This window comes from Flavobacterium cellulosilyticum (assembly GCF_004349355.1).
GTDB classification, from domain to species: Bacteria; Bacteroidota; Bacteroidia; order Flavobacteriales; family Flavobacteriaceae; genus Flavobacterium; species Flavobacterium cellulosilyticum.
In genome coordinates this window covers 346,029-403,699 of the sequence record NZ_SMFK01000003.1, presented here as the reverse complement: position 1 = coordinate 403,699, position 57,671 = coordinate 346,029, and the positions used below count along the sequence as shown (strand labels likewise).

Sequence of the window (57,671 nt, the reverse complement as noted above, 5' to 3'; positions counted from 1 at the left end):
ACGGATAATTCATCCACAACTTATGCTACAGTTCAACTAAGAGCTAATATCTTTGATGTTTCAGTCCCACAAACGCCTAGTGATCCTGCTTACGATGCCTATCCAGGAGATATTAGAAATGCAAAGGTAATGTTTGTCGATAGAGACAATAGTAATGCTCCAATTTCTGGATGGATTCCTGTAACAACCTTATTAAATCCTTCTGATACGAAAGTTGGAACGGTTTCATTTAATTATCTAGTAAATCTTTTAAGCGCTGATTATAAGTTTCTTACCGTAGGTATATTAGTTGATAATGGTTATTATATCCGAAATAATGCGGATGATAATGTAGTTGTTACTGTTTATTTACCAGTAGGTGACTTCATTACTGGAGGTGGTTATATAGTACCAGCACAGTCAATTGGAACTTTGGCTTCTACATCGGGTAAAAAAGTGAACTTTGGATTTAATGTGAAGTTTAATAAAACAGGTAAAAACCTGAATGGTAATATGAATATTATCTTCCGCAGAATGGAAAGTGATGGTATTGTACATTCCTATCAAATAAAAGCGAATGCGATGCAATCATTAGGTGTAAATGCATCTAATCCAGAAATTCAGACAGCTGAGTATGTATCTAAAACCAATTTAACAGATATTACGAATCCACTTTCAACAATTTCGATGGGTGGTAATAAATACCTATATGTTAAGATGACGGATAAAGGCGAGCCTGGATTAAATGATATGATATCTTTTGTATTGGTAGAAGGTACTGCAGATCCTACTGTTCCTTCAAATATTATTTTCTCAAGTAATTGGGTTTCTTTTAAAACGGAACAAATGAAACTTACAGGTGGAAATCTAAAAGTGCATAGTGGCTTTAATTTGGGAACTCCTACTGCTCGTATAAATTCAGAAGCGGTTACTGCTAAACAAGTAATTGAGTTACCAGCTGAACCGGTTCCATTTAACGTTTTAGTCTATCCTAACCCGGCCAAATACCAGTTTACTCTCGAAGTGCTTGGGGAAAGCAAAGAAAAAGTAGACGTTATGGTATATGATGCTTTAGGAAGAACTATAAAACACATTGAAAGTGATGCTGGCCAAATGATTCAGTTTGGAGAAGAACTACCAACAGGGGCTTACTTCACTAAAGTGAGTCAAGGTACCAATCAAAAAACAGTACGGTTGGTAAAAGAATAAATCTATTTTAATATAATTTAAAACAAAACCATCCCAATTCGGGATGGTTTTTTGTTTAATGCTATCTGTCTAGTTTTTGTCTATACGGAGTGTGTTTTAGATAAAAATAATATATCTAGATAAGATTTATTTAATAATTCGGCATATTTATAACGATCAAAGCATCATTATGAAGTTGGATTTATTGAACATTAGTGTTATAATAATACAGGTTAACCTTTTAGATAATATAAACTAATTTATTTACCAGAGTGGGTGTACACTTGGTTTTATATACTCGTCATAAATTTCATTCATTGCTACAATTTTATCGGCTGATAATTTTGGTAAATCATAAATCGATAAATTGGATTGCACATGACTTACTTTTGAAGCACCCGGGATAATACAACTAATTTCTGGGTGATTTAATATCCATTGCAAGGCAATAGGAGCCAAATTTGTAGTTTCAGGGAATAAAGATTTCAATGCGGCTACAGCTTGTAATCCCAATTCATAATCAATCCCTGAAAAGGTTTCTCCTTTGTCGAAAGCTTCACCATTTCGATTGAAATTTCTATGATCTTGTGGGTCAAAGGTGGTTTTAGAATCAAACAATCCTGTAAGAAGTCCACTAGCTAAAGGCACTCTTGCAATGATTCCAATGTCCTTTTTTTGTGCTTCTTTGAAAAACAATTCGGCAGGTTTTTGACGGAAAAGATTAAAGATAAGTTGGACAGTGGTAACATTAGAATATTCGATAGCTTTGAAAGCTTCATCTACTTTTTCGACACTAACACCTAAGTTTTGGATTTTTCCTTGCTCCTTCAATCGATCGAATAATTCAAAGATTTCAGGACGGAAGTACACCTCACCTGGAGGACAATGCAATTGGATTAAATCCAAAGTTTCAAGCCCAGTTCTTCTTAAACTATCTTCAACGAATTGTTGTAAAACTTTAGGTTGATAGCCTTCACTAACATGCGGGTTGATATGTCTCCCACATTTTGTGGCAACATAAATGCGTTCTGAACGGGAACGAATTACTCTACCAACAGCAGTTTCACTCAATCCGTTTTCATACACATCAGCAGTGTCAATAAAGTTTACTCCGTTATCAATCGCAGTATTTATTATTTCATCGGCCGATTTATCATTAAACGGCGAACCCCATTTTCCTCCTACTTGCCATGTTCCAAGAGCTATTTCGGAAATATTTAAATTTGTTTTGCCTAGTCTTCTATATTTCATGTTTTTTATCTTTTCTTATTACAAAGTAACTACTTTTTTTTTTAAGATTGGTTGGAGAAAATTCCAATTGGTAGTCTTAAAATGAATTTTTTATTTCGAAAATCATGTTAATAGCATATAAGTTTATGGCTATAATTATGTTAGGATCACTTATTTTATTTGTTATATGATTTTTTTTAACAAATACTATTTCTAAGTTTTTACAGTATTTTTGATATAATATATTGAAAAAAATCCCACATTGGATTAAAATCCCCCAATTGGAATAATATTATCACAATTTGCAATTTTAGTACTTTTATTATATGGTAAATAAGCATAAGTTTGTGATATATGTTTTTATTTTAATAAATAAATTATGATTCTTAAAAATAAATACCTTTTAATTTTACTATTGGTGATTGGAGTTAGTTCGACTGCTCAAAAAAGTGAAGATAAATGTACTTCATATCACTATGAGGGCAGAGTGGAATTGCGAGACAATAATAAAGTGCTGTTGATAGGTTCAGCGTCATCAGTTTCTTTTGATTTTGAAGGGATTTCTTGTGAAATCAGTTTACAAAGTGTAGATTCTTATGAACACCATAATTATGTTGCATTAGAATTGGATGGCAAATATATTAGGAGAATCCGAATTGAAAAAGGGGGTGTTCAAAATTTTCCTATAGCCGTAACGAACAAAAACAAAAAACATCATTTGGCTATTTATAAAGCTACAGAAGCAGCAAACGGAACCGTTTTGTTTGCAGGAACTACTGCAAAAATTAAAAAATCAAGTAGGAAGATGCATAAGAAAATTGAATTTATTGGAAATTCAATTACTTGTGGGATGGGAAATGACTTAGAAATCCCTTGTGGTACTGGCGATTGGTACGACCAACACAATGCTTATTGGGCATACGGACCTATACTTTCCCGAACATTGAAAACTGATTTTTTATTGAGTTCTGTTTCGGGAATCGGGATGTATCGCAACTGGAATGATGAACACATTAATGAAGCTATCATGCCCGATGTATATGAAAACTTGTATTTGAATAAAGACAATTCAAAACCCTATGATTTTGCTTTGCAACCGGATGTAGTGAGTATTTGTTTGGGAACCAATGACCTTTCTGAAGGTGACGGTCACAAAGCAAGACTGCCTTTTAACGAAGATAAATATGTAGCAAACTATATTAACTTCATTAAAACAGTTTACAGGCATTCACCAAAAACACAAATAGTTTTATTAAATAGTCCAATGGTTTCTGGAGATAGAAACCTGACTTTACTACGTTGTTTGAAAAAAGTAATTGCAGCTTTTGAAACTGATAAATTGCATAAAGATATTGCATTATTCGAATTCAAACCGATGAAGCCCAATGGTTGTGGCTCACATCCTGATATTGCCGATCATAAAATTATGGCAGATCAATTAACTCCATTCTTTAAAAAAATACTTGATGAAAAATAAGAGCCTTTTTTACCTTTTTTTGATATTGATTTCAAATTCGATAATCGCAAATGTGACACTTCCGAATGTGATTTCGGACAATATGGTGTTGCAACGCAACTCAGAAATTACGATTTGGGGTTGGGCAAATCCACAAGAAGAAGTGGTTATCAGTCCGAGTTGGAATCAGGAAACGTATAAAATAAAAACCAATAATCAGGCGAAATGGGAAATAAAGATGCCAACTCCAAAAGAAGGTGGACCTTACACTATTTCTATAAAGGGATATAACGAAATTGTATTGAAGAATATTTTGATTGGCGAAGTTTGGATTTGTTCAGGACAATCGAATATGGAAATGTCTGCAAGTTGGGGAATTGAAAATGGAGAAGAAGCAGTAAAAAATGCTACGAATGCCAATATTCGTTTTTTTTCAATACCTAAATTAACAGCTACTACACCACAAAATAATGTATCTGGAAGCTGGACGGAATGTACGCCAGAAACCATGAAAAATTTTAGTGCCACTGGTTATTTCTTTGCCAAACGGTTACAGGAAGAATTAAAAAATGTACCTATTGGCTTGATTTCTTCCAATTGGGGAGGAACTCCGGCAGAAATTTGGATGCCAGAGGATGTCATTATAAATGATACTGTTTTATTAGAAAGTGCTAAGACAAGAAAAGAAGAATCGTATGGACCCAACCAGCCGGGACGTGCTTTTAATGCCATGATTTATCCTTTGATAGGATTCAAAATTGCTGGTGTGATTTGGTATCAAGGCGAATCAAATGTGGGTTCATCAGTTTATGAAAAAACTTTTTCGGCTTTGATAACCTCTTGGAGAAAATTATGGAATTATGAGTTTCCCTTTTATTATGTTCAGATTGCACCTTATCAATATGGGGAAAATCATTTTGGTGGAGCTATAATTAGAAATGCCCAACGCAAAGTGTTGGAGGAAGTTCCTAATACTGGAATGGTGGTAACAAGTGATATTTCGCCAACAAATGATATTCATCCAAAAGACAAGAAATCAGTGGGAGTTCGTTTAGCGAATTTGGCTTTGGCCAAAACCTATAAAACCAATTCAGATTTGGTAAACGGGCCACTTTATAAAGACATTAAAATAGAAAAGAATAAAGTTATTGTTGCTTTTGATTTCGCAGAAGGTTTGCATTTTACAAGCAAAAATTCAAGTCAATTTGAGATTGCAGGAGTAGATACTATTTTTTATGAGGCTGATGCGGGTATAATAAACAATGCGGTGTTATTGAAATCTAAAAAAGTACCACATCCTGTGAAAGTGCGTTTTTCATGGAAGAACACAGCACAATCCGATTTATTTAATAAAGCCAACTTGCCTGCTTCGTCATTTATAACGGAATAGTAAAGTTGAATTATAATATTGCGTGAGGGATAATAGGCGATATCCTCGCAGCGTAGCGGAGAGATAAAGCCGAATAGCCCGACCCGAAGTTTTTACGAAGGGTCACGCCCAAAAAAGAAAACCAAAGAAAACCAAAATAATCTATGGACACTAAAAAAATAATTACAGCGGGGATTTTTACCCTGATTACCATTGGAGCTGTGAATGCACAGAAAAAACCTTATTTAGATAAAACAAAACCTACTGAAGAACGTATTGATTTGTTAATGAAACAAATGACACTGGAAGAAAAAGTGGGACAAATGAATCAATACAACGGATTTTGGGAAGTGACCGGACCGGCTCCAACAGCCGGAAATGCAGAATTGAAATACAAGCACCTGCGTGCTGGGTTAGTTGGATCTATGTTATCCGTTCGTGGAGTGAAGGAAGTAAAAGCGGTTCAAAAAATAGCAGTTGAAGAAACGCGTTTGGGAATCCCATTAATCATAGGATTTGATGTAATTCACGGGTATAAAACCTTGAGTCCAATTCCGCTTGCTGAAGCAGCGAGTTGGGATATGGAAGCGATTAAGAAATCGGCTCAGGTAGCTGCAGCTGAAGCATCGGCAGTGGGAATCAACTGGACTTTTGGACCAAATGTGGATGTATCTCATGATGCGCGTTGGGGTCGTGTAATGGAAGGTGCCGGTGAAGATGCATATTTAGGAAGTAAAGTGGCAATAGCTAGAGTTACCGGATTTCAAGGTGATACTAGAGCTGATTTGCTAAAAGTAAACACGATTGCGGCTTGCGCGAAACATTTTGCGGCTTATGGTTTTGCCGAAGCAGGAAAGGAATACAATACAGTAGATATTAGTAATTCAAGATTGTATAATGAAGTTTTGCCTCCGTTTCATGCGGCAGCAGAAGCAGGTGTTCGTACGTTTATGAACTCGTTTAATATCTTAAATGGGGTTCCTGCAACTGGAAATGCTTTTTTGCAAAGAGATATTCTAAAAGGAAAATGGAATTTTGACGGATTTGTGGTTTCTGATTGGGCTTCAGTAAAGGAAATGATAATTCATGGTTATGCAAAAGATGGGGCAGATGCTGCACAAAAAGCAATAACAGCAGGTTCTGATATGGATATGGAATCATATATGTATGTGGCTGAATTGGCAAAATTAGTTAAAGAAGGAAAAGTAAAAGAAGCGTTAGTTGATGATGCCGTTCGCCGAATTTTAAGAGTGAAATTTGAATTGGGCTTATTTGATGATCCGTATAAATACTGTGACGAGAAACGAGAAAAAGCAACTATTGGAAATAAAGCCAATAATGACGGAGTATTGGACATGGCCAAAAAATCAATTGTGTTGTTGAAAAATGATTCTAATTTGCTTCCGCTAAAAAAATCGGGACAAAAAATTGCGTTGATTGGTGCATTAGCAAATGATAAAAATAGTCCTTTAGGAAGTTGGAGAATTGCTTCGGATGATAATACGGCAGTTTCCGTTTTAGAAGGAATGCAACAGTACAAAGGAAATCAGTTGACTTTTGAAAAAGGAGCCGATTTAACCATTGGGAAAACGGCATTTATTGAAGAATTGGTTTTCAATACGACTGATAAAAGCGGATTTGAAGCTGCCAAAAAAGTTGCTGCAGCTGCGGATGTTGTAGTAATGGTTTTAGGAGAGCACGGTTTTCAATCAGGGGAGGGACGTAGTAGAACGAATCTTGATTTACCAGGGGTACAACAAGAATTACTAGAAGCCATTTACAAAGTGAATCCAAATGTTGTTTTGGTTTTAAACAATGGAAGACCTTTAGCATTGCCATGGGCAGCGGAACATATTCCTGCAATTGTTGAAGCTTGGCATCTAGGTACACAAACTGGAAATGCTGTTGCTCAAGTTTTATATGGTGATTATAATCCAAGTGGTAAATTGCCAATGTCATTCCCAAGAAATGTAGGACAGGTGCCAATTTATTATAACAATTACAGTACAGGAAGGCCAACAAATGGAGAAGGAAATGTGTTTTGGTCGCACTATACTGATGTTGAGAAAACACCACAATTCCCTTTTGGTTTTGGATTAAGTTATACCTCTTTTGAGTACAAAAATTTAAAATTAGATAAATCTACTATTGCTTTAGGAGCAGCAGTAAATGTTTCTGTTGACGTTACCAATACTGGGAATTTTGATGGAAAGGAGGTTGTTCAATTGTACATTCACGATGTCGTAGCTAGTTTAGCGCGTCCTGTTAAAGAATTAAAAGGTTTTGAATTGGTTGACTTGAAAAAAGGAGAAACTAAAACCGTAACATTGACATTAACAGATAAAGAATTAGGTTTCTTTGATAACAACGGAAACTATTTAGTTGAACCAGGAACTTTTAAAATCATGATGGGAGGAAGCTCTGACAAAGGTTTGGAAAGTAGTTTTGAAATAAAATAAAAAAAAACAGATTTTAAGGATAAAAAGGGACTTTACAGATTTATCTTAAATATAAAATAAAAACAAATGGAATACAACAGATGTGGAAAAAGTGGTTTATTACTGCCACAAATTTCTCTTGGATTATGGCATAATTTCGGTTCAGTAGATAATTTTGAAAACGGAGAAAATATAGTTAAAGAAGCTTTTGATAAAGGTATAACCCATTTTGATTTAGCCAATAATTACGGACCAATTCCAGGGTCTGCAGAAACTAATTTTGGTAAAATTCTAAAAAATAATTTCCAAGGGAATTTACGTGATGAAATGGTGATTGCTACAAAGGCAGGGTACAAAATGTGGGAAGGTCCTTATGGAGAATGGGGTTCAAGAAAATACTTGATATCCAGTTTAAACCAGAGTTTAAAACGAATGAATTTAGAGTATGTAGATATTTTCTATTCACATCGCTTTGACCCCAACACGCCACTTGAAGAAACCATGATGGCTTTAGACTATGCCGTTAGAAGCGGAAAAGCATTGTATGCAGGAATTTCTAATTATCCAGCGGAGCAAACGAAAAAAGCTACAGAAATTCTGAAACAATTAGGAACTCCTTGTTTGATTCATCAAGAAAAATATTCGATGTTTGTCCGCAATTGTGAGGAAGGTTTGCTGAATGTACTTGATGAAAAAGGAGTGGGATGTATTGCCTTTTCGCCATTGGCACAAGGATTACTTACTGATAAATACTTAAAAGGTGTTCCTAAAAATTCTCGGGCTTCTAATCCAAACGGCCATTTACAATTAGAAGAGATATCTGAAGAGAAAGTGACTAAAATAGTAGCTTTGAATGGAATTGCTAAAAACAGAAACCAATCTTTGGCGCAAATGGCTTTGGCTTGGTTGTTAAAAGACAACAGAATTACTTCGGTATTAATTGGAGCAAGTTCAGTAGGACAGTTAAATAATAATATAGATAGTTTACAAAATCTTGATTTCACAGCTGACGAGTTGAATGCAATTGAGAATATTTTAAAATAAGTAGCCTCTAATATTTGCATAAAAAAAGGTACGGTTTTTTTAAACTGTGCCTTTTTGTTTATTTCAATTTTATAATTATTTCAATTTACAATTGTATTTTTTTTACGATTTTTAATGTTGATTTTTCTGTTGGAAAAACCGAATTTAAACCTTGCGGTTCTTGTGGCGGATCAGTAGTTAAAGGGTCGCCTGCACTCCATTTTCCATCACTACTTAACTTCAACACTAAAAAAGTAGATGTTTTTCTTTGGAATAGATTTTTAAAGATTTGGACGTAATTGGATATTTAAGTTTTGGACGTAATTGGATTTAAAAAAGTGGTCCTAAATGGCACTAACTTTTCATCAATTGGCAAAAATTGACAAAGATTATTCAGCAGGATATTATTTAATTTGTCCTAGTTTTTCAAGTTATTAGAAAAAGGCAAAGAAATTACAACGAGTTTAAAATAAAATTTAAAACTAAACCTTTCATAGATGTGAGGTTTAGTTTTATAGTAAATAAGAAATTAAGACTTTGAGCTTTTTGTTTGATTACTCTTTTTTTCTTTTGATTCCTTTAATTCAAAAATCTTTTTTTTAGGAGTCTCATAAATAATAGTAATATTTTTGTGTTCATGATGATGATGTACTGATTTATCAATATAGGTATGTTTTTCATCTTTTTCAATAGGAAACAAAGCACCTCCAACAGATTCTCCAATTGACCACCCACCGCCAACAAAGACAATAAATAAAATGAATATTAATAGTTAAATAACTAAAATGCAGCAAAATATGTTCATTTAGAATAAACTATATTACATTTAGAATAAAAACTTTTCAGAAATCAGATATTTTAAATTAGTACAAAAAGTGTAGAATATGCACCCAAAACAAAACATTTATTTTGTAAAAAAAAATACGTTTTAATTACAATTTTTAACCAACAATACAGAAATCGTACAAATTAAGAAATAAAAAAAAACCGTAACTACCTAATATATTGGTAATTACGATTTTTTAAAGTGGAGTCGGGGAGAGTCGAACTCCCGTCCAAACAAGCAACTAAAAAACTTTCTACACGCTTATTTCCTGATTGAATTTTCGATGTTGTGATTGGCCAGAAACAGCCGCACAACACTTAGCTTCTTAATTTCGAAAACCACCCGAAGCTTGTGGAAATCTAGGTTTAAATTTACGATTCACCTTTATCGACCGCTATAAACCAAAGCTTTCGAGGTAAATCCTGCTTTCCTACCTAGTAGGACGAGGCTAATCTTACTATAATTCAGATTATGCAGCAAGAGCGTAGTTTCCTTCGCCGTGTAAGTGTTTTGAAACCTTTTATTAACGAGAATTGTCCCAGTTCTCGACGTGCTTACTTTTCAATTCGACTTGCTGTCAAAACCAGTCGACCCCATTTATTATTTTAGATTTATGATATTAGATTTTAGAATCCAACAGTATAAATAGAATATATTGCAAAAGTACAATAATTTTGATGGATTTGCAATGGCAATTTTAAATGCAATTACAATAAAAATTACAATGATAAAATCATTTGCAATGATATTTCAGCTGTAAATCTAAAATCTGCAATCTAAAATTTATTCGTCTCCCAATTCAAATGGATAATCGCCAAATAAAGCCGATAATTTTCGAATGTCATATGGTTTTCTGGAGAATTTATTAGAAAGGCATATTAAGGTAACATTCTCTCTTCTTAAACTAACATAAGATGACGTATTTCCATGCCACCAGCCATTATGGTAATACAACGTTTCTCCATTGTCTAATAGTGTCATTCGAATTCCTAGACCATAATTCCTTTTGCCTTTATGTTCATTACTATAGCCTTCAAATACTTGTTTATATAAACTAGGTTCTAAAAATGAAGGCGCATTTCTTGCTTGGTCTAGTTTTAGAATATCACGAGGGGTAGAATAAATATTCTTATCTCCATAAATCGCATCTAAAAAATCCATTCCTATTTCTACATTATTCCCTTTATACGAAGGGACAACCGTTTTCCTGTCCTTGTCATAATCCATAACAAAGGTGTTAGTCATTCCAAGAGGTTTGAATATAATTTTACTCATCGCTTCTTTATATGACAAACCAGTTATTTTTTCGATTATTAAAGCCAACATCGCATAATTGGTATTGCAATAAGCAAATCGAGTATTGGTCTTAGATTCTAAGGCAATATGTTTAGTTGCCATTAGGGTCAAAAGTTGTTGATTGGTAATGGTTTTATGCCTGTCCCAAATTTCTTTTTTATCGGTAAAATACGAATAGCTTCTCATACCACTACGGTGATTCAACAACATTCTAACAGTAACATCAGGATAAGGGAATTCTTTTAAAATAGAATTTACTTTTTGATCTAATTTAAGTTTATTGGCATTAACTAATTTTAAAATTGCAGTGGCAGTGACCATTTTGCTCACTGAAGCAAGATGCAAGGGAGTATCTGCCGTTATGGGGGTTTTAGCTCTTAAATTAGAATAGCCTTCATATCTTTCGTAGATAATTTGTCCGTCTTTGGCGACAAGAAAACTTCCGTTTAAGCTGTTATGGGGCCAGTTTTTATTGTAAAAAGATTCAATTTCAGCCTTTTTTTTGTTGATATAGGCCGCTGTTAATTTTGATGGTTCCTTTTCTGATGGGTGCATCATAGGTAAACTGTCTTTTGGAAGATCAGCATCGCTTATGTCATTATCATGTTTTTTACACGAACTTAACACTAATAATAGGAGGACTAAATTTAATAATTGTATTGTCTTTTTGAAATTCATTTTTTTATTTTTGGCAAAGGGCAAATATATTGAATCAAACTCTTTTCGTTTATCCTTTTATATAAAAATTATCATTTATTTTTTTTGAAAGAATTGCTCTGTTTTCCATTGTGTTGGTTTTCAGTTTTTAATGATTTTAAGAGTAAGAATAATTTGAAATAATGTTATTCAAAAACGTTTTCATTGGTATATTTGTAACAAATAGCCTAAAAATAAAGTATATGAAATTCGGAATTTTAAAAGAAAGGAAAAATCCACCCGATAGAAGAGTCGTATTTTCTCCAGATGAATTGGCAAGATTAAAACAATTGCATCAAGATGTTATTGTAAAAGTAGAAAGTTCCGACATCAGGGTTTTTAATGATTTAGAATATAAAAACATGGGAATTGAAGTTGCTGATGACATTAGTGATTGTGGTGTTTTTTTTGGAGTAAAAGAGGTTCCGGTAGCTGCTTTAATTCCAAATAAATCCTATTTCTTTTTCTCCCATACGATTAAACAACAGCCATATAATAGAACACTTTTGCAAGCTTTATTGGATAAGAACATCGTTTTTTATGATCATGAAACAATTGTAGATACGCATAATCACAGATTAATTGGTTTTGGAAAATATGCTGGAATAGTTGGTGTTTACAATAGTATTCGTGCATTCGGAATAAAATTTGAATTGTTTAAACTCCCAAAAGCAGAAACACTTTCTGGCAAAGAAGCTTTAATTACTCATTTGAAAAGAGTTGTTTTACCTCCTTTGAAATTTGTTGTAACCGGAACTGGAAGAGTGGCAAGTGGCGTTAAGGAAGTATTGGATGCCGTTAAAATTAAAGAAGTTTCGGTAGATAATTATTTATCTAAAAATTATACCCAAGCCGTTTACACCCAAATAGATGTGTTGGATTATAACAAAAGAAAAGACGGAATAAAATTGGATTTCAATGACTTTTTTGACAATCCTCTAGAGTATACTTCAGATTTTGAGCGATTCACAAAAGTATCCGATATTTATCTGACAGCTCATTTTTATGCCAATGAAGCGCCAATTATTTTAACTCGTGAAATGCTCCAATCTAAGGATTGTAAAATTAAAGTCGTTGCCGATATTTCCTGTGATGTCAATGGACCAATAGCCTGTACACTTCGTTCATCGACCATAGCGGAGCCATTATACGGTTATTTACCCAGTGAAAATAAAGAAGTTGATGTGTTTCATCCAGCAGCTATTGTTGTAATGGCAGTAGATAATTTACCTTGTGAATTGCCCAAAGATGCCAGCGTCGGTTTTGGCGAAATGTTCATGGAACATGTCATTCCTGCTTTTTTCAACAAAGACAAAGATGGAATACTAGAACGAGCCAAAATCACCGAAAACGGAAAGCTTACTGCGAGATTTAGTTATTTGCAAGATTATGTTGATGGGAAATAGTTGAATAATGATATTCTTTTAATTTAATATTGGGCTTCTTATTTAGGAAGCCTTTTTTGTTCTTTATGTGAATAAATGTGATTATATTTGAAAATAAATCCTGCTATTTTGACTGCTAAAACTTTAAAAATAATTATTTTTTGTTTTTTATCATTGCAACTTTACTCCCAGGAGTTACTTCCTTTTGTTGAAAATTTTAACAAATCAATCTATCAAGGTGACAATCAAATCTGGAATGTTGCCCAAGGCAATGATAGGGCAATGTATTTTGCTAATAATCATTATTTATTGCGTTACGATGGCGTAAAATGGGAGAAATATACTTTGCCTAACAAGTCTATTATACGATCTGTAATGGTAGATGGAGACCGTATTTATTCAGGTTCTTATAAGGAATTTGGGTATTGGCACCGTAAGAATGGGAAAATGAATTATGTTTCCATTTCTAGTGGAAAAAAGGTTTTTGAAGATAGTGAAAATGAAGAAATATGGAAAATTTTTAAAGTAAAGAATACTATTTATTTTCAGTCATTCAATAGTATTTTTCAATATGATGGTAAACGTATTTGGGAAATTAAATTACCGTTTCTCATTTCCTACTGTTTTGTTATTGATAACGAGATTTTAGTAGCTTCAGTTGAAGAAGGGATTTATAAATTGAATCATTCTCACATCGAAAAAATGAAAGGATGGGAAATTCTAAAAAACAACGTTATTCATTCTATTGATAAGTTTCAAAACAAAACATACTTTTTCACTAAAAAAAATGGGGTTTTTGTTGCTGAAAATGGAGTTATCATTCCTTGGAAAAATCCCTTAAACGAGACATTGAAAACGGCTAATATAAATGCAGCTAAGTTTATAAAAAACAATAAATTGATTGTAGGCACAGCTAGCGAAGGGGTTTATATTGTTGACATGAATGATACTTCCTTTAAAAATATAAATAGGAATAATATCTTGATGAATAATTCTATTTTGAGTATTGGACTAGATAAAGAAAATAATTTATGGCTGGGTTTAGACAATGGGATTGCCCATATTGAAGTCAACTCTCCAATTTTAACATTTTATGATAATTCAGGTACTTTAGGTTCTGTATATTCGGTGGTTACGATTGATAATGGTTACTTAATGGCTTCTAATCACGGGATTTTTAAATATAGTGACAATCATTTTTCATTAGTTCCCAATACTCAAGGCCAAGCATGGGATATTGGAAAAATAAATAATAGCTACCTGATTGGTCACAATGAAGGAACGTTTATTTATGAAAACGGCGTTTTTTCAAAATTAAATTCCATAAACGGAGGGTGGAATTTAACAAAAAGTAATATTAATAATTGGTATTTTCAAGCTACTTACAGCGGAGTCTTGATCTATAATGATCCAAATAATTTACCTCAATATATTAGAATAAATGGACTTTCTAAGCCGATTAAATATGTAGCACAAAACAAAAAAAATGAGATTTGGGCTGCGGATAATTATAGAGGTTTGTATCTAATAATGTATAATGATGCTTTTGAAACCATTAAAGTAGAGAATGTTACACAACAAAATGCAATGATAAATGATTTTGGGGTGAAAATTTTTAATTTCCGAAATGAGCTGCTTTTTTTAATTCATAATTCCTGGTTTACTTATAATTCTATTTCCAAAAAACTGGAAAAAAATAAAATTTTCAATACTAATTTCCAAAATATTTCAGACATAGTTGCGATCGATGAGAATAACTTTATAGTGCTACAGGACGGTATTTTATATCATATTTATGCTAGTGAAAATAAATTTGTTTGGAATAGTATTCAAGAAAAATACTATAAAGGAAAACTGATAAATGATAATTTGAAAATTTTTAAAAGTGGTGATAATTATTTATTAAATCTTGATGATGGGTTTATTTCATTGCACTTAAAAAGTGAAATTAACCCTGTTCCAAAAATAACAATTGAAGCATATAACAATGGTGACTTAGTAGTAAATAATTCAAAAATAAAGTTTATTTCAGAACTTAAAATAAGTGTGATATCAGGAATATATGGTGATTCAAAACCAATTTTATTTTATAAATTGAATTCATCAAAGGATTTTCTGCCTATAAAAGAAGGTTTAATAGTTTTATCTAATTTAAATAGCGGTACTCATGCTGTAGCTATATACTCCTTTGATGGGTTAGCATTTAATAAAGTTTCAGGTTTTGATTTTGTAGTTGCAAAACCTTGGTATTTGTCTTTTTGGATGATATCATTATACATTCTTGTTATAAGCCTGATTTTATATCTCTATTATAAATGGAATAAAATGCGTTACATTCAAAAATTAGAATTGCAAGAAGAGGAATTGAAGCATCAGAAGAAAATATTGGAAATAGAATTAAAAGCGGAAAATGAATTGAATATTCAAGAATATGAAAGACATATTCTTGAACTCGAAATACAAACTAAATCGTCTGAGGTTACCAGTAAATCACTTTCAATTGCAAAGCAAAGCGAAATGATTGAGAATATTCAGGGAATTTTAGATTCTGAAGCTGATTTTAACAGACTCAAAAGTGAAATCAAAAAGACAATAAAAATCAATGCAGTAAACAAACATGAATGGGAAACTTTTGAATCCAACTTGAATCAAATTCACAATGAATTCATCATTAATCTTTCTAAAAAATATCCAAATCTTACACCAAAGGACATTAAGTTATGCGTTTATTTAAAAATGAATCTTTCTTCTAAAGAAATTGCTCCTATGATGAATATTTCTTTTAGAGGTGTAGAATTGCAACGCTATCGATTAAGAAAGAAATTGAACCTTATTCAAGACGAAAATCTTTCTAAGTTTCTTTTATCGCTATAAATAAGTTTATTTTTTTATAGATAATCTAATTTTACAGTATAATTTCATGAATTCACACTACATCATCGCTACATCATCACGATGTAGTGCTATACTCATTTTCGTTATTATTCCCTTTTAAACACTGATTTTAGTAAGCTTTTTTAAAATTTGATGTACTTGTGTAGTATGCCACAATAGTTAACTATAACGTTATAATTACCTACTTTAGCTATACTAACTTTAATAACTAAATTTTATGAGAAATTTTATTTTTAGCTTTTTAGCGCTCCTCTTGCTTCCAGCTTATATGTCTGGTCAAGTTATAAAAGGAAAAGTACAAGATGAAAAAGGATTGCCAATTCCAGGTGCAAATATTGTGTCGACGGAAACAAAGGCTTCTACAACATCAGATTTTGATGGTAATTTTTCTATCAATGCCAAAGAAAACGAAAGTTTAGAGTTTTCTTTTATTGGATATGAAACTACTACAAAAAAAGCAACCTCTAATATGACAGTTGCCCTGAAAGAATCAGAAACAACTTTGAAAGAAGTTGTAGTAATTGGGTATGGTACTCGTAAAAAAATTGATAATACAACAGCCATCACTTCCATAAATGCGGATGAAATTTCGAAAACTAAGGTTTTGAATGCATCTCAGGCCATACAAGGTAAAGCAGCAGGTGTTCAAGTGGTGTCATCTGATTTGCCTGGAAGTACACCCTCAGTAATTATTAGAGGTATGGGAACTGCAATAGGGGGAAGAACTCCTTTATTTGTTGTTGATGGTATGCCTACTGAAAATATCAATAACATCAATACGAATGATATTGTTTCTTATGACATTCTTAAAGATGCTTCCTCCTTGGCTATTTATGGTAATAGAGCGTCAAATGGTGTAATCATTATTACTACTAAAAAAGGGAAAGGAAATAAATTAAGTATTGAAGCTGAAAGCTTCGCGGGTTTTAGAGAACCTCTTAAAACAGTTAAAATGGCTGGTAGTAATCAGTTTTCTCATTATACTAATGCTGCTTTGCAATCTACTACTTTTTCACAAGATCAACCCATTAATACAGATTGGTTTAATGCTATTACAAAAACGGGTTCTTATAATCAGAATAATGTTTCTGTGTCTGGTTCATCTGAAAGTATTAAATACTTTTTTAGCTTAGGGAACTATGAAGAAAAAGCTATTTTAAACGGTTTAGAATACAGTCGTCTTACTTTTAGAAATAACAATGAATATAAAATTTCTAAAAAATTGACTTTAAATCAAACATTTAGTGTTGGTTATACTCATTCTACACCAAAACCGCTTGATGCGTTTACAACTGCTTACAAGCAATCACCGATTGTTCCTGTTTATTTTCCTAATGGACAATATGGTGTTTCTTTTGTTGGAAATAATGGTTTTGCAGGCACATCCGGATCTTCATTTAACAATGTTGGAAATCCAGTGGCTGCTTTAAACTTTTTTGACGAACAACAAAAAAGTATTCTAATGCAAGGAGGTTTAAAATTAGATTATGAAATCATAAAATCATTAAAATTCACATCACAATTTAACGGAGAGAATTACACTTGGAAAAACTATAATTATAGTAATACCAAAGCAATTTGGTTAGCAGCAGATCCATCGCGTGTTGCTGCTAATTACCCAACTACATCTCATTTAAACGATTTAACAAAGGGTAGAGAAGATCGTTTTAATTGGAACTTATCAAACTATTTTACGTATAACAAAGAGTTTGGTGACATACACGATATCGAGCTTACTGCCGGTACGGAATCCTCTTCTGTAGGTAGCACAAGTAAATTGACTGTAGTAAGAAAAGATGTAAATGCGAATTCAAACTATTGGGCATTATCTGGTGCTGAATATGCTGGAAACGTAACAAGTTATAGAGATGAAGTGTCTAACGAAAGCAGATTACAATCTTACTTCGGTCGTTTTCAATATAAATTGATGAACAAATATTTAATTACTGGTACTGTAAGACGTGATGGTTCATCGAACTTTAGTAAAGATTATCGTTGGGGAACTTTTCCCTCTTTTGGTTTAGGTTGGATTATGACTAATGAAAACTTCTTGGCTAATGTAAATGGAATCGATTTATTAAAACTTAGGGGAGGTTGGGGACGATTAGGAAATCAAAGAGTTCCGTTAAATAATCAATCTTTTTCTTCTGGACTTATCGGTTATTTAGGTGGTTCTATATTAAGTGAAGGAACAACTATAAACTCACAAATTGACCCAAGTTTGTCATGGGAAATTACCGAAGAAGCTTCTGCGGGTTTAGATTTTGAATTATTAAACAGAAAACTAAAAGGTTCATTTGATGTTTATGACAAAACAACCACAAACGTTATTTTAAATACTACTCCATTCCAAACTTCAGGAGTAAGTTCTGCATCTCCAGCACACGTTGGTGAAGTGTCAAACAAGGGATATGAAATTGCGTTGCGTTGGGAAGATAAAATCACTGACGATATCAGTTATTGGATTGGCGGTAATTATTCAAACAACACCAATAAACTTAAAAGCTTGAAAGATGCGAATCTAGCTGCTGTTCTGGGTGGTGGTCTAGGAAATGGGCAATATACTAAATTACTGGCTAACAGTTCAGTTGGTCAGCCATTGGGAAGTTTCTTCTTGTATGACTATGCCGGCTTCGACAGTGCAACGGGAACAATGTTGTATTACAAAGCGGATGGAACAACTGCAACTCAAGATGCTGTAGTTGATGCTGATAGGAAATATGTAGGTTCAGTATTGCCAACTTCAACTTACGGAATTTCTTTAGGCTTAGTTTATAAAAACTTCGATTTATCTGTTGACGGTTATGGTACCTCTGGTGCTAAAGTATACAATGGAAAAAAAGCCCAACGTTTTGCAGGGGAAAACATCGAGGAATCTCTAGCTACAAATTTTTGGACACCTAATAATTTAACAGCAACAAAACCAGGTCCTTTTAACCAAGTGCCAATTGCATCGACTTATTACTTAGAGTCTGGTGATTTCTTTAGAGTCAACAATATTACCTTAGGTTATAAAATTCCTTTAAAAGGTGATTTTATAAGTTCCGCTAGAGTGTATGTAAATGCAATAAACCCATTTATCACACAAAAATTCTCAGGATTTTCTCCAGAATTAAATGGAGATGGTGATCCGTATGGTTCTCAAGGTATTGAGTTAAATGCTTACCCAACATTGAGATCATTTGTTTTTGGTGTTAATTTAAAATTTTAAAACTATGAAAAAGATATATATATCCATTTTTGTTCTATCCGCAGGTCTTTTTATGGGATGTACAAAAGATTTTTTAGATGTTAAACAAACCGCATCTATTTCAACAGCAGATCTCGAATTGTTTAACAATGATGCAGGAGCTACTACCTTTGTGACAGCAATTTATAATAAATTTTTAGATTGGAATATGTCCACCTTTTCTTGGATCGGAATGACAAGTATTGCTTCCGATGATGCAGATAAAGGTTCTTCACCTGGAGATACAGGAGGTGACAAAGATTTAATGGATGCCTTGACTTATAATTCGTCAAGTGGTTCTATCGGCGAAGTTTTTGCAGCGAATTATGAAGGAATTAACAGATGCAATCAAGCATTAAGTATTATCCCTCAATTAGATCAAGCCAATCCAGCTTTACGCACTAGATTACTTGGTGAAACTAAGTTTTTAAGAGCTTTTATGTATTTTACTTTGGTAAAAGCCTATGGTGGCGTTCCAATTATTGATCATTTGCCAAATCCATCTTCGGATGCTGATAGAATAATGCAGTTGACTCGAAAAACTCCTGCGGAAGTTTATGCTTTTATTGAAAAGGACCTAGCGGATGCTATTGCGGCATTACCAGAAAAAACTGCTTATGCTGCTTCAGAAAAATCAAGAGCGTCAAAAGGTGCTACTTATGCATTGCTTGCCAAAGTTAATTTGTATCAAAAAAACTGGCAAAAAGTAGTGGACAATTGTAACCTAGTTACCGGATATTCTTTGGTTTTGGATTATTCTTCCCAGTATAAATTAGCAGGAAAATTTGATACTGAATCTATTTTCGAAATTTATGGTTCAGGGGCTACTCCTGCAAAAGGAATTCAACAATATTCTCAGGTGCAAGGAGCTCGTGGTACTGGCGGCTGGGGTTGGGGTTTCAATACTCCAAGTTTAAGTTTAGTAAATGCTTATGAAGTTGGTGATGTTAGAAAAGCTGCAACCATTATTTTTGCCGGAACTACATTGTATGATGGTAGAGTGGTGCCAATTACGGTTGATAATCCTAGATATAACTACAAAGCCTATTCATCTGCTTATACTGGAGATGATAATTCAGATGCTGATATTAAATATTTGAGATTTGCCGAAGTTATCCTGATGAAAGCCGAAGCATTGAATGAATTAAACAGTACTTCAACCGCAATTCCTTTGTTAAACCAAATAAGAAATAGAGCAGGTTTGGGAAATACTACTGCTACTACGCAAGCTGCGGTAAGAACTGCAATTTGGAAAGAAAGAAGAGTAGAAATGGCTTTTGAACACGATAGATATTTCGATTTAGTACGAACAGGTCAGGCAGTTGCTGCTTTTGCAATTGACGGTAAAACATTTGTTGCAGGGAAAAACGAATTATTTCCTTTACCACAATCGTTTATATCTCAATCCGCTGGTTTATCTACACAAAATCCTGGTTATAATTAATTCTTAAAAACAGTAAAAATGAAAAAAAATAAATATATTTTCTTGTTTGCTTCTGTTATAGCATTTCAATTTTTTGGAAGTTGCAATAGCGATAGTATAGATAAAGTAAATGCTTCAATTCCATATGAAAAAATTGGGGGTTATGAAAACTCAGATGATGTCGCTGCTTCAAGTTTAGTGTCAAAATTAAGTTTTGAAAATAATCTAACAGATTTAAAAGGAGCGATTACAGGAGCAATTGCTACAAACGTAGGTTTTGTAGCGGGTAAAAAAGGAATGGCCTATTCGGGTTCAAATTCTCAACACCGATATGCTGTTGCAAATGCTTCCGCAGCAATTACAGGTTTAAATGATTTTACATTTTCCTTTTGGATGAACACTGCAAATACTGTTCCTGATGGGGGAAATCCAGGTCAAGGGAAAGGCGCTCAAGGGATTTTTACAATTGTAAGACCAACGCAATTTTGGGGAGGTTTAAATTTCTTTCTAGAAAATCCAGATGGTGCATTTCCAAATAGACTTAGATTAAAAGTTGATTTAGAGAATGGTAGAAATGGTGTTGCATGGGGAAGTCAAGGAGTGATCGTGAATTTGGATAATGTTTTAAACACTTGGGTTCACATTGTTATTTCCTATAGCTCTACCACTAGTAAAATATCTTTTTACACAAATGGTGTTCCTAGTGCTAACGTAGGTAGTTTTGCTTACGCACCTGCTGCAGGAGTGGTAGGTACTGCACCTTTATATGCAGATAATCCAGGTAGTATTGACAATAGTAATAATGCTCCTAAATATGGTGCCTTCCAAATGGTAGGAACTAACGGGAAAATTGTTTTTGGTACACATCAGTTTGATACTACACCACCTCAAAACAATGGTGGCCCACAAGGTTGGGCAACCAGTTATGCTGGCTTATTAGATGAATTTAGAATCTATAAAGCACCACTTTCTGCTAATGAGGTAAAAGCCTTGTATCTTTTGGAAAAAGACAACAGATAATTATAAACAAAACGCACCTGATTGTAATTAAAAATCAGGTGTGTTTATATTCAATTTTAACCATACAACGATGAAGAATTTCATATTTTGTTTGATCTTTTTTAATTTTTTCAATTCTTGTTCTTCTTCCTCTGGAGGAAATAATGGAGGAAATGGCGGTACACCATTACCAACAACTCCAACAACTCCTGTAGTTGTAATTCCTTTAACGGATACCGAAGCCATGGATCAAGTCCAAAAGGATGCCATAAAGTATTTTTGGGATTATGCCGAAACCAATTCAAAATTAGCAAGAGAACGCTATCTAACAGATACTCCTAGTTTTGAAGCCAATATTGTAACTACAGGTGGTTCCGGTTTTGGGTTAATGACACTTATTGCCGGTATTGATAGAGGTTTTGTTCCCAGAGCAGAAGCGGTAACAAGACTTACAACAGCCTTAACTTTTCTGGAAAAAGCAGATCGGTTTCATGGTGCGTGGTCTCATTGGATTGATGGAACAACAGGGCGTGTTATTCCTTTTGGAACCAAAGATAATGGCGGAGATATAGTAGAAACTTCTTTTTTATGTCAGGGATTATTAACCGTTCGCGAATATTTCAAAAACGGAAATGTTGCTGAACAAGCATTGGCTGCCAAAGCCGATTTTCTTTGGAAAGGGGTAGAATGGGATTGGTATACTAAAGGTGAAAACGCCATGTACTGGCACTGGTCTCCCAATTACGGTTGGGAAATTAATTTTAAGTTAGAAGGGTATAACGAATGTTTGATTACCTACATTTTAGGAGCTGCATCACCAACGCATCCTATTCCTGTTGCTGCATATCATCAAGCTTGGGCTAGAAATGGAGGAATTGTAAATGGAGGAAGTCAATATGGTGTTCCAGTAATTTTCAATTATAATGGGGCAATTGGAAACGTGGGACCTATGTTTTGGGCTCATTATTCTTATCTAGGCTTAGATCCAAACAATTTAACAGATAAATATGCCAATTATTGGGATTTAGTTGTCAATCATTCTAAAATTATCAACAAATATTGTATTGCCAATCCAAAACAATGGAAAGATTATTCCGATAAATGTTGGGGCTTAACAGCAAGTTACTCCAGAAATAGTGATGGAACCACAGGTTATGCAGCACACCAGCCAAATAATGATTTAGGAGTAATTTCGCCTACCGCGGCTTTATCGTCTTTTCCTTATACTCCAACGGAATCCATGAAGTTTCTTCATTATTTATATGATGAAAACAAAGCAACTTATGTGGGTATTGCAGGACCATATGATGCCTTTTCCCCTCAATATAATTGGGTTACACCACGCTATTTAGCAATAGATCAAGGTACAATAACTCCCATGATTGAGAATTACCGTTCAGGTTTATTATGGAGATTGTTTATGAATGCTCCAGAAATTAAACCAGGTTTGTTGAACCTTGGTTTTCATTCCAGTAAATATAATTTTTAGAGCATTATGAGGTATATAGTAATGGTAATTTTGTTTTTATTTTCATGGAATTCTTTTTCGCAATCAGAAGTAAATGGAAATATAAAAACAGAAATAGTGCAAGAATTCCAATTGGGTTATGCATTACACATTCCAGCGAATACCAAAGAGAAAAAGCCATTGATTATTTTCCTGCACGGTTCGGGTGAAAAAGGAACAGATATCGAAAAAGTTAAAGTACATGGTCCTTTAAAATACATAAAAAATCACAATCTCGACGCTTATATTTTAGCTCCGCAATGTCCTGAAAATGAAGAATGGAATAATGAAGTATTGTACCGTTTGATTATGAAAATTCAAAAGGAATACAACATTGATCCCAACAGAATTTATCTTACAGGATTGAGTCTTGGAGGCTGGGGAACTTGGAATCTTGCTTTTGCACATCCAACTATGTTTGCGGCAATAGTGCCAATTTCGGGATTTGTAGATTTAATCCAATTGGAGGAAGCATGTAAAATTGCAGCTGTTCCAACTCGTGTTTTTCATGGTCTGATGGACGATGTTGTAAATCCAGATTATGCAATTACAATTTATAAAGAACTAAAAAAATGCAATGCCAATGTTGAACTAACCCTTTTTGATGATGCAGGTCATGATAGTTGGTCACGCGTATATGATAACCAAGAAATATACGATTGGATGTTTAAACAAGTAAAAAAATAAAATATGAAAAGTAAACTAATTATAATACTCTTATGTTTTTCGTTTTTTGGATATAGCCAAAAAAAGGAGAATAAAACAGCAATTAAAATCAAACCCAAAGCCGAGTTCATTTCCGATTTAATGGCAAAAATGACGGTTGACGAAAAAATCTATCAAACAGTACAATTCACTTCAGACGGAACAGTTACAGGACCAAAATCCGGAGATAATTTTATCACACGTATTCAACAAGGAAAAGTAGGCTCTATTTTGAACGCTACTGGTGCCAAAGAAACAAGAGAAATTCAACGCATTAATCTAGAAAATTCAAGGTTAAAAATTCCTTTGCTTTTTGGCCATGATGTAATCCATGGTTATAAAACTATTTTCCCTATAAATTTAGGAATGGCTTCTTCTTGGGATCCCAAAGCGGTAGAATTAGCAGCGCGAATTGCCGCTACTGAAGCAGCTTCTGGCGGGGTTCATTGGACTTTTGCCCCTATGATAGATATCACTCGTGACGCAAGATGGGGAAGAGTTTCTGAAGGTTCTGGCGAAGATAGTTTCTTGGGAATCCAATTGGCTATTGCCAATGTAAAAGGTTTTCAAGGAAATGATTTATCAAAAAATAATACCATTTTGGCCTGTGCCAAACATTTTGCAGCTTATGGCGCCGCAGAATCTGGTAGAGATTATAACACGGTAGATATTTCAGAAAGAGGTTTGCGAGAAACGTATTTACCAGCTTTCAAAGCTTCGGTGGATGCAGGTGTAAAAACTTTTATGACTGCTTTTAACGAAATCTCGGGTATTCCTTCAACGGCTAATACGTATTTGATTCGCAATGTATTAAAAGGGGAATGGAATTTTGACGGTATGGTAGTAACGGATTATACTGGTATCAACGAAATGGTGGCTCATGGTTTTGCCACTGACAATAAAAATGCTGGCGAATTAGCTATGAATGCTGGTGTTGACATGGATATGGTTGGCGGAGTGTATATGAATTATTTGAAGCAATCGTATGACGAAGGCAAAGTTACTTTGGCTCAAATTAATGATGCTTGCAAAAGAATATTGGATGTGAAATATGATTTAGGATTATTTGAAGATCCATATCGTTATTCAGATGAAGCCCGAGAAAAAGCAACGATTTACAAACCTGAATTTTTAGACGCAAGTCTAGAAGTAGCTAAAAAATCATTGGTTTTACTAAAGAACAACAATCAAATTTTACCACTAAAAACCAATCAGAAAATTGCTTTCGTGGGACCTTTAGTAAGTGACGAATTTAATATGATTGGTTCTTGGGCAGCACTTGGAGATCGAACAGGTTTAGCGACAAGTGTTAAAGAAGGAGTAACGAATTATTTGAAAAACAGTTCCAATGTTACCTTTGATCAGGGAGTAGAAATTCAAAGTGCCAAAAGAGATTGGATCCAAAAAGCAATGGAAAATGCAAAAAAAGCCGATGTAATTGTGGCAGTTATGGGAGAAAGAGAGAATATGACAGGCGAGGCGGCTTCTCAAACTAATATCGATTTGCCAGGATTACAAAAAGAGTTTTTGGCCGAATTAAAAACATTAGGGAAACCCATAGTTTTAGTACTTCTTAACGGAAGGCCATTGACACTTACATGGGAAAATGAAAACATGGATGCGATTCTTGAAGCTTGGTGGCCAGGAACTCGTGGCGGTGATGCAATCGCTCAAACACTTTTTGGAGCCAACAATCCAAATGGGAAATTGCCTATGTCTTTCCCTAGAAATGTAGGCCAATTGCCTTTATATTACAATCATAAAAATACAGGAAGACCGTATTTAGGACTTACTGATCCAGAACAAAAATACAAATCACGTTACACAGATGTTCACAATAGTCCATTATTTCCGTTCGGTTTTGGATTGAGTTATACGACTTTTGAATATTCAAATCTTACAATTGCTGCTGATAAAATCAAGTTTAACGAAAAAGTAAAAATCAGCGTAGATGTTAAAAACAGCGGTAATTATGATGGTCAGGAAGTAGTTCAACTTTACATCCGAGATTTGGTTGGTTCTGTAACCAGACCCATAAAAGAATTGAAAGGATTTGATAAAATATATTTAAAAAAGGGAGAAATAAAAACAGTGTCATTCGAAATCTCATCCGATGATTTAAGATTTTATACCCTCGATATGAAATTCGAAGCCGAAGCTGGAGCTTTTGACGTATTCGTCGGCGGGAATTCAGACACAGACAAGAAAGTTAGTTTTGATTTGGTTAAATAAATTTGGTTAGTTTATTTAGTAAATTTCCTCCAGTATTTTTTGCTGGAGGTTTTTTTACTTTTTTTAATTGCAATCAATGACTACTTTTTCTACATTTAATAAAAAAAAACACACAATGAAATATTTCCTTTCCCTTTTATTAGTTTTTGCGATGAACATTGGTTTTTCGCAAAGTATTCCATCTCCTTCCAATAAAATAGTTGTCAATTTTAAATTAACAGCTAATGGTCAACCGTCTTATTCGGTTAAATACAAAAATAAACCAGTAATTTTAGAAAGCACTTTAGGAATAAAACTAAAGGATAAACCAGCATTGGATGCCAACTTTGTAATTGATTCTGTGAAAACGGCTACATTCAACGAAACATGGAAACCCGTTTTGGGAGAACAAGCCTCTATTGTAAATCATTATAACGAGAAAACAATTGCACTTAGTCAAAAAGATTCTCATATAAAAATGAATATTATTTTTAGAGTTTTTGACGAAGGAATTGCCTTTAGATATGATTTCCCAAAACAAAAAGACTTGAATTATTTTATTATTTCTGATGAGGTATCTCAGTTTAATTTAACCGAAAACAATAAAGTTTTTTGGCTTCCTGGAGATTTTGACAGTCAGGAATATGCGTATAATGAAACCTCATTTTCGGATATAAATACCCAAGCCATAAACTTAAATAATGGTATTGGAGTTAAATCCATTTCTGGTAAATATGTGGTTCAATCCCCATTAATGATGAAATCTCCTTCGGGATTGTATCTTAATATATTTGAAGCTGCAGTGGTCAATTATCCTATTATGCACCTTGATGCAGATGTGAAAAACAATAAATTAACATCTCATTTGGTTCCCAATGCCATTGGTGATAAAGCCTATTTACAAGCGCCATGTGTTTCACCATGGAGAACCATTATGATCAGCGATGATGCCAGAGATATTGTAGGTTCTAAGATGATTTTGAATCTAAACGATCCTTGTAAAATCGAGGATACTTCTTATATTAAACCAATGAAATATGTTGGGATTTGGTGGGAAATGCACGTTGGTAAATCAACTTGGGATTATGCCGGTTCTCAAAATGCTCAAAATTCACTAACTCAGGATTTATTACCATCAGGGAAACATGGTGCCACAACTGAAAACACCAAAAGGTATATTGATTTTGCTGCGAAAAACGGTTTTGATGGCGTTCTTGTCGAAGGTTGGAATACAGGTTGGGAAGATTGGTTTGGGAATTGGAAAGAAGAAGTTTTTGATTTTACCACTCCTTACCCAGATTTTGATATTGCCGAAGTGGCTGCTTACGCCAAATCAAAAAATGTAAAAATGATTATGCACCACGAAACGTCAGGTTCAGTTGCTAATTATGAACGTCATTTAGATCGCGCTTTCGACTTGATGAAAAAATACGATTATCCAGCAGTGAAATCGGGTTATGTTGGCAAAATTATTCCTCGTGGTGAATTCCATGATGGTCAAACCATGGTCAACCATTTTAATTTTGTAGCCAGACGCGCCGCCGATTACAAAATTATGATCAATTCTCATGAAAGTACTCGTCCTACGGGTTACAGCCGTACGTATCCAAATTACATTGCTGCCGAAGCAGCTCGTGGCAATGAATTCAATGCTTGGAGTACTGGAAATCCTCCTATGCACGAAACGATTTTGCCTTTCACACGATTGCTTGGTGGTCCAATGGATTATACTCCAGGAATTTTTGAAATTAAAATGAGTTATTACGACAAATCAAAAACTGAACAAGTGCATACCACTTTGGCAAAACAACTGGCCTTATATGTAACCATGTATTCGCCTTTGCAAATGGCGGCCGATTTGCCTGAAAACTACGAAAAATATCCAGATGCTTTTCAGTTTATCAAGGATGTTGCGGTAGATTGGCAAGATTCAAAATACCTCGAAGCGGAACCGGGAGATTATTTGACAGTCGTTCGAAAAGCTAAAAATTCAGAGAAATGGTTTCTAGGCGCTATCACTGATGAAAATGCTAGAAAATCTGAAATTAAATTGGATTTTTTGACCAAAGGGAAAAAATATAAAGCCATTATTTACGAAGATGCAAAAGATGCCGATTGGAAAACAAATCCAATCGCTTACAAAATATACACCATAGAAGTTACCAACAAATCAACAATCAAATTGAATTTGGCTCCTGGTGGAGGAACAGCCATCAGTTTCGAACCCATTAATTAATTTTTTCATGAGCCAAATCCTGCTATCCATTTCAAGCAATTGCGCAAAAATCTTTTTTTCTATTTCCAAAAAAAGAGCTTCTTTGGTCGCTTTTTTTTGGCAAGAAAAAATAGATTTTTCACCCAATTGGCTTTCCATTGCTATCAGGGCTATGCTATTTGTTTTATTGATGAACAATAGCGCTTTTGCCCAGCAAAAAACCTATTGTAATCCCATTAACATTGATTACGGCTATTGCCCAATTCCCAATTTTGTAACTCAAGGAAAACACCGAGCAACGGCCGATCCAGTTATTACTTATTTCAAAGGAGAGTATTATTTATTTTCCACAAATCAATGGGGATATTGGCATAGCAAAGACATGCTCGATTGGCAATTTATTCCAAGGAAATTTCTTCGTCCTGAGCATAAAGTATATGATGAATTGTGCGCTCCATCGCTATCTTTTGTAAATGACACTTTATTGGTTGTGGGTTCCACCCACACCAAAGAATTTCCCATTTGGATGAGTACAAATCCATCCAAAGACGACTGGAAGGAACTCGTTCATAAATCCGAAGCAGGAGCATGGGATCCTTCTATTTTTTGGGACAAAGAAAAAGATGAAGTTTATGAATATTATGGTTCCAGTAATTTATATCCTTTGTATGGCGTTCAATTAAATCGAAAAACCTTTCAACCCGAAGGAGAAGTAATTCCATTAATTGCTTTGAATGATTACGAACATGGATGGGAACGCTTTGGCGAAAATAATGACAATACTTTTTTGCAACCTTTTATGGAAGGGGCATTTATGACCAAACATAAGGGGAAATATTACCTGCAATATGGCGGACCAGGAACCGAATTTAGCGGTTATGGAGATGGGGTATATGTAAGTAAAAATCCGTTGGGACCTTTCGAATATCAATCGCATAATCCGTTTTCATATAAACCAGGTGGTTTTGCCAGAGGCGCAGGTCATGGTGCTACTTATGAAGATGCAAATGATGATTATTGGCATGTTTCAAGTATTTCTATTTGTACCAAAAACAATTTTGAACGGCGATTGGGTATTTGGCCAGCCGGTTTTGACAGTGATGGAATTCTTTATTCGAATACGGCTTATGGAGATTACCCGACTTTTTTACCTTCGCAAAAGAAAAACCATTTGAATGCAAATTTTTCAGGATGGATGTTATTAAATTATAATAAAACCGTTCAAGTTTCCTCCACTCTTGGTGGTTTTCAACCCAATTATGCCGTAAATGAAGATATAAAAACCTATTGGTCTGCAAAAACGGCTGACAAAGGAGAATATTTCCTATCTGATTTGGGCGAAAAAAGTACCATCAACGCCATCCAAATAAATTATGCCGATCAGGATGTGGAATTGATGGGAAAACCAGCGACGACAACGGGTCATAAATACATTTTATATTATTCGGATAATGGGAATAATTGGAAAATTCTTGTAGATAAAAGCAAAAACACTAAAGATGTTCCTCATGATTATATTGAGCTTGAAAAACCGATGCAGGCGCGTTATGTCAAGATGGTCAACATTCAAATGCCAACAGGTAAATTTGCTTTAAGTGGTTTTAGAGTTTTTGGAAAAGGAAGTGGAATTGCTCCCGGAATTGTCAATAATTTTGTTCCCTTGAGAACTGAGCCTAAGAAAAAAGGAGAGCGACGCAATGTTTGGTTCAAATGGCAACAAGAACCTTTGGCAGATGGATATGTGATTTATTTTGGTAAATCACCAGACAAATTGTATGGTTCTATAATGGCATATGGAAAAAACGAATACTATTTTAACGGCATGGATCAATCAGATGCTTATTATTTTCAGATTGAAGCATTTAATAATAATGGAATAGGTCCACGTACCGAAATCAAAAAATCAGAATAAAAATCAATTTGTTTATAATTTCATGAACAAAACACTCTTTTTAACCGTTCTGTTTTTTTAGTATTTTTACTTTTTTTCCAATCAAAAGAGGCAAAAAACCTCGAATAAATTTATAAATCAACATAAACTAATGCTAGATTTTTCATGGTTGTATTTTTTGTCCAATTCAATTGGAGCGTGATAGTCTGGGGCGGCCAATCCTGATAAAGAATTTCAAGTCACTAAATCACAGCTTGGAACTATGGAATTTTGTATTGTATATCGTCATGAAATAATGATGCCAAAGTGGGTTCGTCGTGCAAAATAAAATGGCTATATTTTTGATAATATAAATAAAAAGAATATTCCTATTTGTGCACTTGGAGGTTCGGTTGAAATACCCAAAAACGAAATTACTGCCAGAGTTATAGCAGTAAAAAGTATAAAAGCGCTAGTAGCATTAGACGAAAAAATAAAAGGTAAAATTGTGCCTTGTAATCGACCGATGGAATAAGAAAACATCGAAACATTCAAATCTTATGGAAGTTTTGTCGATCAAAGATTTGCCGGAGCAAAAGAAGCTTCAAAATATGGAGCAGTTGTTACAATTTTTCGTTTGATGAATTTGCGATTAGACGATTTTCCAAATACATTAACTCAAAATTAGGGTGATTTCAAAAAGCGCAATGTACCAGCCTTAATGGATATGATGGATCAAAATGGAATTAAAAAACTGGAGTAAATAAACTAACTGAACTGACATAAAAAAAATATCCTCTGTCATATTTATGAACTTGAGGAATTTTTTCGTCTATTTTTTAAATTTTTTAGAAATGTATTTAGATTTTTTTTTAAAATATTTAGTTACCCTATTTTCTATTGAATACTATCTTCTGCCTTAGTTTTTTCTGCAATAAGTCGCAATGTTTTAATAAGAGTTTCCAGATTTACAGGTTTGGTAATGTAATCGTTCATGCCTGCTTTTATACAAGCATCACGGTCTTCGGATAATGTGCTGGCAGTCATGGCTACTATGTTAGGTTGATATTTAAGATTTTTTCTAATATGGCGTGTTGCTTCCAGTCCATCCATTATTGGCATTTGTACATCCATCAAGACAAGCTGATATGGTTTTTCTACAAGTATATCTACAGCTTCTCTTCCATTATTGGCTAGTTTTGGCTGATAGCCAAGCTTAGTTAATACCCTCATTGCCAGTTTTTGGTTGATTAGGTTATCTTCTACCAAAAGAATGTCTAAAGGATAGGTTTCTGCAAAATCTTCCGAGAATAATGGCTGTTTTTTTTCTTCCTGTTTACAAAGTAGGCTTTGATGTTTCAGTTCAGTTTGTATTAAATTAAACAATTGTTGTTGCTTAATAGGTTTTGTTAGTATAGAGTTAAATAAGTGTGAATGTTTTGTTCGGGTTTCATCTCCTATAGAACTTAACAGGATAATTGGTACCTGTGGAATCTTTGTTCTCATTGCTTCGGCTAATTCAGCACCATCCATTTTTGGCATGTTCATATCTGTGATGATTAACTGGAACTTGCCTCCATTGTCTATAATTTCTAATGCCTCTTTGCCTGAGGAAGCAAGAACAGGAGTTAGATTCCACATCTCCAGCTGAGATTTAAGAATATTCAGGTTAGTGGTATTATCGTCTACCACCAATACTTTTTTGCCTTCATTTTTACTTGTGTTAAAATTCACATATTGTCTTTGAGATTTATTACCAGGCTTACTTTTGATAGTAAAGCTAAAAGTAGAACCTTCACCCATCGTACTGCTTACGGTTATGTCTCCCCCCATAAGCTTTATGAGCCTTTGACTTATGGCTAAGCCTAAACCTGTTCCCCCGTATTTGCGTGTTGTTGAAGAATCAATCTGTGAAAATGCAAGAAATAAATTTGGAAGTTTTTCTTCAGGAATACCGATACCCGTATCTTTAACTTCAAAAAGCAATTCAATATTATTAGTGTCTTCGTTTGCAAGACTCACTTTGATAAATACTTCACCTTTGGGTGTAAATTTAAGTGCATTATTCAATAAATTAATCAGTATTTGTCTTAAACGCATATTATCGCCAATGATTTGAACTGGAACTGAATTATCAATCTGGTAAACAAGATCCAGTCCCTGTTCAGCAGCTTTACCAGCAAGCAGATCCATCACTTGCTCAATGCATTGGCGAAGGTTGAAATCTTGGGTTTCAAGTTCTAGATTTCCTGATTCGATCTTGGAAAAATCCAAAATATCGTTGATAACTGATAGAAGTGTATCTCCGCTGGCTCGAATGACGGTAACATATTCCTGTTGTTCGTGATTGAGTGGAGTTTCTTCGAGTAGGGATGTCATACCGATAACACCGTTCATTGGAGTTCTGATTTCGTGGCTCATAGTGGCAAGGAAAACACTTTTTGCCTGACTCGCTTTTTCGGCTCTTTCCCTTTCTTTCTCCAGGGCAATATTTATAGTCTTAAGAAGTTCAGTTTGAGTTTCTAATTCTTTTGCCTGATTAACAACTTCTTCGGTGCGTTGTAGTACTTGTTTTTCCAATTCAGCCTTCTGGGCGCTAATCCCTTTAACTCGGGAATAATATAAACATAGGGCACAGCCAATAACGGTTAGTGCCGAAAGTATTCTAAACCACCACGTCATCCAAAAAGGAGGAACTATATTAATTTTTATTGACGTACCTTCTTCATTCCATACCCCATCATTATTCGAGGCTTTTACCCTGAATGTATATTCGCCTGGAGGAATATTGGTGTAGTAAGCGTTTCTGTTTTTACCAATATAAACCCAATCCTTATCAAAGCCTTCTAATTTATATGCGTATTGGTTTTCCTTGGTTCTAGAAAAATTTAAAGCTGCAAAATCAAATGAAAATTCAGATTGTTTATGTGTGAGAGTAATTTCCTTGACTTTATTAATTTCCTCTTTTAGTGGAGAATTTTCAGCTCCAGGAATTACGGATTTATTAAATAATTTAAAGTTTGTTATTAAAACAATAGGAGTCTGTTTATCGAAAATAAGTTTTTGGGGATGGAATATATTAAATCCATTTAAACCACCAAAAATCATTTCTCCGCTTTTAAGCTTGAATGCAGCTCTTGGTAAAAGTTCATTATCATCAAAACCATCATTTATGTTGAAGTTTTTGAAAGATTTGGATTCAATATTAAATTCTGAAATTCCACTATTGGTGCTTAACCACAATGAGCCTTTATCATCCTCTAAAATACCATTAATGAAATTATTGGCTAGTCCATTTTTTTCGGAATAGTGGGTGAATGTATTGTCGGCGTTAATTCTGTTTAAACCAGCTTGAGTGCCAACCCATAAATTTCCTTTTCTGTCCTCGTATAGGTATGAAATTAAATTATCACTTATACTTTTACTATTTTTTGGGTCATTTTTAAATATTTTATATATTCCTTTTTCTTTATTAATTTTAATCAACCCATCTTGAATTGAACCAAGCCATAAATTATTTTTGCTATCAATATAAAAACAATTTATTCCCAGATAAGGGATATTTTTTCCTTCCCAATGCAAGCGATAAAATTGATTTTCATTTCTATTATATTTATAGACCCCGCTACTGAAGGAAGCAATATATAATTCACCTTTTGTATCTTCTTTAATATACCATATATCTCGAATAGGTGTTTTTATATTTGTTATAGGATCAATTCCCTCGTATGTTATATAGGTATTTTTATCTGTATTAAAAGAGAGTAGACCTCGTTCAAAAGTACCAATCCATAACTTTTTATACCTGTCCTCAAATAAAGAAGTAACAGTGCCTAAGCCAAGTCCAGCGGTTCGTGTGTTATAATGTTTAAATGTTTCTGATTCTCGATTAAACAAATCAATCCCGTTTCTTGTGCCCAGCCAAATATTATTTTTGGAGTCTTGATAAATGCTAAAAACTTCTCTGCTTCCCAAGCCTTCGGGTTTTCCAGGGTTGTAAGAAAAATTGGGGAATTTAGAAATTTTGGCTTCCTTCATAGAAAGACCTGATATACTGCCTACCCATATATTATCTTTCTCATCAGCAAAAATTGCATTGAGACCATTATCAAGAAGTGAATTGTTGTCAAAAGGATCGTTTGTATAATTGGTAAAAGTGAAGGTTTTTTTTTCTAATACGCTGATTCCAAAATTAGTAGCGATCCAAATTTTACCGTCTTTGGCTTCACAAATCTGTGGCACAAAATCGCCTAGAAGACTATTTAAATCAGTGATTTTGTTTTTAAAATGGATAAATTTTTTAGTTTTTTTGTCAAAAAGATTTAAGCCTCCAAACGCAGTGCCTATCCAGACCTTACCTTCAGAATCAATAAAAATAGTTCTAATTGCTTTTATACTTAAACTATTAGGATCTTCGGTCTGCGTATAATCAGTAAAAATTTTGCGGTCTTTACTGATGACTGTGATACCCTGTTCAGTACCTATCCATAAATTCCCTTCCCTGTCTTCGTTAATAGCTCTAATAACGGGACTTATAAGTCGATTTTTTGCGATATTGTCAAAATATAAAAGCTTAAATTTTTTGGTCTCTCGGTTGAAGGAGTATAGTCCGCTACCTTCTGTTCCAACATAAAATATGCCATTATGATCTTCAAACAAGCAGGTAACTCGGTTAGAACTTATCTGGGAATTATATTTGTATATTGTAAAAGTATCCTTTTTGTTATCATATACGTTTAAAGCACCATTATCTGTACCCACATATAAAACGCCTTTTTTGTCTACATAGGTAGTCATAATGTTATTACTACTTAAGCTTCCTTTTATTTGAGAATGGTTTCTGTATATTTTAAAAGTATAGCTATCGTATTTATTAAGCCCGTCTGCTGTACCTATCCATATAAACCCATCATGATCTTTGATTATGTTTTTAATAAAACTTTGTGAGAGTCCATCTTTTGATGTTTTTCTAGTAAACTTTACTTTTCCTTGTGAATATCCTTTTTGAAGGTTAGAAAGTAATAATATGGTTATTAGAATTAGAACAAATGAATTTCTGAATGTTTCATTAAATACTTTCTTAATAGAGAAAAAACATAATGATTTTGTTTTTTGGTAGGGCATTGTAGTAGGTTTGGGGTTAATAGACAAAATATTTTTCTCAATTAGAACAATATTAATTGGGTTGTCATATAACAAATATACTAAAAAATCAAGGAGGTTATAAAGTCAATCATTAACTATGATAATCAATCCCTAATTTTCGAACAAAATCAATTTCCTTGGATAATTTGGCATCTGAATTTCGCTAACAGAATTAGAATTTAAACAAAGTGGTTTTTGAGTTTCTGTTCCAAAAATAACTTGGAATTACTATTTGTCTTTTCATGATTAAAAATCACCTTTTCTACAAATAACTCAACCACCATTTTTCTTTGTGGGATTGTTTATAATTATCAAATTTTTTACAAATAGGGTAGAGCAGTAAAATAATTCCAATCCATACCGCATAAACTACCGAAAGCGGAAATCCATATCCTTTTAACGCAGTTACTTCAGAAACCCAAGTTGGCAAAATCATAATTTTCCAACCAAATCCTGTAAGTTGTGCAAATAACAGGGCAAAAAGGTGGATCACATAGATATGTATGATATAATAAAAGAAAGGAACTCTACCAAATGTACTAAAGAAATCAACCACTTTTCCTTTCAATTTTTCGGAGTTTGCCAAAAACAAAATTGTACCACTCAATGTCATTAATAAATACAACAAGGATGGTGGGTATTTTGAAGGATTTAAAAACGAAATCAAATCTTTTGAAATAGTACCGTAATCTTTCCACGGAATCGGGTCTCCGTATCGATTTATAAAACGAATGAACACAAATAATAGTAATGCTGATATACCGATGCGATTGAACACTTTTTTTCTTTTAAGGATGTCATAAGATTTATCATAAAAAGATCCAAAATAATACCCCAATGACATTACTGCAATCCAAGGAATAATGGGATAATATACATTTAAATGGTGGGTTTCAGAAATATTAAAAATGGCATATTCATGCAATATAGCCCATAATACATTTCCTGTAAAGTGAGTGGTGTCCAGTAAATTATGTCCAAAAATAACTAGAATACTGAAAACTAAAATAATTTTTTTTGGTAAATGAATTAATGCCGCTAAAACAATCATACTTATTCCTAAAGACCAAATAACAATTAAACTAGGGTTTCTAAAGGAAAGATCAAAATACCATGCAAAATTGACAATCGTTAATTCGATAAATACCAACCAAAGTCCTCTTTTTACAAGAAAACTAGACAATTCAGATTTAGATTTTCTTCTCCCAACTAAGCAAGCAGAAAGTCCTGCCAGAAAACTAAAAGCGGGAGCACAAAAATGGGTAATAAATCGTGTAAAGAAAATGGGTAATGTGCTTTTGGTAGGATCTGTCGGATCAAAATAGAATGCCGAATAATGAAAATAATCTCGAGTATGGTCAAGTGCCATTATCACCATTACCAGTCCTTTCAAAAGATCGATGGATAGAATTCGTTGTGGTGCGTTTTTGTTTTCCATATCTTATAAACTTAGATCGCTATATAATTTTTATTTTCCAGCTTGAAGTATGCCTAGCCATAAATTGTGTTTTATTTATTGTATTTATATTGCAATGAATAAAAATCCCTCCTCCCAAAAAGTATTATTTTGAAAGGAGGATTTACTGTTTTATTAGAATATTTTTAATTTACACTTGTATAAAAATCAATTACAGGTTTGCCAATTACACCTCCATCCATCATTATTTTTTTGAGAGCAGGATCAGCAAGTCTCGCTTTTGCTTTTGCCATATCGCTTACTGCAAAAGTGATGTATATCATATTGGGATCATCAATATTTCTTGAAATTGCTCTGTCTATAAGTCCGTGTGCCGCTCTAGTATCTTTTCCTTCGGCATCATAGACTTTAAGCCAAGCATCGAAATCTTTTACTTTATGCCCAACTCTAATTCTGTCTTTAAATTCTGCTGGTGATTCTTCAAAGCGTAAAACATCTGCATAAATATAGTCTGGTTTACTGATTACACCGCCTTTTTGCATCGCTTCTTTTAAGTTTGGACTTGCAGCAAAATCTTTGGCTTTTTGTAAATCGTCTATTTCTAAAAAAATGAGAACTTTGTTTGGATTTTCCATATCTCTCCCCAGTGCCCGTAATGAAATACCATTAGCAGCTCGCATACTTTCGTGTTCGTCAAAAGATTTTTTCCATGTATCAAAATCTTTTACGATATGAGTTACGGCCATTACTTTAAAGGGTTCAAATGCAGGAATTGCCTCGGCTACTGGAGCTTTTGTTTCTTCTGCATTTGGTTCAGTTGTAACTTCTTTACCACTTTCTTTTTTACAAGAAATGAAAGTGAACATCGCCAAAGCGATAATTGCTGTAATAATTGATTTCATTTTTTTGTAATTTAAATGTTAATAAAAATTCTCGTTTCTAATTATGTTTTTAAAATTGTATTTGCATCGACATCGTAATGGGTTCTAATACGGTGTGCTTGTCTTTCAAATGTTGATTTTTCGGGTCGTTGATGATTGCTCCAAGCAATTCTACATTATCAGTTTCAATTATTATTACAACCGAATTTGGATTATCTACATCTTGAAAAGCATTAAAACTATTAATTGCAGGTGCAAATATTTCAAGTCGTTCTTGTTGACCTTTTTTCCAAACATCAAAATCTTTTACTTTGTGACGGACTACTACTGTTTTCATTTTTTTGTGATTTATAGGTTACTAATTTGTTTACTCGTTTTTACTTTATGCATTTTTAATTATTTTATTTATAAGCAATTGCTGCACTTGCAGGACCAGCCAATGCTAACAATGAAGTAGATTTAAAACCTATCGCTTTTGTCCATTTATTGAATTCAGCAAATGTAAAATCAAATCCATTTCCGGTTTCGATGAGCATATTCAAACTCATCATCAAACCAAAAACATTTTGCATTCTTTCGTCATCAATTATGTTTTCAATAACTACTAAAGCACCACCATCGGGCAATGCATCAAAGGCTTTTTTAATTAACATCAGCTTGGTTTCTTCGTCCCAATCGTGCAAAATATTTCCCATTGTAATTATGTCCCCTTTTGGGAATTGATCATTGAAGAAATTACCAGCATTTGTTTTTACACGATTTTGTAATTGAAAATTTGCAATAGTTTCGTTGGCAATGGGAGTCACTTCAGGCAAATCCCAAGTAATACAATTTATATGCGATTGATGTTTTGCAACCATCAAGGACAATAATCCTGCTGAACCACCAATATCTACTAAGGTTTTATATTTTGAAAAATCAAATTTTTGAGCAAAAGCTATAAAACCACCCATTTGAATTCCACTCATAGCTAAAATAAATTCTTTCAAACGGACTGCATCAGCATATAAAGCATCAAACAAATTTTCGCCAATTTTTATTTCATTCTGTGGAAGTCCTGTGAGTAATCCTTCTTCAAGATTACCCCAAAAACCATATAATCTATTATTTAGCATTTCTAATATGCCACCAATGTAGGTTGGTTTGTTTTTGTCAAGAAAAAAGTTAGTGTTCAGGTTGTTAGAATACCTTGCAGATGCTAACAAACCTTCCCGTTTTAGAAAGCCAAAAGCTGTAAGAGCATCTAAAAAATCATATACATTTCGGATGGTACATTGAAACCCAAATTTCGACTTAATATCAAATGCCGACATTGATTTATTTTCGACAAGTACAGTGAAAAGTTCAAATTTTACAGCACTCAAAAGGATTTTTGAGGCCCAAAATCCAGTGCCAATTTGCATAATACTTTCGGGTGACGGATGATTCGCTGTTTGTTCCATTTTTCGTGCTTTTTGTATGTTTACTCTATTCTGTTTTCTGATTTTGAAATACTATTGCGTTTATTTATTTCCAACACTATTTACTTCAATCCAATAACCGTCGGGGTCTTGAAGATATATTTGTTTGATTCCGTCTGCTCGGATATTTACATTATTTAGAGTTCCTGGCCAATCAGAATACCGAATATTCTTTGCTTCTACAATTTTAACAAAGGCATCGAAATTAGATGTTGTCAATGCAAAATGAACTTCTTTATTAATGGTAACGGCTTCTTTTAGAATAGAAATAAGGTGCAATTCTTTTCCTTCTCCAAGTGAAACCATCGAATACCCTCCTTTTTTGTTTTATTGGTAATTTCCTTAAGCTGTAAAACATCTTTATAGAATGCAGCCGAATTGTCCAGGTTTTTTACCGATAATGCAATATGATTAAAGGTAAATCCTATTGTTTCTTGAGCGTTTATCATTCCAAAAAAGGCAAAAGCAATCAGGAAGTAGTTTGTTTTTTTCATTGTACTTGATTTTATTAGAATAATTATTTGAAGTTTCACATAGACCTAAAAGGATTTATGTCTTTTCCCTAACCAAAACTTGAGTTTGTTTTTCACCATTTTCATTAACTGATGAAATTGTTAACTTAACTAAACTAGTCGGTAATAATTCAAAATGAAAAGTAAGTTCCTCTTTTGGGTCTGATCCCAATCGGGTAAAAGTATTATTACCAATGAAATCAAAATTGACTCCGAATAATTCGTTTTTCATCCAAAGTACATTGTCTTTTTTGAAAAATATTTTTTTGATAGTTGAATCTTTTTCATCTGTATAGGTACCGACCAATTTGTCAATAGCGGATGATTCTGCTAATAAACTTTCAGACATACCAATGTTATAAACTACTTTTTTGGTTCCGTTTTTTAAATTTTCAATAGGTAATATTCTTTTTATAGCCGTTGGCAAAGAAGCTGTTTCGTCCTTGGAAATATGTACATCTCCCTTGAAGTAAACTTGAGTCACTAATGGTTGATAACCTTTAGCTGAAATCATCATATGAAAATGGGCTGGACGAAACATTCCATTCCCAATATCGTATGGAACGGGTAAAATCGTTTTAAAGGAATAATTGCCATTCTCATCAGAGAATGAAGTGCCACGATAGCGATATTGCTCAGAAGAATTGTCATAAACCCCATTGGAGTCGCAATGCCATAATTCTATTTTAGCTTTTTTATAAGGTGTACTACAATCTTTATGATAAATTTTACCAGTTAGCAAAATTGTTTCACCTAAATCACCAACAATAGTCAGGTTATTTCTAATAGGACTGTCAGGTCTATAAAAAGGACCTAAAATATCGCTAGTAGTTTCACAGTCACCAATATAATGCTTGCCATCAAAACGTACAAAACCTGTTGTGCTAATTGCAATTGCAAATAGGGAGGTGTTTTTAATAAATATTCGTCTTTCCATTTTTTAATTATTTTAAATTGAATAATTATTCAAAGTTTCTTTCGCGGGTCTAAATTGTATTCCCAATTCTTTTTTAGCCAAATTATTTTTATAAACAATACTTGCTTTTTCCTTAGGTTCTTGGTTGTTGAGCATAGCAGTCATATCAGTGATTTTATATGTTTCACTGGTTAATAAATAATTTTTGCCGTGCAATCCTTTGGTAGTAGCTACTTTATAAACAGCATGAGCCACATCTTCAACATCAACAATGGCAAAAGGCACATCATTATCATAAAGCGCCTGAACAAAAGCATCAGGAGCTAATTTATTTTTGATCAAAAACTGCAAACCTGTTGAGGTAGAATCTTCTCTTTGCGACATGGATTTTCCAGCAACCAAAACAGGGGAAACGGTACTGATTTCATACGATAAATCCGGATGGTCAATAATGAATTGTTCGACTACTTGGTTGGCAATAAATTTGGCTTGTGCATATGGATGACTTTCGGTGCTAGTAAAAGGAGTATCATTTTCATCGAAAGTGTCGGTGAAACTTTTAGTTCCTGCAGGCATTGGAAAATTAGTATTCCAAGCAGCGACTGAAGCAATAAATACTACTTTTTCGATTCCTGGTGTTTGAATAATAACCTCTAAAAAGTTTTCTGTTCCTTTTATAGTTGGATCAAACAATTGGGATTGTGGATTTTGAACGTCTAAAATAAATGGAGTTCCACTATGAATTACAATATCACAGTCGATAACAAAATCTTGTAGTGCGACTTTATCCATCACATCTAATTCGCTAATATGTAAATTATCAGCATGGTTTAGTGTTACAAGATGTTTGTACTTATCTTCTCTTGTAATAGCTGTAGTCGATACTTTTACTAGAAAATGATTATCTAGAAAAGCTTTGGTGATATAGCTTCCTATGAAACCAGAACCACCTATAATTCCCACTTTTTTCATTTTTAATTCGGTTTTAATAAACCTCACAGGTTTGGAATCCCGTAAGGTCTTGAATTAATAATTATTGTAATGCTATATACTTACCATGAAATGGAGTTCTATTTCTGGTTATTTCAATAATGCGGCATTGTAATATGCCATCTCTCTAATTATTTTACCGTCTTTGTCAATATTGTGCTGATAATGAACGGGTAATGCTATTTCTTTTTTATCTGATTTGCGAATCAAATGCCATCTCCACCAAGAATAAACCACACCGTTGTCACCTAATTCATAATGCATATAATCGGGATAACCAATAACTTCTAATCCGACGATGTCAAATGCGTCCAACACTTTTTTGTCAATGGCTTTTTGTTCATCAAGTGACAATGATTTGTTGTCCATACTATTGATATCAGCAAAACGAGCATCATTTGTAAAATAGCTGTAGCTTTTATTTAGGTCTTTTTGTTCAAAGGCGAACAACATGTTTTTTACATTATTGATGTTTTGGTGATGGTTATAAATAGTTCCATTGGTTCTTACTGTCTCGCTGTCATATATTTCCTCATTGATTAATGGGTTATCATAGATGTAAATCGTTTTTATTTTATTGGCTTTATTGATGACGAATGTTCGTTGTAAATTCATATTTACTTTTACACCTGTTTTTGTGTGAACTCCTTTTAACTCGTCCCAAGTTTGAACCCAAACCACATCTTTTTGATTATCATCTTTGTATTCAATAGCATCAGGATAAGCTCCTTTTGCAGTTTTTATGGAAAAATACTCAATACTCTCTCTCCAAGATTTTATTCTATTCAAATAAGACGATTTATCTAAGCCTTTATTAAATTGGTTGCCTGTTGTAGCACTAAATGCTCTAAAATCATCTGCCAAAAAATCATCTATTTTATTTAGGTCTCCATCGTTAATTGCTTTTGTGTATGCCTCAACAACAACTATGGCTGGATGATTAATATAAACGGTTCCATTTGGTTTTTTTTGAGAATAGCTTATAGAAAGGGTGAGCATAAATGCTGCTAGAATTATTTTTTTCATTGCTTCAAAATTTACTTTAATTAATAATTTACCATTATGAGGTTGTTATTTTTTTGGGGTTTCAGCTTGTTTTAACATATCGGTTACGATTTCAGAATTATCCCAATACCCGTCTTCCTTAACAATTTTTCCATCAACAAACTGAGCTGTATTGTGAAATGGTATAATATATACTTTTCCACTAGATTTTAATGTTCCTCTCCAAATACCCCAATAGTTCACCCAAGTTTCATCTTTGTCAGTAATAACCATTTCATAATCAATATCTTTGACTGTCCAAGTAAATAGTTCAGCATCTTTTTTTGCTTTTTCAATAGCTTCTGTTACAGTTTGGGCTTTTTCTTTTACAACATTATTTGCAATTTTGGCACTATCAGCATAATGTTTGGGATAATCCTCCCAATTTTGTGTTTTATAATCCTCCATTACTTTTTTGTAGGTGTCGATTTCTGGAGATTGTTGCGTGTAGCGTTGTTTTTGATTGCAAGATGTAAATAACACTAATGCAAGTCCAAGAATAAATAAGTTTTTCATATCAATAATATATTAGTTGTTTTTTATTTTTTTGCAGCATAACTCAATTCGGGTAGCATTTTGCCAGATAAAGGTTCATAACGGCTAACGGTTTTGAATAAGTCATCGAAAAGTTTTGTTCCTTCATCTCCTATTAGTACGTCATTTTCATCTGATTGTTTTGCATACGATTGTTCGTCTTTAGCAGAAATAACTACAAGGAAAAATTCTTCTAATGTCCCATACCCACTATGATATGCTCGAAAATATTCTTTTGAACCTTTTTTGACATATAAATCTGTGATGGTTTTCATTTTTTCTCTGACCAATTTTGAGGTTGATGGTGTTACAAACAGATAATGGTATTTTCTGTAATTCATACCTTCTTGTGCAGCAGTAGCTCCGTCAGGCATATAGCTTAAGTCTTTAATTAGCGATAAATTAAAGCTGCCATGTTTGTCATAGCATTTTGCATATCGATCTACAAGTGCTTGGAATTTTTCTTTTCCCATTTTGTCTGCCAACGGAGCAAAACTATTTACGTCCAACGCTGCCATATTCGGAATTGCTTCAATAGTTATATAAGTTCCGTTGTCTAATCTTGCTTGCATCCAGTCAGCATCTTGTAAATTGTATTTTTTACATTCAGCAATAAAAGCTTTAGAAACATCGACATATTCTTTCTCCATTGCCGGTTTTACATAGTCTGCATGAATCGTGTACATCTGGTTTTGTGCAACAGTTTTTAAAGGAAATAAGAAAAGAAAAATGCCTAATAACGAGATTGTAATTTTTAATGTTTTCATACTTGTACTGTTTTAGTTGTAAATAGAATTTTAGTAGTTATTAAATAACTTGATACCAAGTGGTTGAATTTGTTTTAGCGTACTTTTTTTATCAGTGTTCCCATATATTTATATTTCATATCGCGTGTTGCTAACCCATCCTGAAATTTCTTGGTTTCTGCTTCACTTATTGTAGAGTAATCGGTCATGTTATTATTAAATAATTGTTTATAATCTTCATACATATCCGAAGTAATATGGGTTGCATAAACATCGCTACCCATAGGCAACATACAACGCATTAAGCCCCAATTCCCCCTGTTTCCAGCTTCAATCTCTTTTTGGGCATATGGCTTAAAAATTTCGTTTTCAAATTTCTCATAATTCTCAAAATTTGCGTCGGAAACTTTCATTAAATTTATTCCTGCTATTGTACCTATAGGCATCTTAAAGTCGTCTTTTGTAGATGCTATTTGTTCTAAATAAATGCGAACAGCTAAGTCTCTTGATTTTGCAGTACTAATGAATTTTTCGTTAAATTCTTCTTCGGACATTTTTGGATATGCTGCTTTTATAGCCGCTTCAAAATTTCCTGCACCGCTCATCATTTTTACTGGATCATTATAAAGTGTAACAGTTAAGTATTGATATCCTTGATCTTTGCCGCCAGGTTGGAGACTCCAAAGATCCCATCCTATAATATCTCCATTTTTTGTTCTTTGTTCTTGAATTTTTTGCCAAAAAGTTTCTGTTTCTAAATACGCCCCTTCTTGGGCAGCTTCAACTTTCATAAATTCAAATAGTAAGTACAGTTTGTTCTGTGCAATAACACTATTGCCAAACAAAATTATTGCGATAAGCATTAGTAATTTTTTCATAATTAATTTTTTAAGTAGTTATTAAAATATTTATTCAATAGTCTAAGTAACAGATAATCAATTACAAACGAAAATGGATAAGGACGAAAATGGATAAATAATGTCCGAAGAGTATGTTTTTTTTATCGGCAAGAAAAAAGGAGAATTATAGATTAACTAATCTGTAACGCTATTGATAATCAGTAAATTATAAATTTAAATTATGAAAAGTTTAGTGTTTTGTATGCAAGGAGAAAATTAAGTTCATAATTTAAAATCAAAAATGATAGTCGTTCCATTTTGTGTTTTTTCTGTCATTGTACCATTTAATTGTAGCGTAAGTAAGGAAATTAATTGCCCTCCAAAACCAGTACCTTGAATGATTGCTGTTTTTCCAACACCGTTATCAGCAACTTCCAAATGGAGATTACGATTGTCATTTTTTTCTAGTTTGATAGTAATTGTTCCTTTGTTGCCATTAGGAAAAGCATATTTTATAGCATTTGTCAATAATTCATTGATGATTAATCCTAATGGAATAGCAGTATCAATGTCTAATTCTAGTTGATTCATTTCCAATTTTAAATCGATACGCTTCCCAGCACCAATACTGTCTAGGATACTTTCGCTGACACTAAGAAAATATTCTTTCATTTCTACTTCACCAAGGTTAGTACCTTGATATAATTTTTGATGTACTAATCCAATAGAATTAATTCGGTTTTGCCCTTCGGCAATGGCATCTTTTATGTTTGGATCATCAATTTTAGCAGACTGTAATGAAAGTAAACTCGAAACTACTTCTAAATTGTTTTTTACACGATGGTGAATTTCCTTTAGAAGTAATTCATTTTCAGTATTGTGTTTGTCTAAAAGATTATTTTTATCTTCCAGTTCATGATTGAAAGCAGCTAATTTTAAATTATTTTTTTGTTTAAGTATTACGTTTCTATAAATAAATACAAGTAAAATGATACATAAAATTAATGCTACAATATATAATTTTTGTTGATTATTTTTTTGGATAAGTTCCTTCTCTTGGTTTATAACATTCATTTTCAGTTCGCTTTCAAGCAGACTTCTTTCATTGCGTTCTTTTTCAAACTTTAATGTTTCAATGGTAAATGCTCTTTGGTAGTGCAATGCTTTTTTGAAATCACCTTTTTTTTCATTTATCTCAGATAAAGATTGAAGTATTTTTATGCCAAAAGATCTAAAATTATTAGTTTCGCAAATTACTTTTGCTCTCCCATAATATTCAATTGCTTTATCATATTCTTTTTTTTCTACGGCAAAATCAGCTAATTGGGTCAACATCATAGGATAACTATCTACGTTTTGCATCTTATATTTTTCGAGCATTTTAATCCCTTTATTGGCAAGATTTTTCGCTCTTAAATATTCTTTTTTATTATAATAATAGTCACTTAAAGTGCAATAATACCAACCATAAGTAAAAGGGTTTTTTAATTTAGGAAGCAACTTTTCAAATTCGTTTACATAAAATGATAATGAATCATTATTTGTATTCATTGCCGAAATTATTTTCTCACTATAAATAGAAGTTACTTCTTGTAAGTGTTTTTTTTGATCTAGTTGCTTATAAAGCGCAAAACTTTTATTGGTTAATTCTGAAGAAGTCTTTATTTCTTCAGGGAGTCCATATCTATTGATAAAATTGGCTTTGTCTTTTAAGAATTTAGCACGTACTTCTGGGCGCGGATCGTTTTGGATTAAATGTAAGGCATTACTGAAAAGAGTAACAGCGTCTTTTAACTCCCCTTTTTCAACTTTAATTGAAGCCCAATTTGTTAAAAGTATGTATTCTATAAATGTGTCTTTTTGATTGTCAGGGATTTGGTTATAGTAATTAATCCCTATTTCAGCAAGTTTGTCAACTTTTGTAAATGGATATGACCTGTTTCTTCTATTTGTTATATCCAAAAATATTTCAGCTAATCTTCGGTATTGAATGGGTTGATTGGTTTCTAAAACATGGGCTGCTTTATCTAAATAGTACACCGTGCTATCTCTATTGAAATTAGGAATTTTCTGGAAATACAATCCTTTATCCTGATATGTTTTGCTCAATTCTAAAACTTCATTTGTTGAAAGTTTTTTATTGTTTTGTGCAAATCCAATAGAAACTATAACTACTAAAAAAGGGATTATGATTTTTTTCATAAGTAGAGTTTATAGATTCTGTAGGAGTTAAATCAATATTTTAAATAGCATTTTTAGTTTAAATTTAAAAATAACGGTGGTGCTTTTTTGATTTTATTTAGTCTTCCTTCCAACAATTTGTCGTGTTGAGTGAACACGATTTTTCCCTTCAGTTAGGGCTTTTTTGGTGTTTTAGTTATACTTTTTGAATATGAAGCAATAACTGTTTTTTTAATTCGGCACTTAAAGGGATTGCTTTTTTACCTATAACGACATGACTTGTTGCAATTTCATCGATGTGGTGAAGATTAACGATAAAAGAACGATGAATTCGCATTAAGTTATTGGCGGGCAGTTTTTCTTCTAAATATTTCAAAGTGGTAACCAACAAATGTTCCTTGTCCTTACAATGAATTTTGCAATAATTTCGTTCGGCTTCGATGTATAAAATATTTTCAATACAAACCTTAACCATTTTATCGTGACTACGAACGAAAATACAATCACTCAAAATATAAGGCTCATCGGTAGTCAAATCAGCGTGTTTTTCTCTGCTTTGCTCTTCCTGAACACGTATTATTGTTAACTCAATAGCACGTTGTAAGTCTAATTTTTTGAAAGGTTTGGAAATAAAAGCATACGGATTTGTTTCTTTTGCTCTGTTAAAATTGACTTCATCCGAGTTGGCAGTCAAATAAATAATAGGGATTTTATATTCTTTTTGAATTAAATGCGCGACTTCTATACCGTCTAAATTTCCTTTTAGATTGATATCCATCAAAATAATATCTGGAACAAATTGCGCGATATGTGGCATAATACCATCGGATTTTGTAATGATTCCTGTTACTTCATAACCCAAATGAGAAAGTTGCAATGATATATTAGCAGCAATTATCATTTCGTCTTCTACTATCAAAATAGTGTTATTTTTTTTCATATAAGTTGTTTAACTTAATTAGATTTTAAAAAAAATATAGGTTTATTTGATTGAAGATTCCTTGGAATGTATTCTTATGTTTTGTAAAGGTAATGAAAACTATTTAATTGTAAATAAGTAGTTTAGATGCTTTTTTGCAATAGAGGGCGTAAATATAAAAAGTCAAATAGCTTAATTTAAGCTATAATTTAGTTTATACCTGCAGCCTATAGAATCCTTAATAAAATACGCCTAGAATTCTTATTGTTTTGTTGAATAGGAAATTCAAAATGGGTTTTATATTTGTTAAAACTTCCGTCTAAAGTTCAATCAAAAAAAGGTATTTGCAACTTGAGTCTAATGTATAGTTAATAAAAAAATGCCGTTTACTAATTTGTAAACGGCATTTTTTTATTATTTAAAAACAAACTTTATTGAATTATAATTTTTTGGGTATATAAAATCTTCTTCGTATTTAATTCGTATACTTTTAGGATGTAGATACCATTAGAATTTACGATAATGTTTTGAGAACTGGAGGTGTCAATAATTCCTTTTGTTACCTCTTTGCCCAAAATGTCAAATAATTTATATTCTGCTTTTGTGTCATTTTTTACCATTGAAATGTAAAAAGATCCTTTATTTGGAACTGGCCAAACGGTAATTCCAGTTTTAGGTATATCGATTTGTTTTGTTGATAATTGTATGTCAAATCCGCTAAGTATATTTACTTTTCTAGTCATACTACCTCCTTCGGAATCGGTTACAGTGAAATTAAAAGAACCAAAACCGATTGCTGTTGGTGTAAATGCAACAGTATCCGCAACTAGAGATGCAGTTCCATTTACAACATTTGATAGGGTATAAGCGGGGCTTTTTGTAAAACCTTTGGAAAGTTTTTGAATATTGATGCTGATTTTGCTACCATTTGGAGAGTTGTAATGAGGTGTTGCCATCCATTGAATATAAGTGTCTAAATTAGTATATCCATCCAAATCAGCATCTGCATTAGAATCAGAAAAATCACCAGATCCAGAGTTCACATTTGTTCCTATAGTAGTTTCCCACCAATTTGGCAATCCATCATTATCCGAATCCCAGTTGACATCTCTGGATATAGCAGGATACGATTCGAAACCCCCAGCATCGGCTTCGTTATCAGGAAATCCTTTTTTTCCTGTTACACTTCCCGTCACGGAATATGTTCCGGCTAAAGTTTCGTTAACCATTCTTGTGTCGTGGTCGTCAAATACAGGTTGGGTACAACCTACATCTGAAAGTACTATTTTATATGCTTGTGTAGCTGATTGTGTTGTTACAAATGAGGGGAAAAACGGGGTATTTACGAATGTCTCATAGTTGATGGTGATACCACTACTTATAGTGCTTCTTCGTCCCAGTGTTTGATTGCTTTCGTCAAAAAATCCAGGCATAATATTACCAGCAAAATAACTACGTTGCATGCCCGCAAAGTTATCTTCATGATTCATAGTCAATGCATACTGTTGTAATTGCATTCCAGGACCGGGTTTATAATAATTATTTACAAAGTTTACTTCATTAGCCCCTCCATCGGTTGTTCTTGATCCCCAGTTATAAACTACATTATTAGTAATATCTAATTTACCGGCAAAATAATTGTTTCCATCCAAACCACCGGCCAAACTCCAATTACGTCCGTAATTATGTGCTAATAAATTATGATGAAAACTTCCTGTGTCTCCGCTTATTGAACCTGCGTACCCATGCTCTGTACCTGCTGGATAATTTTGATGTCCAGCGGCATTTAATGCTTCTGAAATTAATGTTCTTTGCAGCGTAATATTTTTTCCTGAACGCGAACTAAATGACTCATCAATGGTCCAACTGATGGAACAATGATCTATTATACTATAATTGGCACCAGTTAATCCCATTCCGTCATAGGTTGGTCCGCCTCCAATTCTTACTCTTACATTTTGAACAATGGCATCATTGCCAGTAACTCCAAATGGAGCTGAGCGAATACAGATTCCCTTGCCAGGAGCAGTTTGACCGGCAACGGTAACAAAAGGTTGACTTAAAACCAAACGAGAGTTCAGTTGAATAATTCCGGACACATTAAAAACTATTGTTCTAGGGCCAATGTCATTGGTAACAGCATCACGTAAACTTCCTGGCCCACTATCATTTAAATTAGTTACTGCCACAACTTTTCCGCCTCTTCCTCCGCGGGCAAAACGGCCATAACCTTCAGCATCTGGAAAAGCAAGTTGGGCTGGACGAAATCGCCACGAACTGCCTTTTATAACTTCGCTGCTTGCCAATACCTCATCCACTCGCCAGTAATAAGTTGTTCCGGTATATAAACCATTTATTTGATAGGATGAATTTGTCGTTGTTTGATTTCCTTTATATTCGGATGATGATATGTTCGCTGCTTCCAATGCTGTTAAATCAGTACCAAAATATACATTTTGTGAAACTGCATTAATGGCAGGAGTCCATTGTAATAATGTGCTACCTGAACTTAACTCAACGTGTTCATTGTTATGGATAGGTATTGGATTTGTTGCCTGATTATAAATATTGGCCGTGTTTAATTCAAATCCGTTCAACATTACATTTTTAAAAGTTTCACTACCTGATGTTTCAGCTGTAAATTTAACTACTACATCCGCACCTGCAGTTGCTTGTAAATTTAAGTAAACCGATTTTGCATCAGCAGTTTTTAAAGCTCGTATACTAGGAATTACATTATCCATAACTAAACTTCCATCTACAGAAATATCGATTGGACTAAATGTATAAGTTTCGCTATCCACTGCGTTTAAAAAGGCAAGCAAAGAATGTGTGCCAGTAGGCAATCCGCTAATTCGAAGTTCTATTTGTCCCCCTTCATTTGCTGTCGTGCCTTTTACTGTAAGTCCATCACAAACCAATCGAGCATAACTGGGAGCTTGTATGCCGGCTTTATACCAATTTGTTCCTAACGCATCGCCTTTATTTCCTAGTCTGGTAACTTTAAATGTAATTCCATTGGTAGTCTTGCTTGGTGAGATTGCAACATCCCAGGGTATGTAATCAGGTTCACTAACCTCTGCAGATTGTCTTCCCGACTGATCAAAATCAATTTTCACCACTGGATTTTGGGCATTTACAGAAGGAAGGGCAAGTATTAGAAAAAAGAATAATAATACAAATGATAATTTTAAGGACTTTTTGGACATTAATGGTTTGTTTTATTGGTTTTAATATTTGTAATCGATTGCCCAAATCTATATATTTAAATTTACATTCACAATTCATTCGTGTTGAAATCACACTTTATGATTGGGTAAAAGTAATATTCTTATTTGTTTTATAGATTGTTGTTAATAGCAGGTATATTTAAAGTCTTTTTTATCCTGATAAATAATAGAACCCAAAAAAGTAAAATGTTTGATTCTGTCTTAAATAACGGCCCTAATTTTTTTGCCATTATTATTTGCCATCAAACCTATCATCATAACTAAAGCGGTCAAAATAATTACTTGAATAATTAGAGATTTATTAGCTAATGCTGTTACTTGATTTTGAGGAATACTTAAGAACAATAAAATAGTAATTAAACCACGTGGAGCTATATATAAAAGAGGATCTAATTTGAGTTTAAATATTTTTAAAAATACATATCGAAAAAAGAATATCCCAAATGTGATGCATATGGCCCATAAAATAGTTTGTGAATTGAATAATTCTGAAGTTTGTATTAAATATCCAAATAATAGAAAAAAGAGGGAACGCACTAAAAAAGCAATTTCGATTGTAAGTTCTTTGAATTTACACACTTCTTTGTTTAATATTTCAGGTTGTAATTTTTGAATAAATTTATTGTGTTTAATTTCATCCAAATTCCCAAGAAATAGTCCAAATAAGAGTATAAATATTAATGCAGGTAAATGGTAAATTTTAGAAATATCATAAATTAAAACAATTATTAAAATGATAGGAGCAAACTTAACATGATGTTTAATTTTACTCAACAAAAAGGCTAATCCTAATGTTGCTATCACGGTAATAACTAATATAATTACTAATTGAATTAAAAAGTGCTTGATAGATTGAAATCCAATAATCTCATTAATTGTAATAAAATTAAAAATGATCACCCCAAAAATATCCGATAAACTACTTTCATAAGTAACAAATGCTTTCTGTTTTGAACGTAAATTTTGAGCACTTGGTATAGCAATGGCACTACTTATTATAGCAAATGGAATGGCGTTTGCAAGGCCAATTTTCAAACTTGTATTTCCAAAGTAATGAAAACAATAGCCAAGTAAGAAACTTAGAATTAACATTGGTAAAATTGCAATTAATGATGTTTTTCTAACAAATGAAAACTTCGATTTATTTAATTCTAATTCTAGAGAACCTTCCAATACAATTAAAATAAGTCCAACTGTACCTAATATTGGTAATATTGGAGTCAAATCAGGAATTGGAACATCAATAAAAGTCGAAATTTGATTCACAATCCATCCTAAAACCAAAAGCATTATTACTGAAGGAATTTTAGTTTTAGAGGAAGTAATATCAAAAATGTAGGCTAAAATTAATAAGATGCAAATTGCAGTAATTAGTGTTATTGTCATTTGTGAAAAGGATTTTTATTGGAATCTTTTTAATCTCTATGGTTTGATTTTAAACTAATTAGGACAAATATCCTTGGATAATTGTTTCCAAATATACAAAACAATCAACAAATGTGGGAATTAAACGATAGATTAAATAATTCGTATTTTATAAGTATAAACAAAATTCAATGGTATTTTTTATTCAAATAAATAAGAATTTATTAAATTGAAAAATGTAAAAGAGATAAAAAGCTTTAAATTTCCAAAACCCAAACATTTAAAATTTGCAATTAATTGAGTACTTTAGCATCTCATAAAATCAATTAAATATGATTAGCAAAATTCAATTCGAAAACGAACTTGAACTCATTATAAAAAATGCCATTCGGGAAGATGTTGGTGATGGCGATCATAGTTCACTTGCATGTATTCCAATAAGTGCAACTGGAAAAGCAAAATTATTGGTCAAAGAAAATGGAATTATTGCTGGTGTTTCTTTCGCCAAAATGATTTTCGAATATGTAGACAAGGATTTAATTGTAGAGACATTATTAGAGGATGGAAATCCGGTAAAACAGGGTGATATTGTTTTTCAAGTTTCAGGAAGTTCTCAGTCAATTCTTAAAGCGGAACGGCTTGTACTCAATTCTATGCAAAGAATGAGCGCCATTGCAACTAAAACAAATAGTTATGTCGAATTGTTAAAAGGAACCACTGCAAAAATTTTAGATACCAGAAAAACAACTCCAGGATTCAGAGCTTGTGAGAAATGGGCGGTGAAAATAGGAGGTGGGGAAAATCATCGTTTTGCTCTTTATGATATGGTCATGCTAAAAGACAATCATATTGATTTTGCAGGAGGAATTACATTGGCTATAGCCAAAACTAAACGCTATCTTCAAGAAAATAATCTCGATTTAAAAATTATTGTTGAAGCTAGAAATCTCGATGAAATAAAAGAAATATTGGAAAGTGATGGGATTCATCGAATTTTGATAGATAATTTTAATTACGAAGATACTCGAACAGCGGTTGCCTTAATTGGAAATAAAAGCCAAACAGAATCATCTGGAAATATCAATGAAGAGACCATTAAAAATTATGCCGAATGTGGTGTAAATTATATTTCTTCAGGAGCATTAACTCATTCTATCTATAATATGGATTTAAGTTTGAAGGCATTTTGATACCTGAAATCAATGAGTAAAGAGATAGAAGAAAGAATTAAGAGAGTCAGGATATTGAGAAAATTTGTTTATGTCCTCAAGAGAATAAAACTGCCTTGGTTGTACCAGTTGTCGTTGTATGATTTATTAGAATTATACCTTATTGGAATTGTTGAAGGAGCTTTGTCCTATCGTGCTTCGGCTATTGCATTTAGTTTTTTTATGGCATTATTTCCTTTCGCTTTATTTATCTTAAATCTCATTCCTTATATTCCGATAGAAGGTTTTCAACAGGATTTTCTCAAATTTGTCGAGCATGGTGTTCCGCCCCATACCTATGAAGCTATTGCAATTATTATTAATGATATTTTGAATAATAGTCACACAGGTTTGATTTCTTGGGGTATTGTATTGTCTATTTTATTGATGACAAACGGATTAACAGCAGTTTTAGGTGGTTTCGAGAATTCACATCATATCATTATTAAACGAGGATTTATTCAGCAATATTTAGTGGCACTAGCTATGTCGTTATTGCTTTCGTTTTTATTATTGTTTACTGTTGCTATCATTTTGATATTTGAGGTTTTTATTCAAAAATTTAAAATGCAGAATGTGTTTACAGAAAATATACCTTTTATTCAATTAGGTCGATTTGCGTTTCTAATATTGATGATTTTAATTACCACTTCTATATTATTTAGATTTGGAACTAAACATCACGGTAATCAAAAACCAAAATTCATCTCTATAGGCTCGGTTTTTACAACAATTCTTATTATTCTATCCTCGTATTTTTTTGGTATTTGGGTCATTCGGTTTTCTAAATACAATCAATTATATGGCTCAATTGGTACATTATTGATTATGATGTTTTATATTTGGATAAATTGTATGGTACTTTTGCTTGGCTTCGAATTAAATGCTTCTATTAATAAATTAAGACGAAATTTTAAAAAAGATTGATTTATTTTCTTTCAATAATTATTTAAAAATAAAGTGTTTAAAATAAAATTGCGAACTTTAATACTATTTCTATAGTCTATAATGAGGTTAACACTTAAAAAAAACTTAAATGAAAAATAATCTATTATATATTGTATTGCTTTTTTTTTCAATACAATTTTATGGGCAAAACAACACTGTTATTGGCAAATGGAAAACCATAGGCGATGAAACTGGAGAAGCAAAATCAATTGTTGAGATCTATGAAAAGTCAGGAAAAATCTATGGTAAAATAATAGAAATCCTAGAAGAAAAAAACAAAAAAAAAGTGTGTGTAAAATGCACAGGAGAAGATAAAAACAAACCCATCATAGGAATGACAATTATAAAAGGGCTTTCGAAGGAAGGTACGGAATATACCAATGGTAAAATTCTGGATCCCTCGAACGGGATGTTATATAAATGCTTTATCACATTGGAAAGTAAGGATAAACTTAAAGTTCGTGGTTATATAGGTATTCCATTGTTTGGAAGAACACAATATTGGCTTAGAATAAAGGATTAATTTTTAACTAAAATTTTCCCAATTGCAATTCCTAAATCTCATTTTATAATGCACTTTGTCGAAGTAATCTTACCGCTTTCTCTTGCTAAAACCTTTACCTATCGTGTTTCCGAAACTGAATATCATTACATCAGAAAAGGAATGCGTGTGGCAGTGCCTTTTGGAAAAAGTAAAATATACACTGCGTTAGTAATTGAAATTCACCAAAATAAACCAACTCTATACGAAGCTAAGGAAATTCATCAAATTCTGGATGAAAATCCTATTGTAACCGAAATTCAAATTGCACATTGGCAATGGATTGCTTCTTATTATATGTGTGCTATTGGAGATGTGTATCGTGGCGCAATGCCATCGGCACTTTTGTTGGAAAGCGAAACCATTATTTCTCAAAAACCAGCTATTTTTGTAGATGAAAGTCTTCTTTCTGATGATGAGTTTTTGGTTTACGAAGCATTGCAGCAACAAAATTCTTTGAAAGTGCAGGACATTATCAATATTTTGAATAAGAAAAATATTTTTCCTGTTATCCAAAAGTTGATTGATAAAAACATTCTGGTGCTTCAAGAAGAAATGTTAGAATCTTATTCTCCAAAACTCATTCGATATGTAAAATTACACTCTAAATACGATTCGAATGAAGGCTTGGAAGAATTGCTCGCAACATTAAAAAATGCACACAAACAAAAAGACATTGTAATGCGTTTTTTTCAACTAAGTGCTTCTGAAAAAAAACCGATTACAGTAAAAAAATTGACTGAAGTTGCCAAGTCTACTTCGGCAATTGTGAAAGCATTAATCGATAAAGAAATTTTTGAAGAATACTACATTCAAGTAGATCGTGTCAATTTCTCAGGAAAAACTAAAGAAGAACAATTGCAATTAAGTGAAGCGCAACAAATAGCTTTTGAGGAAATCAAAAAATGTTTTTCCGAAAAAGAAGTTTGTTTGTTACACGGAGTCACCTCAAGTGGAAAAACTGAAATCTACATTAAGCTCATCGAAGAATATCTTGAAACCGGTAAACAAATTCTGTATTTGTTGCCGGAAATTGCACTGACAACGCAGTTAGTAGCAAGGTTGCGAGATTATTTTGGAAATAAAGTAGCCGTTTATCATTCGAAATATAGCAATAACGAAAGGGTAGAAGTGTGGCAGCAAGTATTGGAGCATACTCCAAAAGCACAAATTGTTATTGGGGCGCGTTCCGCCTTGTTTTTACCATTCTCCAACTTGGGATTTGTTATTGTAGATGAAGAACACGAACAAACATTCAAGCAAGTCGATCCGTCCCCTCGTTATCACGCTCGTGATGCCTCAATTGTTTTGGCAAACAATAATAAAGCTAAAGTTTTGTTGGGTTCGGCTACGCCAAGTATCGAAACCTATTATAATACGCAATCAGGAAAATATGGTTTAGTAGAAATTTCTAAACGATATGGAAATGTCATGATGCCCGAAATAGAATTGGTGGGTTTGAAAGACAAATACTTTCGTAAAAGAATGTCTGGACATTTTAGTGATACTTTAATAGAGGAAATCACTACCGCATTATCTTTAGGGGAACAAGTTATATTGTTTCAAAATCGCAGGGGTTATTCGCCAGTAATCGAATGCTTGACTTGTGGTCATGTACCACAATGTCCACAATGCGATGTAAGTCTGACATATCATAAACATAAAAATCAATTGCGTTGTCATTATTGTGGGTATTCCATGGCAAAACCAAACAATTGTCATTCCTGTACCAGCGTTCATTTAACTACAAAAGGATTCGGAACCGAGCAAATTCAGCAGGAATTAGTCGAATTATTTCCTAATGCTAAAATTGGTCGAATGGATCAGGATACCACTCGCGGAAAATATGGTTTCGAAAAAATTATTGATAGTTTTAAAAATCGGGAAGTCGAAATTCTCGTAGGAACTCAAATGCTGGCTAAAGGCTTGGATTTTGATAATGTGAGTTTAGTGGGAATAATGAATGCCGATAACATGTTATATCATCCTGATTTTAGAGCTTTTGAAAGAAGTTTTCAAATGATGACGCAAGTTTCTGGTCGTTCCGGTCGTTCTGAAAAAAGAGGAAAAGTAATTATTCAAACTTATAATATAGAACACAATACCATTCAGCAAGTAGTTCATAATAATTATGAGGGAATGTACAAGGAACAATTATATGAAAGACAAATCTATAAATATCCTCCTTTTTTTAAACTTATTAAATTAACATTGAAACATCGTGATTTTGATAAACTCAAAGAAGGTTCGATGTGGTTGTTTCAAGTGATGCAGTTAAACCTGACAATTCCGGTATTAGGACCAGAGGAACCACCTATTTCTAGGATACGTAATGAATATATTAGAACAATAATGATTAAAATTCCACAAAACCAGTCCTTACAAGGCACAAAAAAAACTATTCAGAAAATGATGAATAGTTTTGAATCTGTTGCACAATATAGAGCTATTAAGATAGCTGTAAATGTTGATTTTTATTAGTTGATAGCCAAAGCTCTAACTAAATCTTCTTTTTTGTTCCTACTAAGAGGGATTTTAGTAATGCCTATTTCTGCAAATCGGCTATTAAAACGCTCTACTTTGTCTATATTTATAATGTACGATTTGTGTACTCTTACAAATTTATCAGCTGGCAGGTCTTTTTCAAAAGATTTCATGGTAGAAAGAACCAAATTACATTCGTCTTCTGTTACCACTTTTACATAATCTCCAAAAGCTTCAATCCATTTTATTTTAGAAGTGAATACTTTTAGTTTTTTTAGATTACTTTTGATAAAGATGTGTTCACCATCTTCATCGTGAGTTTCAGAACGCAAAGCATGTAAATCCATAGCTCTTTTAACAGAAGCATTAAA

The 57,671-nt window shown here is 33.1% G+C and carries 40 protein-coding genes and 1 other RNA gene (2 of these 41 cut by a window edge); 19 read left to right on the top strand and 22 right to left on the bottom strand.

All coding sequences use genetic code 11. From position 1 onward, the window contains the following. On the top strand, window positions 1-1,188 hold part of the coding region annotated (locus E0F76_RS08105) for a T9SS type A sorting domain-containing protein (protein WP_132003989.1) (this coding region is incomplete at its 5' end). Its footprint begins 1,586 nt before the window's first position; 1,188 of 2,774 annotated nt are visible. 243 nt (window positions 1,189-1,431) lie between these two features. Here the strand turns inward: E0F76_RS08105 and E0F76_RS08100 are convergent. After that, window positions 1,432-2,418, bottom strand: coding sequence for an aldo/keto reductase (locus E0F76_RS08100; RefSeq protein ID WP_132003986.1), 987 nt, complete (start codon window positions 2,416-2,418; stop codon window positions 1,432-1,434). A 358-nt stretch (window positions 2,419-2,776) separates the two neighbouring features. Here E0F76_RS08100 and E0F76_RS08095 point away from each other — a divergent pair, with 358 nt between their 5' ends. From E0F76_RS08095 to E0F76_RS08080, 4 genes are all read left to right on the top strand, one after another. Next, window positions 2,777-3,874 (top strand): SGNH/GDSL hydrolase family protein, encoded by a 1,098-nt coding sequence (locus tag E0F76_RS08095; protein ID WP_132003983.1) that lies wholly within the window; start codon window positions 2,777-2,779, stop codon window positions 3,872-3,874. Further along, window positions 3,864-5,243 (top strand): sialate O-acetylesterase, encoded by a 1,380-nt coding sequence (locus tag E0F76_RS08090; RefSeq protein ID WP_132003980.1) that lies wholly within the window; start codon window positions 3,864-3,866, stop codon window positions 5,241-5,243. Before E0F76_RS08095 ends, E0F76_RS08090 begins: the two co-directional genes overlap by 11 nt. Window positions 5,244-5,386: 143 nt before the next feature. Beyond that, window positions 5,387-7,681 (top strand): beta-glucosidase BglX, encoded by a 2,295-nt coding sequence (gene bglX / locus E0F76_RS08085; RefSeq protein ID WP_132003977.1) that lies wholly within the window; start codon window positions 5,387-5,389, stop codon window positions 7,679-7,681. 66 nt (window positions 7,682-7,747) lie between these two features. Continuing rightward, window positions 7,748-8,704, top strand: a complete 957-nt coding sequence (locus E0F76_RS08080; RefSeq protein WP_132003974.1) for an aldo/keto reductase — start codon at window positions 7,748-7,750, stop codon at window positions 8,702-8,704. A gap of 85 nt (window positions 8,705-8,789) precedes the next feature. Here E0F76_RS08080 and E0F76_RS19280 read toward each other — a convergent pair whose 3' ends face one another. From E0F76_RS19280 to E0F76_RS08070, 3 genes are all read right to left on the bottom strand, one after another. Then, the gene (locus E0F76_RS19280) at window positions 8,790-8,927 is read right to left on the bottom strand and encodes a hypothetical protein (RefSeq protein ID WP_165932649.1); all 138 of its coding nucleotides are present in this window, start codon (window positions 8,925-8,927) and stop codon (window positions 8,790-8,792) included. A gap of 781 nt (window positions 8,928-9,708) precedes the next feature. Then, window positions 9,709-10,104, bottom strand: a transfer-messenger RNA (tmRNA) gene (gene ssrA / locus E0F76_RS08075). Between the two features lie 188 nt (window positions 10,105-10,292). Continuing rightward, window positions 10,293-11,483 carry a serine hydrolase domain-containing protein gene (locus tag E0F76_RS08070; RefSeq protein WP_132003971.1) on the bottom strand — a complete coding sequence of 397 codons (1,191 nt, stop codon included), beginning with the start codon at window positions 11,481-11,483 and terminating at the stop codon, window positions 10,293-10,295. A 221-nt stretch (window positions 11,484-11,704) separates the two neighbouring features. Here E0F76_RS08070 and E0F76_RS08065 point away from each other — a divergent pair, with 221 nt between their 5' ends. The 10 genes from E0F76_RS08065 (at window position 11,705) to E0F76_RS08020 (ending at window position 29,982) form a co-directional block, all read left to right on the top strand. Further along, window positions 11,705-12,907, top strand: a complete 1,203-nt coding sequence (locus E0F76_RS08065) for an NAD(P)-dependent oxidoreductase (protein ID WP_132003968.1) — start codon at window positions 11,705-11,707, stop codon at window positions 12,905-12,907. Between the two features lie 87 nt (window positions 12,908-12,994). Next, the gene (locus E0F76_RS08060) at window positions 12,995-15,760 is read left to right on the top strand and encodes a helix-turn-helix and ligand-binding sensor domain-containing protein (RefSeq protein WP_246022009.1); all 2,766 of its coding nucleotides are present in this window, start codon (window positions 12,995-12,997) and stop codon (window positions 15,758-15,760) included. Between the two features lie 238 nt (window positions 15,761-15,998). Next, a complete protein-coding gene (locus tag E0F76_RS08055; RefSeq protein WP_132003965.1) occupies window positions 15,999-18,992 on the top strand; it encodes a SusC/RagA family TonB-linked outer membrane protein in 2,994 nt (997 codons plus the stop codon). 4 nt (window positions 18,993-18,996) lie between these two features. Beyond that, window positions 18,997-20,454, top strand: coding sequence for a RagB/SusD family nutrient uptake outer membrane protein (locus E0F76_RS08050; protein WP_132003962.1), 1,458 nt, complete (start codon window positions 18,997-18,999; stop codon window positions 20,452-20,454). An 18-nt stretch (window positions 20,455-20,472) separates the two neighbouring features. After that, a complete protein-coding gene (locus E0F76_RS08045) occupies window positions 20,473-21,453 on the top strand; it encodes a LamG domain-containing protein (RefSeq protein WP_132003959.1) in 981 nt (326 codons plus the stop codon). 70 nt (window positions 21,454-21,523) lie between these two features. Continuing rightward, on the top strand, window positions 21,524-22,921 hold the full coding sequence (locus E0F76_RS08040; protein WP_132003956.1) for a glucoamylase family protein: 1,398 nt from the start codon (window positions 21,524-21,526) through the stop codon (window positions 22,919-22,921). 6 nt (window positions 22,922-22,927) lie between these two features. Next, the gene (locus tag E0F76_RS08035; RefSeq protein WP_132003953.1) at window positions 22,928-23,626 is read left to right on the top strand and encodes a carboxylesterase family protein; all 699 of its coding nucleotides are present in this window, start codon (window positions 22,928-22,930) and stop codon (window positions 23,624-23,626) included. A 3-nt stretch (window positions 23,627-23,629) separates the two neighbouring features. Next, on the top strand, window positions 23,630-25,876 hold the full coding sequence (gene bglX, locus E0F76_RS08030) for a beta-glucosidase BglX (RefSeq protein WP_132003950.1): 2,247 nt from the start codon (window positions 23,630-23,632) through the stop codon (window positions 25,874-25,876). Window positions 25,877-25,991: 115 nt separating this feature from the next. After that, the gene (locus E0F76_RS08025) at window positions 25,992-28,091 is read left to right on the top strand and encodes a glycoside hydrolase family 97 protein (protein WP_132003947.1); all 2,100 of its coding nucleotides are present in this window, start codon (window positions 25,992-25,994) and stop codon (window positions 28,089-28,091) included. Between the two features lie 151 nt (window positions 28,092-28,242). Further along, window positions 28,243-29,982 (top strand): family 43 glycosylhydrolase, encoded by a 1,740-nt coding sequence (locus E0F76_RS08020; protein ID WP_132004028.1) that lies wholly within the window; start codon window positions 28,243-28,245, stop codon window positions 29,980-29,982. Window positions 29,983-30,837: 855 nt separating this feature from the next. Here E0F76_RS08020 and E0F76_RS08015 read toward each other — a convergent pair. From E0F76_RS08015 to E0F76_RS07940, 17 genes are all read right to left on the bottom strand, one after another. Further along, window positions 30,838-35,064 (bottom strand): hybrid sensor histidine kinase/response regulator, encoded by a 4,227-nt coding sequence (locus E0F76_RS08015; RefSeq protein WP_132003943.1) that lies wholly within the window; start codon window positions 35,062-35,064, stop codon window positions 30,838-30,840. Window positions 35,065-35,347: 283 nt separating this feature from the next. Further along, on the bottom strand, window positions 35,348-36,523 hold the full coding sequence (locus E0F76_RS08010; protein WP_132003940.1) for a DUF1624 domain-containing protein: 1,176 nt from the start codon (window positions 36,521-36,523) through the stop codon (window positions 35,348-35,350). A gap of 164 nt (window positions 36,524-36,687) precedes the next feature. After that, window positions 36,688-37,404 (bottom strand): hypothetical protein, encoded by a 717-nt coding sequence (locus E0F76_RS08005; protein ID WP_132003938.1) that lies wholly within the window; start codon window positions 37,402-37,404, stop codon window positions 36,688-36,690. A 49-nt stretch (window positions 37,405-37,453) separates the two neighbouring features. After that, the gene (locus E0F76_RS08000; protein WP_132003935.1) at window positions 37,454-37,720 is read right to left on the bottom strand and encodes a hypothetical protein; all 267 of its coding nucleotides are present in this window, start codon (window positions 37,718-37,720) and stop codon (window positions 37,454-37,456) included. Between the two features lie 64 nt (window positions 37,721-37,784). Further along, complete coding sequence (locus E0F76_RS07995; RefSeq protein ID WP_132003932.1) at window positions 37,785-38,825, bottom strand: methyltransferase; 1,041 nt, start codon at window positions 38,823-38,825, stop codon at window positions 37,785-37,787. A gap of 60 nt (window positions 38,826-38,885) precedes the next feature. After that, entirely contained in the window at window positions 38,886-39,149 is a 264-nt protein-coding gene (locus E0F76_RS19610; protein WP_246022008.1) for a VOC family protein, read from the bottom strand. Further along, on the bottom strand, window positions 39,101-39,337 hold the full coding sequence (locus tag E0F76_RS19605) for a VOC family protein (protein WP_246022007.1): 237 nt from the start codon (window positions 39,335-39,337) through the stop codon (window positions 39,101-39,103). Before E0F76_RS19605 ends, E0F76_RS19610 begins: the two co-directional genes overlap by 49 nt. Before the next feature lie 55 nt (window positions 39,338-39,392). Next, window positions 39,393-40,292, bottom strand: coding sequence for a dioxygenase family protein (locus E0F76_RS07985; protein ID WP_132003929.1), 900 nt, complete (start codon window positions 40,290-40,292; stop codon window positions 39,393-39,395). Window positions 40,293-40,304: 12 nt separating this feature from the next. Further along, window positions 40,305-41,243 carry an NAD-dependent epimerase/dehydratase family protein gene (locus E0F76_RS07980; protein ID WP_132003926.1) on the bottom strand — a complete coding sequence of 313 codons (939 nt, stop codon included), beginning with the start codon at window positions 41,241-41,243 and terminating at the stop codon, window positions 40,305-40,307. Between the two features lie 108 nt (window positions 41,244-41,351). After that, a complete protein-coding gene (locus tag E0F76_RS07975) occupies window positions 41,352-42,287 on the bottom strand; it encodes a nuclear transport factor 2 family protein (protein WP_132003923.1) in 936 nt (311 codons plus the stop codon). 45 nt (window positions 42,288-42,332) lie between these two features. Beyond that, the gene (locus E0F76_RS07970; RefSeq protein WP_132003920.1) at window positions 42,333-42,821 is read right to left on the bottom strand and encodes a nuclear transport factor 2 family protein; all 489 of its coding nucleotides are present in this window, start codon (window positions 42,819-42,821) and stop codon (window positions 42,333-42,335) included. Window positions 42,822-42,844: 23 nt separating this feature from the next. Next, a complete protein-coding gene (locus E0F76_RS07965) occupies window positions 42,845-43,606 on the bottom strand; it encodes a hypothetical protein (protein WP_132003917.1) in 762 nt (253 codons plus the stop codon). A gap of 74 nt (window positions 43,607-43,680) precedes the next feature. Next, window positions 43,681-44,463, bottom strand: coding sequence for a hypothetical protein (locus E0F76_RS07960; protein ID WP_132003914.1), 783 nt, complete (start codon window positions 44,461-44,463; stop codon window positions 43,681-43,683). 243 nt (window positions 44,464-44,706) lie between these two features. Then, the gene (locus E0F76_RS07955; RefSeq protein ID WP_132003911.1) at window positions 44,707-46,626 is read right to left on the bottom strand and encodes a histidine kinase dimerization/phosphoacceptor domain -containing protein; all 1,920 of its coding nucleotides are present in this window, start codon (window positions 46,624-46,626) and stop codon (window positions 44,707-44,709) included. 175 nt (window positions 46,627-46,801) lie between these two features. Further along, window positions 46,802-47,545: a LytR/AlgR family response regulator transcription factor gene (locus E0F76_RS07950; RefSeq protein ID WP_132003908.1), complete on the bottom strand. Its 744-nt coding sequence runs from the start codon at window positions 47,543-47,545 to the stop codon at window positions 46,802-46,804. Between the two features lie 410 nt (window positions 47,546-47,955). Then, window positions 47,956-50,733: a T9SS type A sorting domain-containing protein gene (locus tag E0F76_RS07945; protein WP_132003905.1), complete on the bottom strand. Its 2,778-nt coding sequence runs from the start codon at window positions 50,731-50,733 to the stop codon at window positions 47,956-47,958. A 222-nt stretch (window positions 50,734-50,955) separates the two neighbouring features. Next, window positions 50,956-52,140, bottom strand: a complete 1,185-nt coding sequence (locus E0F76_RS07940; protein WP_132003902.1) for a cation:proton antiporter — start codon at window positions 52,138-52,140, stop codon at window positions 50,956-50,958. Between the two features lie 311 nt (window positions 52,141-52,451). Here E0F76_RS07940 and nadC point away from each other — a divergent pair, with 311 nt between their 5' ends. The 4 genes from nadC (at window position 52,452) to priA (ending at window position 57,297) form a co-directional block, all read left to right on the top strand. Then, a complete protein-coding gene (gene nadC, locus E0F76_RS07935; RefSeq protein WP_132003899.1) occupies window positions 52,452-53,309 on the top strand; it encodes a carboxylating nicotinate-nucleotide diphosphorylase in 858 nt (285 codons plus the stop codon). A 12-nt stretch (window positions 53,310-53,321) separates the two neighbouring features. Beyond that, window positions 53,322-54,254, top strand: coding sequence for a YihY/virulence factor BrkB family protein (locus tag E0F76_RS07930; protein ID WP_132003896.1), 933 nt, complete (start codon window positions 53,322-53,324; stop codon window positions 54,252-54,254). Between the two features lie 109 nt (window positions 54,255-54,363). After that, a complete protein-coding gene (locus E0F76_RS07925; RefSeq protein ID WP_132003893.1) occupies window positions 54,364-54,798 on the top strand; it encodes a DUF2147 domain-containing protein in 435 nt (144 codons plus the stop codon). Between the two features lie 48 nt (window positions 54,799-54,846). Beyond that, a complete protein-coding gene (gene priA / locus E0F76_RS07920) occupies window positions 54,847-57,297 on the top strand; it encodes a replication restart helicase PriA (protein ID WP_132003890.1) in 2,451 nt (816 codons plus the stop codon). Here priA and E0F76_RS07915 read toward each other — a convergent pair. After that, window positions 57,294-57,671, bottom strand: partial view of a LytR/AlgR family response regulator transcription factor gene (locus E0F76_RS07915; protein WP_132003887.1) — the 3' portion only. Its footprint extends 318 nt past the window's final position; only the last 378 of its 696 coding nucleotides appear in the window; the start codon falls outside the window, past its right edge; it ends in the stop codon at window positions 57,294-57,296. The two genes, priA and E0F76_RS07915, sit on opposite strands and share 4 nt — an antisense overlap.

Bases quoted from the DNA above. Each gene is read 5' to 3' on its own strand.
- E0F76_RS08100 (WP_132003986.1), bottom strand. From the start codon at position 2,418: ATGAAATATAGAAGACTAGGCAAAACAAATTTAAATATTTCCGAAATA.
- E0F76_RS08095 (WP_132003983.1), top strand. From the start codon at position 2,777: ATGATTCTTAAAAATAAATACCTTTTAATTTTACTATTGGTGATTGGA.
- E0F76_RS08090 (WP_132003980.1), top strand. From the start codon at position 3,864: ATGAAAAATAAGAGCCTTTTTTACCTTTTTTTGATATTGATTTCAAAT.
- bglX (WP_132003977.1), top strand. From the start codon at position 5,387: ATGGACACTAAAAAAATAATTACAGCGGGGATTTTTACCCTGATTACC.
- E0F76_RS08080 (WP_132003974.1), top strand. From the start codon at position 7,748: ATGGAATACAACAGATGTGGAAAAAGTGGTTTATTACTGCCACAAATT.
- E0F76_RS08070 (WP_132003971.1), bottom strand. From the start codon at position 11,483: ATGAATTTCAAAAAGACAATACAATTATTAAATTTAGTCCTCCTATTA.
- E0F76_RS08065 (WP_132003968.1), top strand. From the start codon at position 11,705: ATGAAATTCGGAATTTTAAAAGAAAGGAAAAATCCACCCGATAGAAGA.
- E0F76_RS08055 (WP_132003965.1), top strand. From the start codon at position 15,999: ATGAGAAATTTTATTTTTAGCTTTTTAGCGCTCCTCTTGCTTCCAGCT.
- E0F76_RS08050 (WP_132003962.1), top strand. From the start codon at position 18,997: ATGAAAAAGATATATATATCCATTTTTGTTCTATCCGCAGGTCTTTTT.
- E0F76_RS08045 (WP_132003959.1), top strand. From the start codon at position 20,473: ATGAAAAAAAATAAATATATTTTCTTGTTTGCTTCTGTTATAGCATTT.
- E0F76_RS08040 (WP_132003956.1), top strand. From the start codon at position 21,524: ATGAAGAATTTCATATTTTGTTTGATCTTTTTTAATTTTTTCAATTCT.
- E0F76_RS08035 (WP_132003953.1), top strand. From the start codon at position 22,928: ATGAGGTATATAGTAATGGTAATTTTGTTTTTATTTTCATGGAATTCT.
- bglX (WP_132003950.1), top strand. From the start codon at position 23,630: ATGAAAAGTAAACTAATTATAATACTCTTATGTTTTTCGTTTTTTGGA.
- E0F76_RS08025 (WP_132003947.1), top strand. From the start codon at position 25,992: ATGAAATATTTCCTTTCCCTTTTATTAGTTTTTGCGATGAACATTGGT.
- E0F76_RS08020 (WP_132004028.1), top strand. From the start codon at position 28,243: ATGCTATTTGTTTTATTGATGAACAATAGCGCTTTTGCCCAGCAAAAA.
- E0F76_RS08015 (WP_132003943.1), bottom strand. From the start codon at position 35,064: ATGCCCTACCAAAAAACAAAATCATTATGTTTTTTCTCTATTAAGAAA.
- E0F76_RS08010 (WP_132003940.1), bottom strand. From the start codon at position 36,523: ATGGAAAACAAAAACGCACCACAACGAATTCTATCCATCGATCTTTTG.
- E0F76_RS08005 (WP_132003938.1), bottom strand. From the start codon at position 37,404: ATGAAATCAATTATTACAGCAATTATCGCTTTGGCGATGTTCACTTTC.
- E0F76_RS08000 (WP_132003935.1), bottom strand. From the start codon at position 37,720: ATGAAAACAGTAGTAGTCCGTCACAAAGTAAAAGATTTTGATGTTTGG.
- E0F76_RS07995 (WP_132003932.1), bottom strand. From the start codon at position 38,825: ATGGAACAAACAGCGAATCATCCGTCACCCGAAAGTATTATGCAAATT.
- E0F76_RS19610 (WP_246022008.1), bottom strand. From the start codon at position 39,149: ATGGTTTCACTTGGAGAAGGAAAAGAATTGCACCTTATTTCTATTCTA.
- E0F76_RS19605 (WP_246022007.1), bottom strand. From the start codon at position 39,337: ATGAAAAAAACAAACTACTTCCTGATTGCTTTTGCCTTTTTTGGAATG.
- E0F76_RS07985 (WP_132003929.1), bottom strand. From the start codon at position 40,292: ATGGAAAGACGAATATTTATTAAAAACACCTCCCTATTTGCAATTGCA.
- E0F76_RS07980 (WP_132003926.1), bottom strand. From the start codon at position 41,243: ATGAAAAAAGTGGGAATTATAGGTGGTTCTGGTTTCATAGGAAGCTAT.
- E0F76_RS07975 (WP_132003923.1), bottom strand. From the start codon at position 42,287: ATGAAAAAAATAATTCTAGCAGCATTTATGCTCACCCTTTCTATAAGC.
- E0F76_RS07970 (WP_132003920.1), bottom strand. From the start codon at position 42,821: ATGAAAAACTTATTTATTCTTGGACTTGCATTAGTGTTATTTACATCT.
- E0F76_RS07965 (WP_132003917.1), bottom strand. From the start codon at position 43,606: ATGAAAACATTAAAAATTACAATCTCGTTATTAGGCATTTTTCTTTTC.
- E0F76_RS07960 (WP_132003914.1), bottom strand. From the start codon at position 44,463: ATGAAAAAATTACTAATGCTTATCGCAATAATTTTGTTTGGCAATAGT.
- E0F76_RS07955 (WP_132003911.1), bottom strand. From the start codon at position 46,626: ATGAAAAAAATCATAATCCCTTTTTTAGTAGTTATAGTTTCTATTGGA.
- E0F76_RS07950 (WP_132003908.1), bottom strand. From the start codon at position 47,545: ATGAAAAAAAATAACACTATTTTGATAGTAGAAGACGAAATGATAATT.
- E0F76_RS07945 (WP_132003905.1), bottom strand. From the start codon at position 50,733: ATGTCCAAAAAGTCCTTAAAATTATCATTTGTATTATTATTCTTTTTT.
- E0F76_RS07940 (WP_132003902.1), bottom strand. From the start codon at position 52,140: ATGACAATAACACTAATTACTGCAATTTGCATCTTATTAATTTTAGCC.
- nadC (WP_132003899.1), top strand. From the start codon at position 52,452: ATGATTAGCAAAATTCAATTCGAAAACGAACTTGAACTCATTATAAAA.
- E0F76_RS07930 (WP_132003896.1), top strand. From the start codon at position 53,322: ATGAGTAAAGAGATAGAAGAAAGAATTAAGAGAGTCAGGATATTGAGA.
- E0F76_RS07925 (WP_132003893.1), top strand. From the start codon at position 54,364: ATGAAAAATAATCTATTATATATTGTATTGCTTTTTTTTTCAATACAA.
- priA (WP_132003890.1), top strand. From the start codon at position 54,847: ATGCACTTTGTCGAAGTAATCTTACCGCTTTCTCTTGCTAAAACCTTT.